Origin of the sequence: Streptomyces triticagri, from assembly GCF_003429565.1 — a bacterium.
Lineage (GTDB): Bacteria > Actinomycetota > Actinomycetes > Streptomycetales > Streptomycetaceae > Streptomyces > Streptomyces triticagri.
In genome coordinates, this window is the sequence record NZ_QUAK01000017.1 from 1 (window position 1) to 43,889 (window position 43,889).

At 71.7% G+C, this 43,889-nt stretch carries 36 protein-coding genes, 2 rRNA genes and 2 pseudogenes; 29 read left to right on the forward strand and 11 right to left on the reverse strand.

Annotated elements, in window-relative coordinates; translation table 11 throughout:
* The 4 genes and pseudogenes from DY218_RS03425 to DY218_RS34430 form a co-directional block, all read left to right on the forward strand.
* A 23S ribosomal RNA gene (locus DY218_RS03425) occupies positions 1-188 on the forward strand; the annotation flags it as partial.
* A gap of 132 nt (positions 189-320) precedes the next feature.
* A 5S ribosomal RNA gene (gene rrf, locus DY218_RS03430) occupies positions 321-437 on the forward strand.
* 15 nt (positions 438-452) lie between these two features.
* A pseudogene (locus tag DY218_RS35570) lies at positions 453-1,097 on the forward strand (hypothetical protein); the annotation flags it as partial.
* A gap of 560 nt (positions 1,098-1,657) precedes the next feature.
* The gene (locus DY218_RS34430) at positions 1,658-2,452 is read left to right on the forward strand and encodes a tetratricopeptide repeat protein (protein WP_199566614.1); all 795 of its coding nucleotides are present in this window, start codon (positions 1,658-1,660) and stop codon (positions 2,450-2,452) included.
* A gap of 70 nt (positions 2,453-2,522) precedes the next feature.
* Here DY218_RS34430 and DY218_RS03440 read toward each other — a convergent pair whose 3' ends face one another.
* Positions 2,523-3,785: a DUF1015 family protein gene (locus DY218_RS03440; protein WP_128554394.1), complete on the reverse strand. Its 1,263-nt coding sequence runs from the start codon at positions 3,783-3,785 to the stop codon at positions 2,523-2,525.
* A gap of 70 nt (positions 3,786-3,855) precedes the next feature.
* On the opposite strand from DY218_RS03440, the gene DY218_RS03445 reads away from it, so the two are divergent.
* Positions 3,856-4,881 carry an HAD hydrolase-like protein gene (locus tag DY218_RS03445; RefSeq protein ID WP_128554395.1) on the forward strand — a complete coding sequence of 342 codons (1,026 nt, stop codon included), beginning with the start codon at positions 3,856-3,858 and terminating at the stop codon, positions 4,879-4,881.
* 28 nt (positions 4,882-4,909) lie between these two features.
* Here DY218_RS03445 and DY218_RS03450 read toward each other — a convergent pair whose 3' ends face one another.
* The 3 genes from DY218_RS03450 to DY218_RS03460 form a co-directional block, all read right to left on the reverse strand.
* Complete coding sequence (locus tag DY218_RS03450; RefSeq protein WP_128554396.1) at positions 4,910-5,737, reverse strand: siderophore-interacting protein; 828 nt, start codon at positions 5,735-5,737, stop codon at positions 4,910-4,912.
* Between the two features lie 92 nt (positions 5,738-5,829).
* Positions 5,830-6,891, reverse strand: coding sequence for an ABC transporter substrate-binding protein (locus DY218_RS03455; protein ID WP_128554397.1), 1,062 nt, complete (start codon positions 6,889-6,891; stop codon positions 5,830-5,832).
* Positions 6,891-7,898, reverse strand: coding sequence for an ABC transporter substrate-binding protein (locus DY218_RS03460; RefSeq protein WP_233521338.1), 1,008 nt, complete (start codon positions 7,896-7,898; stop codon positions 6,891-6,893). Before DY218_RS03460 ends, DY218_RS03455 begins: the two co-directional genes overlap by 1 nt.
* Positions 7,899-8,021: 123 nt before the next feature.
* Between DY218_RS03460 and DY218_RS03465 the strand changes: the two genes are divergently transcribed.
* The 3 genes from DY218_RS03465 (at position 8,022) to DY218_RS03475 (ending at position 11,168) form a co-directional block, all read left to right on the forward strand.
* A complete protein-coding gene (locus DY218_RS03465; protein ID WP_128554420.1) occupies positions 8,022-9,065 on the forward strand; it encodes a FecCD family ABC transporter permease in 1,044 nt (347 codons plus the stop codon).
* A gap of 56 nt (positions 9,066-9,121) precedes the next feature.
* A complete protein-coding gene (locus DY218_RS03470) occupies positions 9,122-10,090 on the forward strand; it encodes a FecCD family ABC transporter permease (RefSeq protein WP_128554421.1) in 969 nt (322 codons plus the stop codon).
* A gap of 130 nt (positions 10,091-10,220) precedes the next feature.
* A complete protein-coding gene (locus DY218_RS03475; RefSeq protein WP_128554399.1) occupies positions 10,221-11,168 on the forward strand; it encodes an ABC transporter ATP-binding protein in 948 nt (315 codons plus the stop codon).
* Between the two features lie 178 nt (positions 11,169-11,346).
* Here the strand turns inward: DY218_RS03475 and DY218_RS03480 are convergent, their stop codons facing one another.
* The gene (locus DY218_RS03480) at positions 11,347-11,694 is read right to left on the reverse strand and encodes a sterol-binding protein (RefSeq protein WP_128554400.1); all 348 of its coding nucleotides are present in this window, start codon (positions 11,692-11,694) and stop codon (positions 11,347-11,349) included.
* A gap of 42 nt (positions 11,695-11,736) precedes the next feature.
* On the opposite strand from DY218_RS03480, the gene DY218_RS03485 reads away from it, so the two are divergent.
* Genes DY218_RS03485 through DY218_RS03495 form a run of 3 tightly spaced genes read left to right on the forward strand, consistent with a single transcriptional unit; the run spans position 11,737 to position 13,917 of the window.
* A complete protein-coding gene (locus tag DY218_RS03485; RefSeq protein WP_407703543.1) occupies positions 11,737-12,186 on the forward strand; it encodes a hypothetical protein in 450 nt (149 codons plus the stop codon).
* A 7-nt stretch (positions 12,187-12,193) separates the two neighbouring features.
* The gene (locus DY218_RS03490) at positions 12,194-13,009 is read left to right on the forward strand and encodes a TlyA family RNA methyltransferase (protein WP_128554401.1); all 816 of its coding nucleotides are present in this window, start codon (positions 12,194-12,196) and stop codon (positions 13,007-13,009) included.
* Positions 13,006-13,917, forward strand: a complete 912-nt coding sequence (locus DY218_RS03495; protein WP_128554402.1) for an NAD kinase — start codon at positions 13,006-13,008, stop codon at positions 13,915-13,917. Before DY218_RS03490 ends, DY218_RS03495 begins: the two co-directional genes overlap by 4 nt.
* An 80-nt stretch (positions 13,918-13,997) precedes the next feature.
* On the opposite strand, the gene DY218_RS03500 is transcribed toward DY218_RS03495, so the two are convergent.
* The gene (locus DY218_RS03500; protein ID WP_128554403.1) at positions 13,998-15,347 is read right to left on the reverse strand and encodes an FtsX-like permease family protein; all 1,350 of its coding nucleotides are present in this window, start codon (positions 15,345-15,347) and stop codon (positions 13,998-14,000) included.
* Positions 15,348-15,548: 201 nt separating this feature from the next.
* Here DY218_RS03500 and recN point away from each other — a divergent pair, with 201 nt between their 5' ends.
* Both recN and DY218_RS03510 read left to right on the forward strand, forming a co-directional pair.
* On the forward strand, positions 15,549-17,276 hold the full coding sequence (gene recN, locus DY218_RS03505; RefSeq protein WP_128554423.1) for a DNA repair protein RecN: 1,728 nt from the start codon (positions 15,549-15,551) through the stop codon (positions 17,274-17,276).
* A 1,101-nt stretch (positions 17,277-18,377) separates the two neighbouring features.
* On the forward strand, positions 18,378-19,553 hold the full coding sequence (locus DY218_RS03510) for a glycosyltransferase family 4 protein (RefSeq protein WP_128554404.1): 1,176 nt from the start codon (positions 18,378-18,380) through the stop codon (positions 19,551-19,553).
* A gap of 74 nt (positions 19,554-19,627) precedes the next feature.
* Here the strand turns inward: DY218_RS03510 and DY218_RS03515 are convergent, their stop codons facing one another.
* Entirely contained in the window at positions 19,628-21,340 is a 1,713-nt protein-coding gene (locus DY218_RS03515) for a PucR family transcriptional regulator (protein ID WP_128554405.1), read from the reverse strand.
* A gap of 177 nt (positions 21,341-21,517) precedes the next feature.
* Here DY218_RS03515 and DY218_RS34790 point away from each other — a divergent pair.
* Positions 21,518-21,733: pseudogene (locus tag DY218_RS34790) on the forward strand (dihydrofolate reductase family protein); the annotation flags it as partial.
* Positions 21,734-21,885: 152 nt separating this feature from the next.
* Here DY218_RS34790 and DY218_RS03525 read toward each other — a convergent pair.
* Positions 21,886-23,688, reverse strand: a complete 1,803-nt coding sequence (locus DY218_RS03525; RefSeq protein WP_199566616.1) for a glycoside hydrolase family 15 protein — start codon at positions 23,686-23,688, stop codon at positions 21,886-21,888.
* 454 nt (positions 23,689-24,142) lie between these two features.
* On the opposite strand from DY218_RS03525, the gene DY218_RS03530 reads away from it, so the two are divergent.
* From DY218_RS03530 to DY218_RS03580, 11 genes are all read left to right on the forward strand, one after another.
* Entirely contained in the window at positions 24,143-25,813 is a 1,671-nt protein-coding gene (locus tag DY218_RS03530) for a CTP synthase (protein WP_128554406.1), read from the forward strand.
* Between the two features lie 81 nt (positions 25,814-25,894).
* Positions 25,895-26,521, forward strand: a complete 627-nt coding sequence (locus tag DY218_RS03535; protein WP_128554407.1) for an NUDIX domain-containing protein — start codon at positions 25,895-25,897, stop codon at positions 26,519-26,521.
* A 189-nt stretch (positions 26,522-26,710) separates the two neighbouring features.
* Positions 26,711-28,819, forward strand: coding sequence for a tetratricopeptide repeat protein (locus DY218_RS03540; RefSeq protein ID WP_407703544.1), 2,109 nt, complete (start codon positions 26,711-26,713; stop codon positions 28,817-28,819).
* Positions 28,820-28,962: 143 nt separating this feature from the next.
* On the forward strand, positions 28,963-30,078 hold the full coding sequence (gene ald / locus DY218_RS03545) for an alanine dehydrogenase (RefSeq protein WP_128554408.1): 1,116 nt from the start codon (positions 28,963-28,965) through the stop codon (positions 30,076-30,078).
* A 335-nt stretch (positions 30,079-30,413) separates the two neighbouring features.
* The gene (locus DY218_RS03550) at positions 30,414-31,592 is read left to right on the forward strand and encodes a ParA family protein (protein WP_128554409.1); all 1,179 of its coding nucleotides are present in this window, start codon (positions 30,414-30,416) and stop codon (positions 31,590-31,592) included.
* Positions 31,577-32,182, forward strand: a complete 606-nt coding sequence (locus DY218_RS03555; RefSeq protein ID WP_128554410.1) for a hypothetical protein — start codon at positions 31,577-31,579, stop codon at positions 32,180-32,182. The genes DY218_RS03550 and DY218_RS03555 overlap by 16 nt, the downstream gene beginning before the upstream one ends.
* A 648-nt stretch (positions 32,183-32,830) precedes the next feature.
* Positions 32,831-33,769, forward strand: coding sequence for a segregation and condensation protein A (locus tag DY218_RS03560; RefSeq protein WP_233521339.1), 939 nt, complete (start codon positions 32,831-32,833; stop codon positions 33,767-33,769).
* Positions 33,766-34,425: an SMC-Scp complex subunit ScpB gene (gene scpB, locus DY218_RS03565; RefSeq protein ID WP_128554411.1), complete on the forward strand. Its 660-nt coding sequence runs from the start codon at positions 33,766-33,768 to the stop codon at positions 34,423-34,425. Before DY218_RS03560 ends, scpB begins: the two co-directional genes overlap by 4 nt.
* Positions 34,425-35,480: a pseudouridine synthase gene (locus tag DY218_RS03570; RefSeq protein WP_128554412.1), complete on the forward strand. Its 1,056-nt coding sequence runs from the start codon at positions 34,425-34,427 to the stop codon at positions 35,478-35,480. The genes scpB and DY218_RS03570 overlap by 1 nt, the downstream gene beginning before the upstream one ends.
* Before the next feature lie 160 nt (positions 35,481-35,640).
* Entirely contained in the window at positions 35,641-36,363 is a 723-nt protein-coding gene (locus DY218_RS03575; protein WP_325051962.1) for an NUDIX hydrolase, read from the forward strand.
* Positions 36,360-37,472 (forward strand): ADP-ribosylglycohydrolase family protein, encoded by a 1,113-nt coding sequence (locus tag DY218_RS03580; RefSeq protein ID WP_128554413.1) that lies wholly within the window; start codon positions 36,360-36,362, stop codon positions 37,470-37,472. Before DY218_RS03575 ends, DY218_RS03580 begins: the two co-directional genes overlap by 4 nt.
* Before the next feature lie 75 nt (positions 37,473-37,547).
* Here the strand turns inward: DY218_RS03580 and DY218_RS03585 are convergent, their stop codons facing one another.
* The gene (locus tag DY218_RS03585) at positions 37,548-38,249 is read right to left on the reverse strand and encodes a nucleotidyltransferase domain-containing protein (protein ID WP_128554414.1); all 702 of its coding nucleotides are present in this window, start codon (positions 38,247-38,249) and stop codon (positions 37,548-37,550) included.
* Positions 38,250-38,329: 80 nt separating this feature from the next.
* Entirely contained in the window at positions 38,330-38,836 is a 507-nt protein-coding gene (locus DY218_RS03590) for a Rieske (2Fe-2S) protein (protein WP_128554415.1), read from the reverse strand.
* A 288-nt stretch (positions 38,837-39,124) separates the two neighbouring features.
* Between DY218_RS03590 and DY218_RS03595 the strand changes: the two genes are divergently transcribed.
* The 4 genes from DY218_RS03595 to der all read left to right on the forward strand — a co-directional run bounded on the left by DY218_RS03595 (position 39,125) and on the right by der (position 43,349).
* Positions 39,125-40,210, forward strand: a complete 1,086-nt coding sequence (locus tag DY218_RS03595; protein WP_128554416.1) for a prephenate dehydrogenase — start codon at positions 39,125-39,127, stop codon at positions 40,208-40,210.
* Between the two features lie 183 nt (positions 40,211-40,393).
* Positions 40,394-41,104, forward strand: coding sequence for a (d)CMP kinase (cmk, locus tag DY218_RS03600; protein ID WP_407703545.1), 711 nt, complete (start codon positions 40,394-40,396; stop codon positions 41,102-41,104).
* Entirely contained in the window at positions 41,062-41,760 is a 699-nt protein-coding gene (locus DY218_RS03605) for a lysophospholipid acyltransferase family protein (RefSeq protein WP_199566612.1), read from the forward strand. Before cmk ends, DY218_RS03605 begins: the two co-directional genes overlap by 43 nt.
* Before the next feature lie 116 nt (positions 41,761-41,876).
* Positions 41,877-43,349, forward strand: a complete 1,473-nt coding sequence (der, locus tag DY218_RS03610) for a ribosome biogenesis GTPase Der (protein ID WP_128554418.1) — start codon at positions 41,877-41,879, stop codon at positions 43,347-43,349.
* 26 nt (positions 43,350-43,375) lie between these two features.
* On the opposite strand, the gene DY218_RS03615 is transcribed toward der, so the two are convergent.
* Complete coding sequence (locus tag DY218_RS03615) at positions 43,376-43,702, reverse strand: hypothetical protein (protein ID WP_128554419.1); 327 nt, start codon at positions 43,700-43,702, stop codon at positions 43,376-43,378.
* Positions 43,703-43,889 lie beyond the last annotated feature (187 nt).

Below are 43,889 nucleotides of genomic sequence, written 5' to 3' on the forward strand. Positions count from 1 at the left end.
GGCTGGTTGGCTACGTTCGGGAGGGATAACCGCTGAAAGCATCTAAGCGGGAAGCCTGCTTCGAGATGAGGACTCCCACCCCCTGGAGGGGTTAAGGCTCCCAGTAGACGACTGGGTTGATAGGCCAGGTATGGAAGCCCTGTGAGGGGTGGAGTTGACTGGTACTAATAGGCCGAGGGCTTGTCCTCAGTTGCTCGCGTCCACTGTGTTGGTTCTGAAGTAACGAACAGCCGTGCCGGCTGAACAGTTCCTCAATTGAAGAGAGTGCTTGTTCGCTGCCCTGTTCAATGTCCCGCTTCTGCGGGGCGACTTAATAGGGTTTCGGTGGTCATAGCGTGAGGGAAACGCCCGGTTACATTCCGAACCCGGAAGCTAAGCCTTACAGCGCCGATGGTACTGCAGGGGGGACCCTGTGGGAGAGTAGGACGCCGCCGAACAATTTTTGAGGACCCTTGGTCCCAGCGTTCACGCTGGGACCAAGGGTCCTTTTTGTTTTCCGAAGCGCGGCGGGTAGCCGGTTGCGCGAGAATGACTGCGGTACCGAAGACAGGAGTCACCGATGTCGACCAATCCTTCCGACGATCGACCCGGGCGCGATGAGCGGCGCCGGGACGACGGTGACCGTGGCGGGTACCGCGGGCGTCCGCGCAGGGACGATCGTGACCGTGGATCGCGGCGCGACGGCGACCGCCCAGGATTCCGCCGGGACGACCGGAACCGACGTGACGACCGTGACCGCGGAGACGACCGGCGCGGTGGGTTCCGCCGTGATGACCGTGGCGGCCGGGACGAGAGGGACCGGGGTTACCGCAGGGACGGTGACCGTCCGTCGTACCGCCGTGATGACCGTGACCGGGGCGACGAACGCCGTGGCAACGATCGTGGCGGTTTCCGCCGCGACGACCGTGACCGTGACCGTGACCGGGATCGGCGTGATGACCGTGGTCGGCGTGATGAGCGGGATCGGCGGGACTTTCGGGATCGGCGTGATGACCGGCGTGACGGTGATCGGGGTGGGTTCCGTAGGGACGATCGGGATCGCCGGGACGGGGACCGTGGTGGTTTCCGTCGCGATGACCGTGACCGTGGTCGGCGTGNTCGGGATCGCCGGGACGGGGACCGTGGTGGTTTCCGTCGCGATGACCGTGACCGTGGTCGGCGTGATGAGCGGGATCGGCGGGACTTTCGGGATCGGCGTGATGACCGGCGTGACGACCGTCGGGACCGTGACCGGGATCGGCGTGATGACCGTGGTCGGCGTGATGAGCGGGATCGGCGGGACTTTCGGGATCGGCGTGATGACCGGCGTGACGGTGATCGGGGTGGGTTCCGTAGGGACGACCGGGATCGCCGGGACGGGGACCGTGGTGGTTTCCGGCGCGATGACCGTGACCGGCGTGACGACCGTCGGGACCGTGACCGTGGGGGCTTCCGCCGGGACGATGACCGCCGGGGTGGCTTCCGTGGCCGGGACGACCGAGGCGGCCGCGACGAGCGTGGCCGTGGGCCGCGTCGGGACGACGGTCGCGGGAGGCCCGGTGGCGGGTACCGCGGTCGGGACGACCGGCGCGGTGGCAACGACCGCGGTGGCTACCGGAGCGGTGACGACCGTGCGCCGCGTCGCGACGACCGGCAGGACCGCGAGCCGATCAAGCGGCTGCCGATCCCGGACGACGTCACGGGCGAGGAGATCGACAAGGACGTACGACAGGAGCTGCAGAGCCTGCCGAAGGGGCTCGCCGAGGATGTGGCCCGCAATCTCGTCATGGTCGCGAAGCTGATCGACGAGGACCCCGAGCAGGCGTACGGCTACTCGAAGGTCGCGCTGCGGCTGGCCTCCCGGGTCGCTGCGGTGCGGGAGGCCGCCGGCTTCGCCGCGTACACCAATCAGAAGTATTCCGAGGCGCTCGCGGAGTTCAGGGCGGCTCGTCGGATGACGGGCTCGGCGGAACTCTGGCCGGTGATGGCCGACTGCGAGCGAGGGCTCGGCCGGCCGGAGAAGGCGCTCGACATGGCCGGTGCGCCCGAGGTGCAGCGGCTCGACAAGGCGGGCCAGGTGGAGATGCGCCTGGTGGCTGCCGGTGCGCGTCGGGACATGGACCAGCTGGACGCCGCGATCGTCACCCTGCAGAGCCCCGAGCTGGCAGCGAACTCGGTGCAGCCGTGGACGGCTCGGCTGCGCTACGCCTACGCCGACGCACTGCAGGCGGCAGGGCGTGAGGAGGAGGCGCGTGAATGGTTCGCCAAGACGCTCGAGGCGGACCGAGACGGCGCCACGGACGCCTCCGATCGCCTCGCCGAGCTGGACGGGGTGGAGTTCGTGGACGCCTTCGACGACGAGATCGAGGCCGATGCGGACCGCGAGGAGCGCACGGCCGAGCCGACGGTCCGCGCCGATGAGCCGGTGGCGGCCGACCGCAGCGAGCCGGAGGCCGAGTCCGGCCGCGACTGACACCGACCGATGAGGGGCGGGACCGATGCACCGGTCCCGCCCCTCATGTGTGTCCCGACCGGCCTGTACGTCAGTCCGCCAGGCTGCGCAGTACCAGTCCCGTCGCGGGCTTCGGGCCGAACGAGGTGGACTTGCGCGGCATCATCACGCCCTGCCGTGCCAGTTCCCGGACCGTGGCCTCGTCGACGGGGTGCATCAGGATCGCCGTACCGCCGTCCCGTTCCGCCTTGGCGACCGTCGACTGCGCATCGTGGATGTAGGCGACGTGCTCCGGGGAATCGGGCACCTGCCAGACGTGGTCCAGGAGCGTCGCATGCAGCACGGTCGCGTCCAGGTCACCCCAGGCGTCCGGCAGGTCGGTGCGGATCGTGCGGGCGAGCAGGTCGGGAGACGGCTGGTCGAGAAGGTGGTACGTCCCGTCGCCGGTGAGGAGGAAGGCGTTGGAGTCCGCTGCGGCTTCGGCGAGTGCGTCCAGGGCCTTGGTCAGGGGTCCGTCGACGGTCCGTATCCGGAACAGACCGGTGACCGCCTCGAGGGCCTTCGCGGGCGGCAGTTGGTGAAGGAGCCGGTGGATCGCGCGGACGCGCAGCGGGTAGCGGGCCGTGTCGACAAGGAGTACGAGACCGTGGTCCCAGGGGGACGGGCCGCTCTGCGCGGCACGCAGCCGCAGGTAGGTGGCCCAGCGGTGATGACCGTCCGCGATCAGTGCCTGGCGTCGCCTCAAGTCGTCCGTGACGGCGGCGAGTTCGGACGGGTCGGTGACGGCCCAGAGGCGGTGGTGGAAGCCGTCCTCGGTCGTGGTGGCGAGCAGCGGCGGGAGTTCGACGGTGCGCTCGACGACCGCCGTCGCGCCGGTGGATCCGCCGTCACCCGCGTAACTGAGCAGCAGGGGCTCCAGATTGGCCTCGGTGGCGCGCATCAGCTCCGCGCGGTCGGCGACCACGTCCTGCATCACGTCCTCGTGCGGCAGCACGATGTGTTCGGCGTGGTCAGAGAGTTCCAGGGCGCCGATGATGCCGCGCTGCAGGATGTCGCCGTTGCGCTGCTCGTAGACGTACAGCGCTTCGTGGTCGTCGCGGGCGAGGATGCCGTCGGCGAGCCAGCGGTGCAGGGTGTCGGCGGCCTGCTGGTGGCGGTCGCCGGTGCCGGTGGTCTGCGGCAGGATCAGCCGGACGATGTTGTACGGGTCGGCCGATTCGAGGTGGTGCAGTCCGTCGGGCCGTACCACCACGTCGTAGGGCGGTGAGGTGACCGCGGCGAGGCTGCCGACCCGCTCGGGGACGTAGCGCACGCCCCGGAAGGGGTGCAGTCTCAGGCCGCCTGGTGTGGTCATGCCTGCATCGTATGCGGGGGCGGCGGTACGAGATGATCTGGGCAGGACCACGAACGAGGAGCGAGACGCGATGAGCGACACCGTCAGGACGAGCCCGGCCGGCAGCGAGCAGACGCTGCACACGGTCTACGACACCGCGCTCCTCGATCTCGACGGGGTGGTGTACGCGGGCGGCGAGGCCATCGTGCACGCCGTGCCCTCGCTCCGTGTGGCGTGTGACGAGGGCATGCACCTCGCGTACGTCACCAACAACGCGCTGCGGCCACCTGACGTTGTGGCGGAGCATCTGACCGAGCTGGGTGTGCCGGCTCGGCCGGAGGACGTGATCACCTCGGCGCAGGCGGTGGCGCGGCTGATCTCGGAGCAGGTTCCGGCGGGCTCGCGGATCCTCGTCGTCGGCGGCGAGGGGCTGCGGCTCGCGCTGCGTGAGCGTGGGCTCGAGCCCGTGGAGTCCGCGGACGACGGTCCTGCGGCGGTCGTACAGGGGTACGGCGGGCCCGAGTTGGCGTGGGGCCGCTTCGCCGAGGCCTGCTACGCGGTGGCTCGGGGCGTGCCCTGGTTCGCGTCGAACACGGACCTGACCATTCCCAGTGGCCGGGGGATCGCGCCCGGCAACGGTGCGGCGGTCGAGGTGGTCCGTATCGCGACCGGTGCAGAGCCGCAGGTGGCGGGCAAGCCGTTGCCGCCGATGCACCGCGAGACGATCCTGCGGACCGGTGCGCGGCGGCCGCTGGTGGTGGGGGACCGGCTCGACACGGACATCGAGGGTGCGTTCAACGGTGGGGTGGACTCGCTGCTTGTGCTCACCGGAGTGACGGACGGCGCGGCCCTGTTGGCCGCGCGTCCCGAGCACCGGCCGACGTATGTCGACGCCGATCTGCGGGGGCTGTTGACCGGTCAGCCGGTGATCGTGGCCGAGGAAGGTGCGTACCACTGCGGTGGCTGGACCGCGCGGGCCGCGAGCGCCCTTGAGCTGGACGGTGACGGCGCGCCCCTCGACGGGTTGCGTGCGCTGTGCGCCGCGGCGTGGACCGAGGCCGGCGACGGGGCATCGGGCCTCGACTCGGGCAAGGCGCTGGCGCGGCTGGACCTCTGACGGCGCACGGACGGTGCGACCCTGAACCTCAGGCGGCCTCGTCCTGGATCAGCAGCTGGTCCTCGGAGGCTCCGCGCCGCCAGTACCCGGTGAACTTGACGCGGGCGCGGTCCATGCCGCGCTCCGAGACGAGATGGCGGCGCAGGGTCTTCACCGAGGACGATTCGCCGGCGATCCAGGCGTACGGGGTGCCGCTGGGCAGCAGCGCGCTGCGGACCGCGTGTGCGGTGCGGTCGGCGGCTGCGGGGCCGCTCGCTCCGGGCTCGTCGGTCAGCCAGGTGATCGTGGCGTCGGCCCGGGTGGGCAGGGGCTGGCGGTCGGCGGCGTCGCGGAGTTCGATCCAGACGCGTACGGGGAGCCCTGCCGGGAGGTGCTCGAGGATTCCGGCGATGGCGGGCAGTGCCGACTCGTCGCCGGCCAGGAGCAGCCAATCGGTGTCCGCGGGCGGGCGGAAGTCGTAGCCCGCGTTCTCGGCTTCGACCGGGGCGAGGACGCCGATGCGGTCCCCGGCCCGGGCCCGGGTGGCCCAGCGCGATGCGGGCGCGGTGGTGCCGTGCAGGGCGAAGTCGACGGTGAGGGTGGCCGCGTTGAGGTCGCGGATCGTGTACGTACGCATGACGGCGCGGACCGCCGGATCGAGTGCGCGCCAGGCCGCGTACCAGTCGGCGGAGGGCTCCGGCATCACCGGGGCGTCCTGATCGTCGTGCGGCAGGAACAGCTTGATCCGCTGGTCGCGGCCGGCGGACGCCATCCGTGCGATGTCGCTGCCGCCGAGGTCCACTCGGTGCATCGACGGGGTGAGGCGACGGGCACAGGTGACGTGGACGTCGAAGAACTGGAACGGTGTGTCGGTCATTCCGGGGCTCCTGCGTGGGGGCGTGGTCCTGAGCGTGGCTGCGACCACGGCCGGGTGGGTGTCCGGCGGCGGGCGACGGGACGGGCTGCGGGTCAGGGCGTGAGGCGCTTCGACTTCTCGATGGCGGCGGCCAGTTGCTCGAGTACGGGCGCGAAGCCGGCGTAGCTGTAGCGCTCCTCCATGGCCCAGGGCACGGTCTGTCCGGCCTTGACCGCGGGCAGCCGTGCCCAAGTGGGCTTCTTCGCGAGCTCCTTGGCGGGCAGCGCGTTCGAGCGGTTGTCGATCATGATCAGGTCGGCGTGGTACTTGTCGGCGTTCTCCCAGCTGAGGAACTCCCAGAAGCCCCATTCGTCGGACTTCTTGCCGGTCACGAGCTCGACGCCGAGATCCTTGAAGTAGTGCAGGTCGCAGTACGAGTCCGGTACGGCCACGTACATCTGGTCCGCTTCGCCGGTCATGGCGAGGACCTTGAGTCCGCGGTTGGCCTCGGCCGCCTTGCGCAGGGTCTCCTCGGCGCGCCGGAAGCGGGACTTGGCCTCGGTGACGCGGGGTGCGCCGAGGTCGGCGCCCAGCGACTCGGCGAGCTCCTCGTACCGCTTCAGTGGTTCGCGCAGGGAGACATGGGCGCCGGCGATGCCGATGGTGGGCGCGATCGCCTCGATCTTCTTGCTCGAGTCCTTGGGGACGAACCACAGGTCGGGCGGCGGGAACATGTTGCTGATCAGCACGTCGGGCTTCAGCGAGGCGTACTTCTCGATGTTGAACTGGCCGAAGGTCTCGCCGAGGCTGGTCAGTTTGTCGACATCGAGATTGCCGGCCTGGGGATTGGGCTTGCCGCCGATCGGCTTGCTGGGGCCGAAGACGCCGGTGCATTCGATGCCGTAGTCGTGCAGGGCGGCGGCGGTGCTGATGAACGCGACGATGTTCTCAGGGGTGCCGTCGGCCGTGACCTTCCGCTTGCGGTCGTCCCTGAAGGACCAGGCGCCGGATTTCGCGTCGCTGCCCGTGGCCTTGTCGTCCCCGCAGGCCGCGAGCAGTGCGCCGAGTCCCAGGGCGGCGCCGGCCGTGAGCAGTCCGCGGCGGGTGGGGCCGCTGCGGGGTGGGGCGACGGCGGGTATGCCGAGGGGAGTCCGGGGCTCGCTGCCGTGTTGCATCACGTGACCTTCTTCGCTTGCTGCAGTGCTTCGGTGAGGCTCTCGATGAGAGGTGCGTAGCCGGCGTGGCTGAACCGCGCCTCGTTCTGCCAGGGGACGACCTGTCCGGCCCGTACGGCAGGGAGCTTGGCCCAGGTGGGTTTGGAGGCCTTCAGCTCGTCGGGTTGGAGATTGCCGGTGCGGCGGTCGAGGAGGATCACATCGGCCGGGTACTTGTCGGCGTTCTCCCAGCTCAGTTCGGCGAAGACGCCGTTGGCTGCGGGATTGTCCGGCTTGACGAGGCGGACGCCGTGGTCCTGGTAGTAGCGCAGATCGGTGAAGTAGTCGGGGGCGCCGACGTACAGCAGGTCCGCCTGCGCCGAGACGGCCATCACCCGCAGTCCCGAGCCCTTGGCGGAGGCCTCGCGGGCGGCCCGGCGCAGCGCCTGCGACGCCTTGCGGAAGCGGGCCTCGGCGTCCTTGACCCGCTTCGACTGCAGGTCCGCGCCCAGGGATTCGGCGAGTTCGGCGAACCGGTCGATGACGCCGGTGAGTGAGCTCTTGGCGGTGAGGATGCCGATGCTCGGTGCCAGGGCCTCGACCTTCTTGACCGATTCCTCGGGGACGTACCAGAGGACGGGCGACTCGTTCATGGTGGTGATCAGCAAGTCGGGTTGGAGAGAAGCGTATTTCTCGATACTGAACTCACCCCAGGCGTTGCCGATCACGGTCACCTTGTCGACATCCAAGTCGCCGGCCTGGATGTCCGGTTTGCCGTTCTTGAGCTTGGTCGGGCCGAACACGCCCTTGCAGTCGACCCCGAGGTCGTGCAGGGCGGCCGCGGCTCCGACGTAGGCGACGAGGTTCCTGGGTGTCCCGTCGCTGCGGGCCGTTCTGTCCCGATCGTCCGTGAATGCCCAGGAACCTTTGCCATCCGCTGCGGCTCCGTCGTCCGCCGATCCGCAGGCGGCGAGCAGGGTGCTCGCGCCGGCCGCGCCGAGGGCGGCGAACAGGGTGCGCCGGGTCAACTGCGAGACTGGGCGGGCAGTTGGAGCGGTCGCGGTGCTGTCGGGTCTCGAGGGCGGTCCCGGCCGGTGGAGCGCCTCTCCCTGTCGAGGGATCATGGAAGGGTAGGCTAACCTAACTTCGTGCTGGTCGACAGTCCTCCGCGAGAGCAAGCGGACGCCCCCGAAGTCCCCGTACGGCGCAGGTCGCTGCGTGCGGCAGGGCTGCCGTTGGCGGTGTGCCTGCTGGTTGTCGTCGCGCTGGCGAGCATCGCGCTGGGCGCCAAGAGCATGTCCCTCGACGCCGTGTGGCACGGCCTCTTCCACTCCACCGGAACCGACGAGGACGTCGTCGTACGGCAGTTGCGGCTGCCCAGGACCGTCCTCGGACTGCTGGTGGGCGCCGCGCTCGGACTCTGCGGAGCGGTGCTCCAGGCGCTCACCCGCAATCCGCTCGCCGATCCCGGGCTGCTCGGCATCAACCTCGGCGCCGCGGCGGCGGTCGTCTCAGCGATCAGCTTCCTCGGTGTCACCTCTTTTACCGGTTACGTGTGGTTCGCCTTCCTCGGTGCGGCGGCGGTGTCCGTTCTCGTCTATGTCCTCGGCGGTACGCGCAGTGCCACACCCGCACGTCTCGCGCTCGCCGGAACGGCCGCATCCGCCGCGCTCTACGGATATGTCCACGCGGTCCAGCTGATGGACACCGCGGCGCTCGACAAGATGCGCTTCTGGTCGGTCGGATCTCTTGCCTCCGCGTCGATGACGACGGTCTGGCAGGTGCTGCCGTTCCTCGCCACCGGGCTTGTGCTCGCGCTCGCACTCGCCCGGCCGCTGAACGCCCTTGCCCTCGGCGACGACACCGCCCGGGCCCTGGGCGCCCGGCTGCAGCGCACCCGCGTCCTGGCCATGACCGCGGCCACCCTGCTGTGCGGTGCGGCCACCGCCGCCTGCGGGCCGATCGTGTTCGTCGGCCTGATGGTCCCGCATGCGGTCCGTGCTCTCACCGGACCCGACCAGCGCTGGATCCTGCCGTACTCCGCCGTGCTCGCGCCGGTGCTGCTGCTCGGGTCGGACGTGATCGGGCGGCTGGTCACGCGCCCCGCCGAGCTGCAGGTGGGCATCGTCACGGCGCTGCTCGGCGGTCCCGTCTTCATCCATCTCGTACGACGCAGAAGGCAGGTGCAGCTGTGAAGGCGCTGCGCACCGCAGGCGGCCTCTCCGTACGGCTCGATCCGCGGGCCTGTGCGATGGGTGTGCTGCTCTGCGTGGTGGCGCTCGCCGTGGCCGTACTGCTGATCGGGACGGGCGACTTCGGCATACCGGCCGCCGATGTCGTACGGACGCTGCTCGGCAGGGGCGAGGCGGCGCACGAGTTCATCGTGAAGGATCTGCGCCTGCCGCGGGTCCTGGTCGGCCTGCTCGTCGGTGCTGCGCTCGGCCTCTCCGGAGCCGTCTTCCAGTCGATCACGCGCAATCCGCTCGGCAGTCCGGACATCATCGGCTTCGGGCAGGGCTCCACGGCCGGGGCGCTCACGGTGATCGTGCTCTTCCAGGGCTCGGCGAACGCCGTCGCCCTCGGATCGCTGACCGGCGGTCTGGTGACCGGGACGCTGATCTACGCGCTGGCCTGGCGACGGGGCGTGCACGGATTCCGGCTCGTCCTCGTCGGGATCGGCATCGCCGCGATGCTCACCGCCGGCAACGCCTATCTGATCACCAAGGCGGAGATCGTGGACGCGGCCCGTGCGGTGGTCTGGATGACCGGCTCGCTCGTGGGGCGGGACTGGGACCAGGTGTGGCCGCTGCTCGGTCTGTGCGCGGTGCTGATGCCGCTCGTACTGGCCTGTGCGCGGCCGCTGCGGATGCTGGAGATGGGCGACGACATCGCCTTCGCCCTCGGCATACGGGCCGAACGGATCCGCCTGGCGGCGATGGGCTCGGCCGTCCTGCTGACCGCGGCGGCGACGGCGGCGGCCGGTCCGGTCGCCTTCGTCGCGCTCACCGCACCGCAGTTGGCGCGCCGGCTCACGCGCGCGACAGGGCCCAATCTGCTGCCTGCCATGCTCATGGGTGCGGCCCTGCTCGTCTCCGCCGATCTGGCCTCGCAGTGGGTGTTCGGGGCGGACCGGCTTCCGGTGGGCGTACTGACGGGGATGCTCGGTGGCGCCTATCTGGTGTGGTTGCTCGTCACGGAGCGCAGGGCGGGGCGGATTTGAACGGCCGAACGCGGGAGCGATCGAGCGACAGGCTGGGCGATTTGAACGACGAGCGGCGCGATGTGAAGACCAGCGCGATTTGAGGACCAGCGCGTTTTGAAGACCAGCGCGTTTTGAAGACCAGCGCGTTTTGAAGACCAGAAGGAGTAACGCTGTGAACCGGCTGACCGCGCAGGATGTGACCCTCGCTTACGACCGCAGTGTCATTGCAGAGGGCCTGACGGTGGACATACCCGACAACTCGTTCACCGTCGTCGTGGGGCCGAACGCATGTGGCAAGTCCACGCTTCTACGGGCCCTTTCACGGATGCTCAAGCCCACCGAGGGGCGCGTGCTGCTCGACGGCGAGGTCATTCACTCGATGCCGGCGAAGAAGGTGGCCCGGACCCTCGGGCTGCTTCCGCAGTCCTCGATCGCGCCGGACGGGATCACCGTCGGCGACCTCGTCGCCCGTGGGCGCTATCCCCACCAGGGCTTGCTCAGGCAGTGGTCACGGGAGGACGAGCGCATCGTCAAGGAGTCGATGGCCTCGACCGGGGTCGCCGAACTGTCGGAGCGCTATGTCGACGAACTGTCCGGCGGCCAGCGCCAGCGGGTCTGGATCGCGATGGCGCTCGCCCAGCAGACGCCGCTGCTGCTGCTCGACGAACCGACCACGTTCCTCGACATCCAGCACCAGATAGACGTCCTCGACCTGTGTGCGGACCTCCACGAGGAGCAGGGGCGGACGCTGGTGGCCGTACTCCACGACCTCAATCACGCGGCGCGGTACGCCACCCACCTCATCGCCCTGCGGGACGGGGCGGTGGTCGCCCAAGGCGCCCCGTCGGACATCGTCACGGCCGAACTGGTCGAGGAGGTCTTCGGGATGCCCTGCCGCGTCATCGACGACCCGGAATCGGGGACTCCGCTGGTGGTGCCCGCCGCGCGGCGGGCGGGTGGCGGCCGCGGACGGAAGCGGGGGCAGTCGGCCACCTCCACGGCGGGGGAGGAGACGCCGGAAGGCGGGAAGCCGCAGGCGGGGAAGGGGAGTCCGGGAGACTTGAGCGCCGGGCCAAAGGTCGCGGCCGGGACCTGAGTTCTGCGATCTGAGTTCTGAGTTCTGAGTCTGTCCGGGGGCTCGAGGGCTCCCGTGGCTCTGCGAGGACTCCAATGTCTCTTCGGGGACTTGAGTCCTGAATCGGGTGGCGAGACTGCCGGGCGCCGAGACGTCGGGTGCGGTGACTCGAGTCCTGTGCCGGGGCCGGAATCCGGGGTCAGAGCAGGGATCTGAGGCGCAGCAGGTCGCGGAATCCGGCCTCGAGCCGGACCCGGCCCGAGCCCCAGGCGCGTGCGAACCCGAGTTCGCCGTCGACCAGCGCGATCAGATCGTCGCCCGTCATGGCGAGACGGATCTGGGCCCGGTCGGCGGGCGGACCCTCGGTGGTGTCGTGCACGGTGATCCGGCCGTCGGTGAGCCTGCCGGCGAAGGTGACGTCCAGGTCCGTGATGTGGCAGCTCAGTGAGCGGTCGAGCTCAGTGGCGGACCGTACGTCGTCGTCGGCCCGCGCGAGATTGTCCGAAAGCCGGTCCAGCGCGGACCGGCACTGCTCGATGGTCGCCATCGGGACCGACCGTACCCCAGCGCTTCGCGGTAGCGTTTCGGCATGAGCGACACGATCCCGGGGGGAGCGGACGAGCACGGCGCCGATCCGGCTCCCGAGCCGTCGGACGGCGATGCGCCGGAAGCTGCTGCGCCGGATGCCGTGGTACCGCAGACCGCCGTGGTCGAGGCCGACGCGCCGGAGCCCGAGGCGCCGGAGGCTCCCGCGCGCTACGAACCGGCCGCGCCGCGTCCGCTCGGCGTGCACCGCGAACGCACCGGGAACGCCGACGTGGACGCAGGCCTCGACCGCCTCGCGGACGCCGACCACCTCGCCACCGACGGGCACATCGAGGTGTACGAGGATGTACACCGGGGGCTTCGGGACGCCCTGACCGCGCTCGACGCACGGCAGGGGCCACCCGCCCCCGCGCAGAGTCCCACTCCGGGGCCGGGCACGTCCGCGTACCGCCCGGCGTCGCCCGGGACGCCGATGCACGACAACAGGAGCTGAACCGAACGTGGCAGGAGTGGCACGCCGCCGCCTCGACGCCGAGCTGGTCCGCCGCAAACTCGCGCGCTCGCGCGAGCACGCCGCCCAGCTGATCGCCGCCGGACGCGTCACCGTCGGCGGCAACACCGCGACCAAGTCCGCCACTCAGGTCGAGACCGGCGCCGCCGTGGTGGTGGCCGCCGACGACAGCGATCCGGACTATGTCTCGCGCGGCGGGCACAAGCTGGCGGGCGCGCTCGCCGCCTTCGTCCCCGAAGGGCTGCGCGTCGAGGGGAGGCGCGCGCTCGACGCCGGCGCGTCCACGGGCGGCTTCACCGACGTCCTGCTCCGGGCCGGCGCCGCGCACGTGGTCGCCGTCGACGTCGGCTACGGGCAGTTGGCCTGGTCCCTGCAGAGCGACGAGCGGGTCACCGTGCGGGATCGTACGAACGTCCGCGAGCTGACCCTGGACTCCGTCGACGGGCAGCCCGTCGACCTGGTCGTCGGCGATCTGTCTTTCATCCCGCTCAGGCTCGTCCTGCCGGCGCTCACCCGCTGCGCCGCCCCCGACGCCGATCTCGTCCTGATGGTCAAACCGCAGTTCGAGGTCGGCAAGGAACGGCTCGGCAGCGGCGGCGTGGTCCGCAGTCCCGAACTGCGGGCCGAGGCGGTGCGCGCAGTGGCGGAGCGCGCCCGGGGCCTCGGACTCGGTGTGCGGGGTGTGACGGCGAGCCCGCTGCCGGGGCCGTCGGGGAACGTCGAGTACTTTCTGTGGCTCACCGCCGGGGCGCCCGATCTCGACCCGGCCGATGTCGACCGCGCTGTGGCGGAGGGACCCCGTTGACGACCGACCGCGAGGCGACACGCACCGTCTTTCTGCTCGCGCACACCGGACGGCCCGCCGCGATCCGCAGCGCCGAACTCGTCGTACAGGGACTGCTGCGCAGCGGGCTCGGGGTGCGTGTGCTCGAGGCGGAGGCCGCCGACCTGCCACTCCCGCCGGCCGCCGAGCTGGTCACCGAGGCCACCCCGGACGTATTGGACGGGTGTGAACTGCTCATCGTGCTCGGCGGTGACGGGACACTGCTGCGCGGCGCCGAATTCTCCCGTGCGTCCGGCGTCCCGATGCTGGGCGTCAACCTCGGCCGGGTCGGCTTCCTCGCCGAGGCGGAGCGGGACGATCTGGACAAGGTCGTCGACCGGGTGGTCACGCGGGCGTACGAGGTCGAGGAGCGGATGACCCTCGATGTCGTGGTGCACGACAACGGCACCGTCGTCCACACGGACTGGGCACTGAACGAGGCCGCCGTCCAGAAGGTGTCCCCCGAGCGCATGCTCGAGGTGGTCCTGGAGATCGACGGCAGGCCCGTCTCCGGCTTCGGCTGCGACGGCATCGTCTGCGCCACCCCGACCGGCTCCACCGCCTACGCGTTCTCCGCCGGCGGGCCCGTGGTGTGGCCCGAGGTGGAGGCGCTTCTGATGGTGCCGATCAGCGCACACGCGCTGTTCGCCAAGCCGCTGGTGACGTCGCCGGCCTCCGTGCTCGCCGTCGAGGTGCAGCCGCACACGCCGCACGGTGTGCTGTGGTGCGACGGGCGACGGACCGTCGAACTCCCCGCGGGGGCGCGGGTGGAGGTGCGCCGTGGCGCCGTACCGGTGCGGCTCGCGCGGCTGCACCATGCCTCCTTCACCGACCGCTTGGTCGCCAAATTCGCGCTGCCGGTGGCCGGTTGGCGCGGGGCACCACAGTGAACCGGTAGGGGAGGACCGGCCCGAGTGCGCCGCCGACGTACGGCCAGGGGCGCGGTCCGAGGCCCTAGGGGGAGACGCCCCTAGGCGGCCTGGACCACGGTGATCGCGCGCTGCCGCAGCACCCGGTGGACGGGCAGTCCGGTCGCGAGGCCGGCCAGCAGGATCGTGCCGCCGACGACCGCGGCGAGGACCGGCCACGGTATGTGCGGCAGGGGCGAGCCGAAGGCCGTGTCGAGGATCGGCGCCATCGTGCCCACGGATATCGCACCTCCGACGAGCAGCGCGGTCCCGGCGACGACCACCGCCTCCCAGGCCGCCATGGCCCGTACCTGGCCGGGCAGGGTGCCGACCACCCGCAGCAGGGCGACGTCCCTGCGGCGCTCGAAGGAGATCATCGCCAGGGTGTTGGCCGCGGCGATCGCCGCGAAGCCTGCGTACAGCGAGGTGCCCGCGTAGTCCATCCAGAGCTCACCGCGGGAACCCGCCGAACCCGTGTGATGCTGCGCCGTGGTGTGCATCCCGATCTTCGTCAGGCCGAAGCCCACGACGAGGACCAGCGGGACCACCGCCGCAGAGAAACGCCTGGGCTGCGAACGGACATTGAGCATCGCGAGCCGGGCGCTGCTGCCGAACCGCCCCACGCATGCCGACACCACCCGGGCGGCCGGACCCATGAGCCGAGGACCGAGCAACCCCGCACCCACACAGAACAGGATCAGCACCAGGAAGGCACCCTCTCCTGCGTCGTCGGCCGGCTGCCGGGACAGCAGTATCGCGAGGAGGACGGCGCCCGCTGTCGCGACAAGGCCCAGGAGCGTACGCGGCAAGCCCAGGCCCCGGCGGCCGGACGCCGCCTCGTCGAGCGCCATGGCCGGCCGCAGGAGCGAGAAGCGCAGCGAGGCCAGGAAGGCCGCGGCGCACGACGTCACCACCGCCACCGCCAGACATGCCGGGATCGCCACCCAGCTGAACGAGAACCGCACCTCATCCGGCACCAGCCCGTGCGCCACCATCGCGTCGAACCACCAACGTCCGACCACCGCACCGCAGACACACCCCACTGACGCCGCCGGCACGGCTGTCGCCACGGCCTGCCGTATCGCGGTGCGCCGGATCTGCCGGGGCCGGGCGCCGACGGTCCGTGCCAGAGCGAGCTCGCGGTGCTGCTGTGCGACCGCGGTGCTCATGGTGGAGGCCACGACGAAGATCGACATGTAGACGGAGCCGATCAGCAGGACGGCGGCGGTACTTCCGACCCCGTGCTCCGCCAGGGTGCGCCGGGCCGCGGCGGAGAGACCTTCGCCGTCCGTGGCCACGAGCAGCGTGGTGGCCGCGCTCACCACCGTGGCCGCGAAGAGGGCGGCCACGGCCGTGCCGGCGAAGGCGGGGCGATGGGCACGGAAGGTCGCTCGTGCCAGCTGAAAGGTCATGATCCACAGATTGCGCCGCACGGCCCCGTTCCCGCCATGAGGACAGCCGCACAGTGTTCCTGTGGTTTTCCCCAGGCGGTTCACTCCCGGGTGACGGCGCCATGTCCGGCCATCGGATCACCTGCGGCTTCGTGCGGGTAGTGCGGGGGCCGTCGCAGACGGGCGGCCCGACCTCGTAAGGTCGTGTCCGTGTTGGAGGAGATGCGGATACGGTCGCTCGGAGTCATCGACGACGCGGTCGTCGAGCTGTCACCAGGCTTCACCGCCGTGACCGGCGAGACCGGCGCGGGCAAGACGATGGTGGTCACCAGCCTCGGGTTGCTGCTCGGCGGGCGAGCCGACCCGGCCCTGGTGCGGATCGGTGCGAAATCGGCGGTGGTGGAGGGCCGTGTCACGGTGCCAGAAGGTTCCGGTGCGGCCGTGCGGGCCGAGGAGGCCGGGGCCGAACTCGATGACGGCGCACTCCTGATCAGCCGTACGGTGTCGGCCGAAGGGCGCTCCAGGGCGCATCTCGGCGGGCGTTCCGTACCGGTCGGCCTGCTCGGCGAGCTCGCCGACGAACTGGTGGCCGTGCACGGCCAGACCGACCAGCAAGGACTGCTCAAACCGGCCAGACAGCGCCAGGCCCTCGACCGCTACGCCGGCGACGCGGTCGCCGTGCCCCTCGCCAAGTACGCCGCCGCCCACCGCAGGCTGCGCTCCGTTTCCGCCGAACTCGACGAGATCACCACGCGCGCGCGGGAGCGCGCACAGGAGGCGGATCTGCTCCGCTTCGGGCTCGACGAGATCGCGGCGGTCGAGCCGCGGGCCGGTGAGGACACCGAACTGGCCACCGAGGCCGAGCGGCTCGGCCACGCCGAGGCGCTGGCGTCCGCCGCCAGCGCCGCCCACGCCGCCCTCGCGGGCAACCCTGAGGACCCGGAGGGCGTGGACGCGGGAGCGCTCGCGGCGGCCGCCCACCGAGCCCTGGACACCGTACGGTCGTACGACCCCGAACTCGCCGGCCTCGCGGACCGGATCGGTGAGATCGGCATCCTGCTCGCCGATGTGGCGGGCGACCTCGCGGGATACGCAGATGACCTGGACGCCGACCCGCTGCGCCTCGCGGCGGTCGAGGAACGCCGCGCGGCGCTGGCCCAGTTGACCCGGAAGTACGGCGAGGACGTGGCATCGGTCCTGGCCTGGGCCGAGGACGGCGCGGCCCGGCTCGGCGAACTGGAGGGCGACGACGAGCGCATCGGGGAGCTCACTGCCGAGCGTGATGCGCTCAGCGGTGAACTGGGCGAGTTGGCACGGGTGTTGACGGAGGCGCGCACGGAGGCCGCCGAGCGCTTCGCGGCGGCCGTGACCGCCGAACTGGCCTCCCTCGCCATGCCTCACGCGCGCGTGAGCATCGACATCCGGCAGACCGAGGTGTCCGAGGACGCCGACGGAGTCGAGGTGGCCGGCCGCCGTGTCGCCTATACGGCCACCGGCGTCGACGACGTGGAACTGCTGCTCGCGCCGCATCCGGGCGCACCACCGCGGCCGATCGCCAAGGGGGCATCGGGAGGTGAGCTCTCCCGGGTGATGCTCGCCGTCGAGGTGGTCTTCGCCGGCTCGGACCCCGTACCGACGTACCTGTTCGACGAGGTGGACGCGGGCGTCGGCGGCAAGGCGGCGGTGGAGGTCGGCCGCCGCCTCGCGCGACTTGCGAGGTCGGCGCAGGTGGTCGTGGTGACCCACCTCCCTCAGGTGGCGGCTTTCGCCGACCGGCAGTTGCTGGTCGAGAAGACGAACGACGGCTCGGTGACCAGGTCCGGAGTCAAGGCGCTCGAAGGGGAGGAGCGCGTACGCGAGCTCTCCCGGATGCTGGCCGGCCAGGAGGACTCCGAGACGGCGCGTGCCCACGCGGAGGAACTCTTGGAGGCGGCACGCACGGATGCGTGAACGCCGCCTCCCCGGCCGCCGTCGGGTGACTTCGTGCCCGGAGGCTTGCGGCAGGACGCCGCGAGCGGTTTCCAGGGCGCGGCGTTGAGCGCTGACGCTGCGCACTGTGCGGGACAGGCGGGGGCGAGTGCGTGAGGCCGAGTGCCTGAGGTGGAGTGCCTGCCAGGCAGGCGTGGATGCCTCGTGGCGTGGAGTGGCGTGTGCTGCCCTACGTGCTCGTGCTCCGCGACGCGCGCGGGACCCGTGAATTCGCGCGGCGAGCGGCGCACTTGGAGTCCCGTTCGAGCGGTCGGCGCCGGCCGCCGGGTGCGTGGCGCTCAGTCCTGTGCGGTGTACGGCAGTTGACGCGCTGCAGGCCCGGCCGCGACCCGCGCTCAGAGGGCGCCGAGGCCCGTGCACCGCCGAGACGGCCGCCCGCGTGACTCGCGATGTGGCGCGGTGCAGCGATGCGCGGCTGGCGCTGATGTTCCGTTCACGGCGAAGTGGCGGGCCTCGCGGCGTCTCCAACCCTGCCGGCGCGCCGCGCGGACAGGAGGACGGCGTTCCCGCAGCGCGGGACGAGGCCCGCCCGACCGAGGAAGTCGCCCGGCGCCCGGCCCCCCCGGCGCGGCACCACGGGGCAGTACGCGTACGTGCGAGGACCCGTCGCCACCCCCCGGCGAAGCGCCGCGTACGGCACCGCACCCCTGTGGTCCGCTCTCACGATCAGGCCACTACTGTGGTGGGCGCCCACGTCAGACAGGGCGTCAGCCAGGCGCGAATCAACCTACCCGTGTGGGTGATTCGGCAGCTCGCCCGCACCGTGCGACCGTGCCCCGTCGCATCGGCGGCAACGGACCGCCATAGGTCCTGTCCGTGAACCGCCGCCTGCCGTGCGGCGTCCGGCGCCGTCCAGCCTTCGGCCCGGGCCCCACTCGGCGCGACGGGACGACGCCCAGGTGCGTGCCCCGTACGAGGGATCGTCCCGGCCCGCCGAGAGTGCGCACCGGACTCCGCACGGCGGACGGCGGTCGGCGGACAGGGCTGGCATCCTGGGCGGCGCGCGGCGTGCCGCCCGCACAGCCTCTCATCCGCCCCCGTACACCCAGGAGTTCGGCCCGCGTGAGCCACCTCAGCACCTCCACACCGCAGGGACGGCTGCCGCTGCGGGCCGTCCAGGTCCTGGGCGGGGGCAGCGCGGGCAGCAGTGCCCACGTGCGTTCCCTCGCCGCCGGCCTGGTGGCCCGCGGCGTCCAGGTCACCGTGTGTGCTCCGGCCGGGCTCGAGCGGACCTACGACTTCACCGGCGCCGGAGCCCGTTTCGTGGCGGTGCCGCGGCGCAGCGATCCGGTGTCGGTGGCGGCCCTGTGCACCGAGACCGCCGACGCGGACCTCGTGCACGCACACGGGCTCAACGCAGGCGCACGCACGGCGCTCGCGCTGAACGCCCGGCGCAGGCGACCCGGGCATGCCAGAGCGCCTCTGGTCGTCACCTGGCACACCCGCCGGCACACGGAGGGCGCCCGCGCGCGCTTGCAGCGGCTCGTCGAGCGCCGGGTCGCCCGCTCCGCGTCGATCGTCCTCGCGACCTCGTCGGATCTCGTGGACCGGGCACGCAGCCGCGGCGCGCGGGACGCCCGTCTCGCGCCGATCGCCTTCCCGCCACCGCGCTCCGCGGACGGACCCGCCCCGGGCCACGGGGCACAGGACGACGGCGAGCGTGCCGGGCCCAAGGCGCGTGCCGAACTCGGTGCCGTGGAGCGGCCGTTGCTGATGGCCGTCGGATCGCTGCACCCGGAGCGCGGCTACGGCACACTGCTCGACGCCACGCGCGCGTGGACCTCCCTCGACCCCGTCCCGCTGCTGGTGATCGCCGGTGAGGGGCCGGAGCGGGCCGCGCTGCAGGCCCGTATCGACGCCGAACGGCTGCCCGCCCGCCTCGCCGGCCGACGCGACGACGTGGCCGGCCTGCTGGCCGCCGCCGACGTCGCTGTCCTGCCGAGCCGCTGGGAGTCGCGCTCGCTGCTCGCCCAGGAAGCGCTCCACGCGGGCGTGCCCCTGGTCGCCACGGCCGTGGGCGGCGTCCCGGAACTGGTCGGTGACGCCGCCGACCTCGTGCCGTACGGGGACGCCCGGGCCCTGGCCCGCGCCGTGATCCGGCTGCTCGCCGATGCGGAACGCCGCGCCGTACTGCGTACCAAGGGCCTCGCACAGGCGGCGACTTGGCCCAGCGAGGACGACACCGTGAACCAGGTCCTCAGCGTCTACGACGAGCTCGCCCGGCCGATGGCCCGCTGAACCTGCGCCACACACCGGGCACCGAGGGCACGGCACACCGCCGTCGGACTCCGAAGTGCCGTCGGACTCCGACGTCAGGCCACGTGCCTGCGGGCCCGCAGCGCCAGGCTCAGGGCGAGGACCGTCCCCGGATCGTCCAGGTCCGTACCGAGCAGCTCCGCGATCCGCGCCAGGCGGTTGTAGAGCGTCTGCCGATTCAGGTGCAGTTCCCGCGCCGTCTCGGCCTTGCGCCCGGCGTGTGCCAGAAAGGTCTCCAAGGTGGGCAGCAACGGCGGCTTCGACCGCAGATCATGGGCCTGCAGCGGCCCGAGCGCCCGCTCCACGAAGGCCGCCAGATCGGGATGGTCCCGCAGCCGCCACAGCAGCAGATCGGTGTCGAGGCGGCGCGCGTCGTGCCACGGGCGGTGCGGCAGCCCCTGCGCGGCCGCGGCGGTCTCCGCGGCGTGCCGCAGGCTCGCGGACACCGCGGTCCAGGCTCCCGCGACACCGACGACCACGACCGGCGGCCGCACCCCGGCCCGCTGCAGGCCCGACCGCTCCACTCCCGTACGCAGCGCCGCCGCGACCCGGTCGGCGACATCCGTACGGTCGCTCTCGGAACGCAGTCCGAGCATCACCGGAACCCGCCCCTCCACAGGGCGTACGCCGATCAGGAACGGCAGCCCGACGGAGGCGAGTTCCTCGGCCACCACGCGCGCGAGGAGTGCGAGCGCGCCACTCGGCGCAAGGCCGGCCGTGCCGTCCGGCAGCCGCATCACCACGGGCAGCAGCGGCCCGTCTCCCGGCCGGAAGCCGAGCACCCGGGCCTGCGCCGGGGCGTCCTCGGCGGACACCAGGCCCTCGGCGAGATCGTTGAGGAAGTCCCCGCGTCCGCGGGCGGCGAGCTCCTCCTCCTGGCGGGCCTGCATCAGGACGACGGCCAGGCTGCCGGCCGCGCGCTCGGCGGCCATCCGGTGCACCGGCAGCAGCCCGCCCGTCACCGGGAGCAGCACCACACGCGCGCGTGCGGAATGCGTGCCGGGTCCGCCGGAGCTGCCTCCCGGCACATCGACCAGGACGGCCCCGGACGGCGGCCGCTCGTTGCCCGACCGGCCGCGCAGGCCTTCCCATGCCTGCAGCGGATCCACCCCGGAGGCTTTCCCGGTACCGGCCGCGGCCTGCGCCTGACTTCCCGCCGCGCCGGCGCCGGCGATCCCGCCCGGCCCGGCCGCGTACAGCAGCCGTCCGTCCGGAGTCTCGAGGAAGACGGGATTGCCGCAGAACTCCGCGAGGATCGCCAGTACCTGGGGCACCCCGCCGCCGCCGAGCAGTGCGTGGGTGCACCGCTGGTGCACCTCCTCGGCCTCCTTGAGCAGCGCGTAGTGGCCGTTCACGATCTCGGTGTGGACCTCTTCGGTGACCGTCACGAACGGCACCTCGCGGTGCAGCTGGACCAGCGGCAGACCGGCCGCCCGCGCGGACTCCACGATCGCCACCGGAAGCCGGGTGAAGCGCGGGCCCAACTCCACCACCAGAGCGGCGATTCCCCGCTCGGCGAGCCTGCGTACGAACACCCGCTGCTCGGCCGGGCGCGAGCCGAGCCCGAGGCCCGTGGTGAGGAGAAGTTCGCCGCCCTTGAGGAGCGACGCCATGTTCGGTGCCTCGCCCGCGTGCACCCAGCGGACCGTGCGCTGCAACCGGTCCGCACCGGAGACGACCTCCGGGAGACCGCTGCGCAGCCCGGGCAACTCGAGAGCCCGCTGCACGGTGATCCCGCCGTGCGGAGCGCGAGGGTGGTGCGTGTCCATGTGCGGACGCTATCGGCGCCGACCTGCGAGGAACATCACGCATCGGCCACAGCCGGGCGGTACGACCCGGCGGCACCGACAACTCGTCGTATCGACAAGGGGATTGCGCGACGCAGTGCCGCGTGTGGCATGCATCACACTGATGGGGCGGCGTGACGCACGCAGGAGGAGAGAGCGATGACGGGACGTACGGGCAGGGTGGTCTGTGACCTCACGATCACGGCCGACGGATACTCGGCCGGGCTCGGCCAGAGCGAGTCGCGCCCGTTCGGCGAGGACGGCGGCGACGGCACGGGCGACCGGCTGCACGCCTGGGACCGCCCGTGGAACGGCTGGTGGGGCGACGAACCGCCGTACCACGCACCGGTGTTCGTGCTCACCCATCACGCGCGGGCGCGTGCCGCGGCCGACGAGGACGCCGACGTCCTGATCCTCTGCGGCGCGACCACCGCGAACGGCCACCCTGGTCACGCACCTGACCTACCGGGTGCTGCCCTGAAGCGGCGGGGGCGGCAGCCGTGGCGCCCGCCCCTGCCCGCTTCGTCTCAGCCCCCGTACGCCCCCGAGGCGGTCAGCCGCAGTGCCGTGTCGATCAGCGGGACGTGGCTGAAGGCCTGCGGGAAGTTGCCCACCTGCCGCTGCAGGCGCGGGTCCCACTCCTCGGCGAGCAGGCCCAGGTCGTTGCGGAGCGCGAGCAGCCGCTCGAAGAGCTCCCGGGCCTCGTCGACCCGGCCGATCATCGCCAGATCGTCGGCGAGCCAGAACGAGCAGGCCAGGAAGGCCCCTTCGTCCCCCGCCAGACCGTCCACGCCGGCGTCGTCACCCGTCGTCGGATAGCGCAGTACGAAACCGTCCTCGGTCGACAGCTCCCGCTGGATCGCCTCGATCGTGCCCACCACCCGCTTGTCGTCCGGCGGCAGGAAGCCCATCTGCGGAATCAGCAGCAGCGAGGCGTCCAGCTCCTTCGAGCCGTACGACTGCGTGAAGGTGTTGCGCTCCGCGTCGTAGCCCTTCTCGCAGACGTCCCGGTGGATCTCGTCGCGCAGATCGCGCCACTTGTCGATCGGACCGTCCGCGTCCCCGGACTCGATGAGCTTGATGGTGCGGTCCACCGCGACCCAGGCCATCACCTTGGAGTGCACGAAGTGCCGCCGGGGGCCGCGGACTTCCCAGATGCCCTCGTCCGGCTGGTCCCAGTGCGTCTCCAGGTAGCGGATCAGCTTCAGCTGCAGCAGGGAGGCGTAGTCGTTGCGCGAGAGGCCCGTCATATGGGCCAGGTGCAGTGCCTCGGTGACCTCGCCGTACACGTCGAGCTGCAGCTGATGCGCGGCGCCGTTGCCCACCCGGACCGGCTGCGAGCCCTCGTACCCGGGCAGCCAGTCCAGCTCGCTCTCGCCGAGCTCCCGCTCGCCCGCGATGCCGTACATGATCTGCAGGTTGTCCGGGTCGCCCGCGACCGCGCGCAGCAGCCACTCGCGCCAGGCGCGGGCCTCCTCGCGGTATCCGGTGCGCAGCAGGGAGGACAGGGTGATCGCGGCGTCCCTGAGCCAGGTGAAGCGGTAGTCCCAGTTCCGTACGCCGCCGATCTCCTCGGGCAGCGAGGTCGTCGGCGCGGCCACGATGCCGCCCGTCGGCGCGTACGTCAGCGCCTTGAGGGTGATCAGGGAGCGTACGACGGCCTCCCGATAGGGACCGTGATACGTACAGTGCTCCACCCACTCGCGCCAGAAGTCCTCGGTCGCCTCGAGCGCGGCCTCCGGCTCGGGCAGCGCGGGCGGCTGCCGGTGCGAGGCCTCCCAGCTGATGGTGAAGGCGATGCGCTCACCGGGCGAGACCGTGAAGTCCGCATACGTGGTGAGGTCCTTGCCGTAGGTCTCCGCCGAGGTGTCGAGCCACACCGAGTCGGGTCCGGCGACGGCGACCGTGCGCCCGTCCACCTTGTGCACCCACGGCACCACGCGCCCGTAACTGAAGCGCATCCGCAGCGCGGAGCGCATCTGCACGCGCCCGGTGACACCTTCGACGATCCGTACCAACTGGGGTGCGCCGTCGCGCGGCGGCATGAAGTCGGTCACCCGGACCGTGCCGCGCGGGGTGTCCCATTCCGATTCAAGGACAAGTGAATCGCCCCGATAGGAGCGGCGGTCGGCGGCGGGCGGCTCGGCCCCCGCGCCGTGGGCGGGTCCCAGCCGCCAGAATCCGTGTTCCTCTGTTCCGAGGAGTCCTGCGAAGACCGCGGGGGAGTCGAAGCGGGGCAGGCACAGCCAGTCCGCTGTGCCGTCCCTGCAGACCAGCGCCGCGGTCTGCATGTCTCCGATGAGTGCGTAGTCCTCGATGCGCCCGGCCACGTGCATCTCCAGTCGAACGGCCACGTCCGCCCCGTGGGGCGCTTGCGTTGCGGTCAAGGGTCGTTGACGAGCTGTCGTACCGGGATCGGGCGGGGTTGGTGCCGTTTGCCGGCCTGGCTCGGCAGCGAATGTCCGAGCAATATACGACGCACCCCTGTGATCCGCGCGCGGGTCGGAGATACGCGTTGCGGCTGATCGGGTGAGGGTTTCCGGTCCTGTACGAGGGGTGTTCGCGACACCACGCGGAGTGCGGGATCAAGGTCGTCCGGGAGCGGTCGGGAGGCTGGCCGGAAGCAGGCTCGTTCTGTCGCTGTTACCCTGGTAGCCCGTGGACCGGAGGGCGATTCCGACTGGAGCGCGGCCCCCGAACCGCAGCGACGCCGTCCCACCGAGACTCTCGGCCGGACGCCGGTACGCAAGACCACCTCGCGACCACGGGAGCCCCCTCTTGGCCATGCCGCCCAAAGCCTCGACGACCAAGCACATCTTCGTCACCGGGGGTGTCGCCTCCTCCCTCGGCAAGGGCCTCACGGCCTCCAGCCTGGGTGCACTGCTCAAGGCCCGTGGCCTCACGGTCACGATGCAGAAGCTCGACCCCTATCTGAACGTCGACCCGGGCACCATGAACCCGTTCCAGCACGGTGAGGTGTTCGTCACCAACGACGGCGCCGAGACCGACCTGGACATCGGCCACTACGAGCGCTTCCTCGACGTCGACCTCGACGGCAGCGCCAACGTCACCACCGGCCAGGTCTACTCGCAGGTCATCGCCAAGGAGCGGCGCGGCGAGTACCTGGGCGACACCGTGCAGGTCATCCCGCACATCACCAACGAGATCAAGCACCGCATCCGGCGGATGGCCACCGACGACGTCGACGTCGTCATCACCGAGGTCGGCGGCACGGTCGGCGACATCGAGTCGCTGCCGTTCCTGGAGACGGTCCGCCAGGTCCGCCACGAGGTCGGCCGGGACAACGTCTTCGTCGTACACATCTCGCTGCTTCCGTACATCGGCCCGTCCGGCGAGCTGAAGACCAAGCCGACCCAGCACAGCGTCGCCGCGCTGCGCAACATCGGTATCCAGCCGGATGCGATCGTGCTCCGCGCCGACCGCGACGTACCGGTCTCCATCAAGCGCAAGATCTCGCTGATGTGCGACGTCGACGAGGCCGCGGTCGTCGCCGCCATCGACGCCAAGTCGATCTACGACATCCCCAAGGTGCTGCACACCGAGGGCCTGGACGCCTATGTGGTCCGCAAGTTGGACCTGCCGTTCCGCGATGTGAACTGGACCCAGTGGGACGACCTCCTGGACCGGGTGCACAACCCCGACCACGAGGTCACCGTCGCGCTCGTCGGCAAGTACATCGACCTGCCCGACGCGTACCTCTCGGTCACCGAGGCGCTGCGCGCCGGCGGCTTCGCCAACCGCGCGCGCGTGAAGGTCAAGTGGGTCACATCGGACGACTGCAAGACGCCGGCCGGTGCTGCCGAGCAGCTCGGCGACGTGGACGCGATCTGCGTCCCCGGCGGCTTCGGCGACCGCGGTGTGAACGGCAAGGTCGGCGCCATCACGTACGCCCGCGAGAACCGGATCCCGCTGCTCGGCCTCTGTCTCGGCCTGCAGTGCATCGTCGTCGAGGCGGCCCGCAGCCTGGCCGACATCCCGGACGCCAACTCCACCGAGTTCGACGCCGCCACGGCCCACCCGGTGATCTCCACCATGGCCGAGCAGCTCGACATCGTCGCAGGTGAGGGCGATATGGGCGGCACCATGCGACTGGGCATGTACCCGGCCAAGCTGGCCGAGGGCTCCATCGTGCGCGAGGTGTACGACGGCAAGGAGTACGTCGAGGAGCGCCACCGGCACCGCTACGAGGTGAACAACGGCTACCGCGCCGAGCTCGAGAAGAAGGCGGGCCTGGTCTTCTCCGGCACCTCGCCGGACAACAAGCTCGTCGAGTACGTCGAGTACCCGCGCGAGGTCCACCCCTACCTGGTCGCCACCCAGGCCCACCCCGAGCTGCGGTCCCGGCCGACCCGTCCGCACCCGCTCTTCGCCGGCCTCGTGAAGGCGGCCGTGGAGCGGCAGCAGGCCGGGGGCCGGCCGAAGCCGAAGAAGTAGTACCAGGCGATACGGTTGCCGGGGTACGGGCCTCCTCGCGAGGCGCCGTACCCCGGTTTCTGCATGTGGAGGACGTAACTCATGACCATCAGGGACACCGCCGAGGAGTGGCGGATCACGGCCACCGCGACGCCGTTCACGGGCAAGAAGACGAGTGTCCGCACCGACGATGTGATCATGCCCGACGGGACGAGCGCCCGTCGCGACTACCAGGTGCATCCCGGCTCGGTCGCCGTCCTCGCCCTGGACGACCTCGGCCGTGTCCTGGTGATCCGTCAGTACCGCCACCCCGTACGGCACAAGCTCTGGGAGATCCCGGCCGGGCTGCTCGACGTGCCCGGGGAGAATCCACTGCACGCCGCGCAGCGCGAACTGTTCGAGGAGGCGCACGTCAAGGCGGGGGACTGGCGGGTGCTGACCGATGTGTTCACCACGCCGGGTGGCTGCGACGAGGCGGTACGGATCTTCCTCGCCCGCGATCTGGCCGAGGCCGAGGGCGAACGCTTCGCGGTGTCCGAGGAAGAGGCCGACATGGAGCTCGCCCGGGTGCCGCTCGACGAGCTCGTACGGGGCGTGCTCGCCGGGGAGCTGCACAACAACTGCCTTGTGGTGGGCGTCCTTTCGCTCGTCGCGGCACAGCACGGCGACGGCCTCGATGCGCTGCGGCCCGCCGAGGCGCCTTGGCCGGCGCGTCCCTTCGAGGCCTGAACCACCGCCGTGGCACCCGACGCCCCGAGGGTGCGGACCGCACCCCGTCGGTGTGACGATCCGCTGATCCGAACGGGCGATGTGCCCGCCACGCTCGCCCCGGATCGTCGCGGAGCGTGAACTACGCTCGGAATTCCCCCGTCCGCAGCCGCGGCGGGCACTGTGCGCAGGCGGACGGGAGCGTGGCCCGTGACGGATCAGTCGGTGGACACCCACAGGTCGACACCGGTGTCGGACACTTCGGCACCGGGGGCGGGCCCGGACCGGGGAGGCCCCGAATTCGTCGGCAGGCAACGTGAGTTGAAGGAACTGCGGGCCGACATCGAGCGCACCGGGCTCGACACCCTCACCGGCCGCAAGGCGCCCCGGGCCCGTGTGCTGCTGATCGCCGGGAGACCTGGAAGCGGTCGCACCGCGCTCGCCGAAGAACTCGCGGGACAGCTGCGTGCCGACTACCCCGACGGCACCCTGCGTGCACGGCTGACCGACCCCGGCGGCGGGCGCGTGCCCACCGAACGCACGGCGCGCGAACTGCTCGGTGCGCTACGGGTCCCGGTGGCGCCGGGATCCGCCGAGGACCAGCTGTCCGAGGCGCTGCGCGGGGCACTCGACGGACGCCGGGTGCTGCTGGTGCTCGACGACGCCGCCGACGCCGAACAGGTCGAGCCGCTGCTGCCGGACACCCCGGACTGCCTGGTCGTCGCCGTGTCGGAGGGACCGCTGACCGGGATCTCCGACGTGCGTCCGTGCACGCTCGGCGGGCTCGACACCAAGTCGGCGCTCGAGCTCCTGAGCGGATTCACCGGCTCGGTGCGCATCACCTGCGACCCGCGCGCGGCCGAGAATCTCGCCGAGCTGTGCGCGCATCAGCCGGCCGCTCTGGTTCTCGCCGGCGGCTGGCTCGCGGCCCGGCCCAAGGCCTCGGTGGCGGAGCTCGCCAAGCAGCTGCACAACACCGGCGACGAGGGGGCGGGCGGCGGCAAGGGGTCCCTGGCCTCCCTCGCCGCCCTGTCGCGGGTGCTCGGCTTCGTGCACGACGGGCTGCCGGGCCCCGCCGCGCGGATACTGCGACTGCTCTCGCTTGCGCCGGCGGGCTTCGCCGACCCGCACACCGCATCGGCGCTCGCCGGATGTTCGGTGTCCGCGGCCCGTACGACACTCGACGACTTCGTCGCCCTCGGGCTGCTGCGCCGGGCGCCCGCACCCTCCGGACTGCCCCAGTACGCCGTACCCGCCTGTCTGCTGCCGCAGTTGAGCTCCCTGGCGGCGGCGCACGAGCGCCCCGCCGAGGTGCAGCTCGCGCGGGCCAGGATGCTGGAGCGGACGGTGCGGCTGCTGCAGTCCTGCCGCGCGGTCACCGAACCCGAGGACTCGTCCGCCCGCCGCAAACTCGCGGGCATGCCCCGTGCGCTGCGCTTCCCGACTCCCGGCGCCGCGGAGGAATGGCTGCGGGTACGGCACCCCGCCCTGCTCGCCTCGGCCCGGCTCGCGGTCGCCGACGGAGAGCTGGACACTCTCGCCCGCCGTTTGATGGCCGCACTGACCAGGGCACTTGTCGCCCACTACGGGACCGGGGCGGCGGCACCCGAGCTGTACGGGATCCACCGCCTCGTCCTGGACGTGGCCTCCCGGCGCGACCTGCCGAGGGAACAGGCGGCCGCCCTGCTCAATCTCGCCGATCTGGACGCGAGCACGGGCCGGACCCGGGAGGCGCTCGCGCGTTATCGGGAGGCGCTCGACGTGGCACGCGCTGCGGGCGACCCCTATGCGACCGGCCGGGCGATGGAATCCGTGGGCGGTGCCTACCAGGAACTGGGGGACTGGCCGCGGGCCGCCGACTGGTTCGGCCGTGCCCTCGCGCAGCGGCTGACGCGCGGGGAGCGCCTGGACGCCGCGCGGCTCTACGGACGCATCGGCACCGCGCACACCTATGCCGGGCGGTACGGGGACGCGGTCCGCAGCTGGCGATCGGCGGCGACGGGATACCGCAAGGCCGGTGATGTCCCGTCCCACGCAAGGGCGTTGAGCGAACTGGCCCGGGTCCAGGAGTACGCCGGGCGGCCGGAGGAATGCCTGCGCGCCTGCCGCGAGGCCGTCGACTGGGCGCGCGAGGCCGGCGAAGTGCGGCTGCTCGCCGCGCTGCAGGTCAGGCTGGCCGACACCCTCGAGCGGCTCGGTGATCCAGCTGCCGCCGGGCTGCACCGTGCGGCGGCCGAGCGCATGCTGGGGGAGGAGCTCAATGAACAGGGAACCACTCCTTCCGCCTACGAAATCCGTAGTGCTCCCGACGAAGATTGATGCTTTGGAAGGCTAGACAGCTCAATATCCTTCATTAAACTGGTTGGGCCGCGGGTTCCCGTGGCGTATCCCAGTGCGTCACGATACGTACGGGTGTGAGCCTCCTGCCCGAAAAATCCCAGAGCCAAGGACCGTGATCGACGATGAAGGTCGGCATCCCCCGCGAGGTCAAGAACAACGAGTTCCGGGTGGCCATCACCCCCGCCGGAGTGCACGAGCTGGTGCGCCACGGTCATCAGGTCTTCGTGGAGCAGAACGCCGGCGTCGGCTCGTCGATCACGGACGCCGAGTTCCAGGGCGCTGGCGCAGAGATCCTGCCCACGGCGGACGAGGTCTGGGCCACCGCCGACCTGGTGCTCAAGGTCAAGGAGCCGATCGCCGAGGAGTACCACCGCCTCCGCAAGGACCAGACCCTCTTCACCTATCTGCACCTCGCCGCCTCGCGCGAGTGCACCGAGGCCCTGCTCGAGTCCGGCACCACCGCCATCGCCTACGAGACCGTCGAGACCGCCGGCCGGCAGCTCCCGCTGCTCGCGCCGATGTCCGAGGTCGCGGGCCGGCTCGCGCCGCAGGTCGGTGCGTACCACCTGATGAGGTTCAACGGCGGACGTGGTGTGCTGCCCGGTGGCGTGCCCGGTACCGCGCCCGGTCGTGCCGTCGTCATCGGCGGCGGTGTCTCCGGGTGGAACGCCACCCAGATCGCCGTCGGCATGGGCTTCCACGTGACCCTGCTCGACAAGGACATCAACAAGCTGCGCGAGGCCGACCGGATCTTCGGCACCAAGGTCCAGACGATCGTCTCCAATGCCTACGAGCTCGAGCGTGCCGTCGTCGAGGCCGACCTCGTCATCGGTGCGGTGCTCATCCCGGGCGCGAAGGCGCCGAAGCTGGTCACCAACGAGCTGGTGGCCAAGATGAAGCCCGGAAGTGTCCTTGTCGACATTGCGATCGACCAGGGCGGCTGCTTCGAGGACTCGCGTCCGACCACCCACGCGGAGCCGACCTTCCAGGTCCACGACTCGGTCTTCTACTGCGTCGCGAACATGCCCGGCGCGGTGCCCAACACCTCGACGTACGCGCTCACCAACGCCACGCTCCCGTACATCGTGGAGCTTGCGAACCGCGGCTGGGTCGAGGCGCTGCGTCGTGACCCGGCGCTCGCGCTCGGCCTCAACACCCATGACGGCAAGGTGACTTACCGCTCCGTCGCCGAGGCGCACGGTCTCGAGAGTGTCGAGCTGAGCACTCTTCTCGGCTGAGCCGCACGAGCCGGGCGTCAACGCTCGGCGTCAACTCCGCGCATCCGGCCGGACCTTGTTCGCGAGGTCCGGCCGGGTGTGTATCGATCACTTTGCGGCGCTCGCTCAACTAGCGTGGAACGTAACCCTTCGACCGATTCGCACACCGTGCAAAGCGAGCCGAAGGTCTCTGCGCACCCTTGACAGAGGGGTGTTCAGTTACCGACACATCGGGCCGGGTCCGGCGGATTGTGTTGCTGCGGACCGGTGACACGCCATAGAGTCGCCAATCGTCGGCATGGTGTCACGCTGACCTGTCTAGAAGTTTCCTGGTCACCAAGGAGGTAAGACGACTTGTGAATGAGTCGACATTTACTCCCGGGGGTGGCCGTCCAGGAACGCCTGCGCAGGGACCGGGACCCGAGGGATCCGAGGCTGTCGGCTCTGTCGCTGTCCGCATCTTCGCCGACGTCCAGAACACGCAGCGCACACAGCAGTCGCTGACAGCCCACCAGAGCATGGATGGCCATCAAGTGAACGCCATGGCCGGCGACCGGAGTGGCGAGAACCCCACCCAATTCGCTGACTACGAAGAGCTGCCCGAGGGGCACTTCTACGACCCCGACGCCGAATACGAGCCCGACCCCGAGTACGCGGCCACCCTCGCGCCCGACGCCGCGCGTCAGCGCCGCGAGCGCATCGGCCCGACCGGTCGGCCGCTGCCGTACTTCCCGATTCCCGGGCCGCTGACCGACCACGGGCCCGCGAAGATCATCGCGATGTGCAACCAGAAGGGCGGCGTCGGCAAGACGACGTCCACCATCAATCTGGGCGCCGCGCTCGCGGAGTACGGACGGCGCGTGCTCCTGGTCGACTTCGACCCGCAGGGAGCGCTCTCGGTGGGCCTCGGCGTCAACCCGATGGAGCTCGACCTCACCGTCTACAACCTGCTCATGGAGCGGGGCATGGCGGCCGACGACGTGCTCCTGAAGACGGCCGTGCCGAACATGGACCTGCTGCCGAGCAACATCGACCTGTCGGCGGCCGAGGTACAGCTGGTCTCCGAGGTCGCCCGTGAGTCGACCCTGCAGCGTGCGCTGAAGCCGCTGATGCAGGACTACGACTACATCGTGATCGACTGTCAGCCCTCGCTCGGTCTGCTGACCGTGAACGCGCTGACCGCGGCGCACAAGGTGATCGTGCCGCTGGAGTGCGAGTTCTTCGCACTGCGCGGTGTGGCCCTGCTGACCGAGACGATCGAGAAGGTCCAGGAGCGGCTCAATCCCGACCTGGAGCTCGACGGCATCCTCGCCACGATGTACGACTCGCGCACGGTGCACAGCCGTGAGGTCCTCGCGCGCGTGGTCGAGGCCTTCGACACGCACGTCTACCACACGGTCATCGGGCGCACGGTCCGCTTCCCGGAGACCACCGTCGCCGGCGAGCCGATCACCACGTACGCCTCCAACTCCGTTGGTGCCGCCGCCTATCGCCAGCTTGCCAGGGAGGTGCTCGCCCGGTGTCACGCCGAGTGAGTCTGCCGGGGGCCGACGAACTGTTCCGTACGACCGGTGGCATGGCGCTCCAGGCGTCGTCGCCCAGGCGGCAGGCCAATGGCGAGGCACGTGTACCGGCGCCGGCGGGTGAGAGCGACGGCGCGGCGGCGAAGGACGACTCGGCGAAGGGCGCCCGTGGTGAGGGCCGCGAGAGCGCGGAGCACGCCACGGCCGACGAGGAGTCCGGCGAGCATCGCGGGAGTTCCGCCGGCGGTGACGGCAAGGGCGCGGCGAGGTCGGGACGGCGTGCCGGGCAGGAGGGTGCGGCCGGGCCGTCCCCGGCCGGCCAGGCCGAGCGCGGGGCGGCGGCGTCGGGTCAGGCGCGTCGGCGCGGCCGTGGTGGCGGGCGCAGGCCCAGTGGGCGCGAGCGTCACGACGAGAAGATCACCGTCTATGTCTCGGCCGAGGAGCTGATGGACCTCGAGCACGCCCGTCTCGTCCTGCGCGGCGAGCACGGCCTTGCCGTGGACCGTGGGCGGATCGTCCGCGAGGCGGTGGCCGTCGTGCTCGCCGATCTCGAGTCGCGGGGCGAGGCGAGCATCCTCGTCCGGCGGCTGCGCGGGCGCTGAGCGCGCGCCGCTTCTTCGTGTTCTTCGTGCCGGGCTTCTTGTGTCCCTCTCGCGTCCCTGGTCGCGCCGCTGCTCCGGGGCCCGCGTCCCGCGGTCGCCGGGTACGGAAAGGTAGCCTGCGCCTGCCCGTTGCCGCGGGCCTCCCTGTACGCCGCACCCTGGACCGCGATGCCCACGGACGACCGACCCGCTGAACCCGACGCCGTACCCGAGCCCTCGCCCGGCCGGCGCGGCCGCCGCCTGCTCGGCCGGGGGCCGAGGGGCGTTGCGGAATCTGCCCCGTCCGGGGCGGCGGGTGAGCCGGGGGATGCGTCCGAGTCGCTGCACAGTTCTGCCGAGGGTGGCCCGGAGCCCGAGGCGTTCGCGGTCGACGGCGGAGTTGGTGCCGAAGGCTCCGGCGTGGCTGCGGTGGTCGGTGATGTGCCCCGGCCGCCCGTACCGGATGGGGCCGAGCCCCATGAGGTTCTTGCCGAAGGCGTGGACGTGGTGCCGCAGGGTGCGGAGGTCGGCGCTGAGCGTGCGGAAGCGCGTGTGGGCACCGGGGACTCCGAAGTGGCTGCCGAAGGCGCCGAGGTCGTCGTCGAGCACGCGCAGGTCCGTGCTGAGGCGGGCGGCGTGGGAGCCACGGCCGCGGGTGTCGTGGGTTCGGTGGCGGACTCCGGGGACGAGGACGGGGACGGGGACGGGGACGGCGGGGCAGAGGCCGGGGAGCCGGAGGACGCCGACGACGGTCGGTTCAAGGTGCGGCTCGCGAACTTCGAGGGGCCGTTCGACCTGCTCCTGCAGCTGATCTCCAAGCACAAGCTGGACGTCACCGAGGTCGCCCTGTCCCGCGTCACCGACGAGTTCATGGCGCACATCCGGGCCATGGGCGCGGAGTGGGACCTCGACGAGACCACCGAGTTCCTGGTGGTCGCCGCCACCCTGCTCGATCTGAAGGCCGCCCGTCTGCTGCCCGCGGCCGAGGTCGAGGACGAGGCGGACCTCGCGCTCCTGGAGGCGCGGGACCTGCTCTTCGCGCGCCTGCTCCAGTACCGCGCGTACAAGCAGGTCGCGGACATCTTCACGGCACGGCTCGACGACGAGGCACGGCGCTACCCGCGGACCGTGGGCCTCGAGCCGCAGCACGCGGAACTGCTGCCCGAGGTCGTGATCAGCATCGGGGCCGAGGGTTTCGCCAAGCTCGCCGTCAAGGCGATGCAGCCGAAGCCCAAGCCCGAGGTCTACGTCGACCACATCCACGCCCCCCTGGTCTCCGTGCAGGAGCAGGCCGGCGTCGTGGTGGCCCGGCTGCGCGAGGCCGGCGAGGCGAGTTTCCGGGACCTCGTCGAGGACGCCCCGGACACACTCACGGTCGTGGCCCGCTTCCTCGCCCTGCTCGAGCTGTACCGCGAGAAGGCCGTCGGCCTCGACCAGGACGAGGCACTCGGCGAACTGACGGTCCGCTGGACCGGCACCCAGGACACCCAACCGCTGGTCACGGACGAGTTCGACCGGGCACCCGACCCCGTGGACGAGCACCCCGTGGACGAGCCCGGGACCCGCGCGCCGGAGCACGCGGGCGACGTGGAGGAGGAGCACCGATGAGTGCCGAGGAGCGGGACGAGGAAGCCCCCGCCGGTCTGCTGACCGTGGCCGATCTGGAACTCAGGCCCGCCCTGGAGGCGGTCCTCATGGTGGTCGACGAACCGGCCACCGAGGAGCATCTGGCCAAGATCCTCGACCGGCCGCGCCGCCGGATCTCCGCGGCGCTCCGGGAGCTCGCCGACGAGTACACCGCGCAGGGCCGCGGTTTCGAGCTGCGCCTTGTGGCCGGCGGCTGGCGCTTCTACACCCGGCCCGAGTACGCCGCGGCCGTGGAGCGGTTCGTGCTCGACGGCCAGCACGCCAGGCTCACCCAGGCGGCGCTCGAGACGCTGGCCGTGGTCGCGTACCGCCAGCCGGTCAGCCGCTCGAGGGTGTCCGCCGTACGCGGGGTGAACTGCGACGGTGTGATGCGCACCCTGCTGCAGCGCGGTCTGGTGGAGGAGGCGGGCGCGGAACCCGAAACAGGTGCGATCCTGTACAGGACGACAAACTACTTTCTGGAGCGGATGGGCCTGCGCGGCCTTGACGAGCTCCCGGAGCTCGCGCCCTTCCTCCCCGAGGCGGACGCCATCGAGTCCGAGACCCAGGAAGGTGTGCCGTCGTTCGATCCGGACGCCCCGGATTTCGAGGACGCAGACGACAAGACGGAATTTTGATGCGAAGCAGCGGCAGGAACAGCAGCGGACGTGGCAACCACCGCGGCGCGGGCAACAAGCGCGACGACAAGCAGCAGCGCTCGGGCCGCCCCCGCCCGGAGGAGCGGCGCCACGAGGGCGGGGCTTCCTCCGGCGGGCGGGGCGCCGGCGCACGCGGCGGCGCGAAGGGCGGCCCCAAGGCGCCCCAGTCGGGCGGCAAGGGCGGCAATCGCCGAGGTGGCGGCACCCCGGGCCGTTCCCGCGAGTACGAGACCCGGCAGGAGGAGCGCAACCGCGAGCGGTACGCGAACAAGCCCCGGGTGAGCACGCCGAAGACGTTCCCCGGCGCCGAGCAGGAGGGCGAGCGGCTGCAGAAGGTGCTCGCCCGCGCCGGCTACGGCTCGCGGCGCGCCTGCGAGGAGCTCATCGACCAGGCCAGGGTCGAGGTGAACGGCTCGATCGTGGTCGAGCAGGGCCAGCGGGTCGACCCGGAGAAGGACGAGATCAAGGTCGACGGCCTGACCGTGGCGACCCAGTCGTACCAGTTCTTCTCGCTCAACAAGCCCGCCGGTGTGGTCTCCACGATGGAGGACCCGGAGGGGCGCCAGTGCCTCGGGGACTACGTCACCAACCGGGAGACCCGGCTCTTCCACGTGGGCCGGCTCGACACCGAGACCGAGGGCGTCATCCTGCTCACCAACCACGGTGAGCTGGCGCACCGCCTGACCCACCCCCGGTACGGCGTGAAGAAGACCTATCTCGCGGCGATCCAGGGCCCGATCCCGCGCGACCTCGGCAAGCGCCTCAAGGACGGCATCCAGCTGGAGGACGGCTACGCGCGCGCGGACCACTTCCGGGTGGTCGAGCAGACCGGCAAGAACTACCTGGTGGAGGTCGTGCTGCACGAGGGCCGCAAGCACATCGTGCGGCGCATGCTGTCGGAGGCGGGCTTCCCCGTCGACAAGCTGGTGCGCACGCACTTCGGCCCGATCGGTCTCGGCGACCAGAAGTCGGGCTGGCTGCGGCGCCTGAGCAACACCGAGGTCGGCATGCTGATGCGCGAGGTCGACCTGTAGGCCGTCCCGGCCCGTCGCTCGTACGGCGGCCGTTCCCGCACCGGCGGGGGCGGCCGCCTTATGCGTTCCGGGCGAGGCCCCGCGATCGCCCAGGGGGTTGTGCTCCCGAGCCGTAACGGCTTTTATAGTCACTGTGACTATTAATGAGCGCGGGCCGCGTGTGCCCGACGGATACGACCCGGGGGCGTTCGAGCCCTTCGCGGTCACCGTCGATCTGGCGGTGTTCACCGTGCGGCAGGGCGCCCTGCACGTGCTGCTCGTGGAGCGTGGCGAGGAGCCGTACGCGGGGTGGTGGGCGCTGCCGGGAGGTTTCGTACGCCCCAGGGAGTCCGCCGAGGAGGCGGCCCGCCGGGAGCTCGCGGAGGAGACCGGGCTCGACGCGGACGCCATCACCGCGCTGCACTTCGAGCAGCTGCGCACCTACAGCGAGCCGGACCGCGATCCGCGGATGCGGGTCGTCTCTGTGGCCTTCGCCGCCCTGCTGCCCGCACTGCCCGAGCCGCTCGGCGGCGGGGACGCGGCCCGCGCCGCACACGTGCCGTACGGGACGGTCCACGACCTCGCCTTCGACCACGGCCGGATCCTCTCCGACGCGCACCGCCGGATCGGCGCCAAGCTCGAGTACAGCTGCCTGGCCACGTCCTTCTGCCCGCCCGAGTTCACCCTCGGTGAGTTGCAGGGCGTCTACGAGACCGTCTGGGGCACCGCGCTCGACCGGCCCAACTTCCGGCGCAAGGTGCTTGCCACCCCCGGATTCGTCGAGCAGGTCGACGGGCCGCCGCGCCGCAGCGGCGGCCGCGGCAAACCGGCCGCCCGCTATCGGGCCGGCCCCGCGAACGCCCTGCACCCCCCGCTGCTGCGACCGGAAGGACGACCGGAATGAACGCCTACGGCAATGCCCAGGACGGCTGCGGCGACAGCGACGGCACGGGCAGGAGCGCTGGACGCGACCGGACCGGCGCCGCCGGGCCCGGCCGTCCGCCCGGCAAGCGCCCCGCCACCGGCGCGCTGCTCGGACTCGCCCTCGGCGATGCGCTCGGCTTCCCGACGGAGTTCAACGACGTACCGGCCATCCTGGGCAAGTGCGGGCCGTGGCGGGAGATGGAGCTGATCACGCCCGCGACGGTCTCCGACGACACCCAGATGACGCTTGCGCTCGGCCGGGGACTGCGGACCGCGATGGAACGCGGGCAGCTCGCACCGCAGCGGCTCACCCGGCCCGTCCGTGAGGAGTTCGTCGACTGGTACCACTCGCCCGAGAACAACCGCGCCCCGGGCCGCACTTGCCTGGTCGCCTGCGAGGAGCTGGATCGCCGGCCGGACCGGGCCTGGCAGGAGGCGAGCCAGATCCACTCCAAGGGCTGCGGGGCGAACATGCGGGTCGCACCCATCGGTCTCGCCCCGGGGCTGGGCGAGGAACAGCGGGCCGGCGCCGCACAGTTGCAGTCCGCCCTGACCCATGGGCACCCGACCGCCCTGGCTGCCAGTGACCTCACCGCGCACGCGGTACACCTGCTCGCCCAGGGAGCCGAACCCACCGGCCTGGTCGGCCTGTTGCGCTCGTACGCCCTGGACAACCGCACCCGGTACCACGAGCGCTGGCTCGGCGATCTGTGGACCCGGTCCCAGGACCCGAGCGCGGAGCATTTCATCGGGCGCGGCTGGGACGAGTGCCTGGCCGTCCTCGAACGGCTTGGCGCGGCGGTGCGCGCCGGCAGCGTCGAGACGGACCCGTGCCTGGCCACGGGAGAGGGCTGGATCGCCGAAGAGGCCTTCGCCACCGGCCTGTTGTGCTTCCTGCTCTTCCCCTCCGAGCCCGTCACCGCGATCCGCCGGGCCGCCTGCACCTCCGGTGATTCCGACTCGATCGCCTGCCTCACGGGCGCCTTCGCGGGCGCCCATCTGGGCGCGGGCGCCTGGCCGGCGTCGTGGGCGGAGCGGATCGAGTACCGGGACGAGCTGCTGGCGCTCGGGGAGGCCTGGGACGGCTGAGCGCGTCCTACGGAAGACCGCCTCCTACGGAAGACCGCCTCCCACGGAAGGTCGCCCCTTACGGCAGACCGCCCCCTACGACGCGGGCGCGTCCAGGGCCGAGGCGCGGCGGACCCGGTGCAGCAGGTCCGCGACTCGGGCGCGGTCCGGCTCGTCCGGCAGCGGGGAGCCGTCGACCGCCGCGTCCGCCTCGTCGGCGAGCCGGGACATCCGCAACTCGAGGTCGGGCCAGGGGACTTCGCCCCGTTTGACGGCGAGCAGCTCGTCCCTGGCGTCGCCGACGTCGATCACCAGCTCTCCCGAGCGCAGCAGATCGCGGCAGCTCATCAGGAGCCGCAGCAGGTGCATCGCGTGCTTCCAGCGCGGGGCGCCGTACTGGCGTACGTCCGCGTCCAGCTTCTTGCGCTGGCCGAGCGCGTACCCGATGAAGGTCCGGTGCACCTGGCGGGAGAGGAATGCGCCGCGCAGCGCCAGCAGTTCGCGGCCGGTGGCGTCGACGTGCTCGACGAGCGGGGAGTGCAGACACTCGAGGATGTTCGGGTTGGCGCGCAGCGCGAGCTCGCAGAACCGCTCGAACTCCCAGGAGAACTCCTCCTCGCGCGGCCCCTCGACATGCGTCGGCGGCTTCTCGAACCGCCAGAACAACGGCGTGGGCGCGACATAGACGCCACGCCGGTCGGTGTCGCTCGCACCGGTGGCGAGGCCGAAGGCGCGCGAGCCGATCACACAGGAGTACACCGTGTGATCGCGTACCAGTGTCGTGTCCTCGGGGCGCATGACCGGCGACGATACGCCAAGGGGCGGGGACGGCCCGAGCCGTTTTCCGGGCCGGGCCGTGCCCCGGGGATCCGGCGGCCTCAGCCGCGGACGATGGAGTCGCCGGACACGGTGATCTTCTCGGCCGGCAGTGGTGCGGTCGCCGGACCGGACTCGACCGAGGCGTCCTCGATGCTGAACTTGCTTCCGTGGCATACGCAGTTGATGGTGCCGCCCTCGACCGACTTCACCACGCAGCCCTGATGCGTACAGACCGCCGAGAAGGCCTTGAAGTCGCCCTCGGCCGGCTGGGTCACCACGACCTTCTCCTCGGCGAAGATCTTGCCGCCGCCGACCGGGATGTCCGAGGTGGGCGCGAGGGCGTCCTCGTCCGTACCGCCGTCCGCCGACTCCTGGTCGTCCGGTTCGTCCTCGTCCGGTGAGTCCTCGCCGGTGGGTTCGGCGGTCGGGTCCGTCGTCTCGTCCGTGCCGTCGGTGTCCCCTCCGTCGTCGCTGTCGCCGCAGCCGGTGAGCGCGGTGCCGGCCACTGCGGCGCCCGCGACCAGGACGGCCCTGCGGTTCGTACGGTTCGTACGTTGAAGAGTCATGCCGTCATCCTGGGGCCGCGAGCCCCGCGGGCGAAGAGACACGGCAGGGAATACCTCCGGACGGGCACCCGGGCGGACGGCATCGGCGATAGGCATCGGCGGCCGGCGTCCCGTCTCGGCAGCCGGGCGCCCAGGACCCGGCCCGGCAGGTCTGACTACCCTGGTCCCGAGCACAAGGCACAGGCACGCGGGTCCCAGGTCTTCCGCGTGCTCGCGCATCTCGAGTCAGACCGTCCGTGGTCCGGGACAGCCCGGCGCCGCGGCCGCCCTCCGCAAGGACTACGCCCAGTGAGAACCGCAGTCGTCATCGGCACCGGCCTGATCGGCACCTCCGTGGCCCTGGCCCTGGTGGGCCGCGGCGTCACCGTGCACCTCGCCGACCACGACCCCGAGCAGGCCCGCACCGCGGCCGCCCTCGGCGCGGGGACGGACGCGGCGCCGGACGCGCCCGTCGATCTCGCCGTGATCGCCGTACCGCCCGCCCATGTGGCCACCACCCTGTCCGCCGCCGTCGCGGCGGACACCGCCCGCGGCTATCTGGACGTGGCGAGCGTCAAGAGCGGACCGCGGCGCGAGCTCGAGGAGCTCGGCGTGGACCTGTCCCGGTACATCGGCACCCACCCGATGGCCGGCCGGGAGCGCTCCGGTCCGCTGGCCGCCACCGCGGACCTGTTCGAGGGCAGGCCCTGGGTGCTCACCCCGACCAGGGACACCGACACCGAGGTGCTCAATCTGGCGCTCGAGGTCGTGGCGCTGTGCCGGGCGGTCCCGGTGGTGATGGACGCCGATGCGCACGACCGCGCGGTCGCACTCGTCTCCCACATGCCGCATCTGCTCTCCAGCATGGTCGCGGCCCGCCTGGAGCACGCCGAGGACACCGCCGTACGACTGTGCGGCCAGGGCATCCGGGACGTCACCCGGATCGCCGCCTCCGACCCCCGGATGTGGATCGACATCCTCTCCGCGAACCCCGGCCCGGTCGCCGATCTGCTCGGTGCCGTCGCCACGGATCTGCAGGAGACGGTGGAGTCGCTGCGCGCCCTGCAGTCATCCGACGAGGCGAAGCGGCTCGGCGGCGCGGCGGGCGTCGAGGACGTGCTGCGCCGCGGCAACGCCGGCCAGGTCAGAGTGCCCGGAAAGCACGGCACGGCCCCGGCCGCGTACGAGACGGTGGCCGTCCTCATCGACGACCAGCCGGGACAGTTGGCCCGCATCTTCGCCGACGCGGGGCTCGCGGGGGTCAACATCGAGGACGTACGCATCGAGCACGCCACCGGGCAGCAGGCCGGTCTGGTGCAGCTGATGGTCGAGCCCAAGGCGGCGCCCGTGCTGACCGCGTCGCTGCGGGAGCGGGGCTGGTCGATCCGGCAGTGACCGGTACGGGCGAACAGCGGGCGGCGGACCGGCCGATCCGCCGGTGACCCGCGCCGGCGGGACGGCAGCCGATGCGGCCGTCCGAGTGACACGCGGGAGCCAGTAACCTTGTGCGGGGCGCCGCGCTCTTCGAGCGCCGAGAATCCGCCCCGCCCCGTCCCGCAGACCCTCGTGAGCAGGAAGGTGTCCACCCCCGTGGAAACCGCAGCAGCCGCCCGGACCGCCCCGGCCGTGATCGTCGCCATCGACGGCCCTTCCGGTACGGGCAAGTCGAGCACCTCGAAGGCCGTCGCAGCCCAGCTCGGCCTGAGCTACCTGGACACCGGGGCCCAGTACCGCGCCATCACCTGGTGGATGGTGAACAACGGCATCGACATCACGGACCCGTCCGCGATCGCCGGCGCCGCCGACAAGCCCGAGATCGTCTCCGGTACGGACCCGTCCGGACCGACCATCGCGGTCGACGGCACGGACGTGGCGGGCCCGATCCGCACCGAGGAGGTCACCTCGAAGGTCAGCGCGGTCAGCGCGGTCCCCGAGGTGCGCACCCGGATCACCGAGCTGCAGCGCTCCATCGCCGCGGGCGCGGGAGCCGGCATCGTCGTCGAGGGCCGCGACATCGGCACCACCGTGCTGCCGGACGCCGACCTCAAGATCTTCCTCACCGCTTCACCCGAGGCCCGCGCGGCCCGGCGCAGCGGAGAGCTCAAGGGCGCCGACGTCGCCGCGACCCGCGATTCCCTGATCAAGCGGGACGCCGCCGACTCCGGCCGCAAGACCTCGCCGCTCGCCAAGGCCGGGGACGCGGTCGAGGTGGACACCACGGACCTCACGCTGCAGCAGGTCATCGAGTGCGTCGTCACCCTCGTCGAGGAGAAGCGGGCGGCGAAGTGACCGCATCCGACACCGCGGCACCCACCGAGCGGGGCGCCGAGGTCGGCCGCCGTATCGGTGTCGGCCTGATGTACGGCCTGTGGAAGCCGCGGGTGCTCGGCGCCTGGCGGGTGCCCGCCGCGGGACCGGTGATCCTCGCGGTGAACCACGCACACAACCTCGACGGCCCGATGCTGATGGGCACCGCACCGCGGCCCGTGCACTTCCTGATCAAGCAGGAGGCGTTCATCGGGCCGCTCGGCCCGTTCCTGCGCCGCATCGGTCAGGTCGAGGTGGACCGCTCGACGGCCGACCGCACGGCGATCACCCGGGCCCTCGGCGTCCTCGCGGACGGCGGGGTGCTCGGCATCTTCCCGGAGGGCACCCGCGGCGAGGGCGACTTCGCCTCGCTCAGGGCCGGCCTCGCCTACTTCGCGGTCCGCAGCGGGGCGCCGATCGTGCCGGTCGCGGTGCTCGGCAGCGGTGAGCGCAAGGGGCGCCTGATATCGGGGCTTCCGCCGCTTCGGAGCCGCGTCGATGTGGTCTTCGGTGAGGCCTTCGAAGCGGGTGACGGGTCCGGTCGCCGCACCCGCAAGGCGCTCGACGAGGCGACCGTACGGATCCAGGAGCGCCTGACCGGGCACCTGGAAAACGCCAGGCGCACGACCGGGCGCTGAGCGAGACTTCTTCCCATGGGCCGCCGCCGCGGCGGCCCGCCCGAGTGGCCCCAGGCCACACCTTCCCGCGGTGCGAACAGCGACAGCGGTACGACAGTGACAGAGGTACGGACTTCATGAGCGACGTAAACGAGCCCGGCGGCTCGGAGCACGAGCACGGGGAGCTCGGCGACGCCGAGTACGAGCAGTTCATGGAGCTCGCCGCGGAGGAGGGCTTCGACGTCGAGGACGTCGAGGGCGCCATCGAGGAGGCGGGCCACGGACCGCTGCCCGTGCTCGCCGTCGTCGGCCGCCCCAATGTCGGCAAGTCGACCCTGGTGAACCGGATCATCGGCCGCCGTGAGGCGGTCGTCGAGGACAAGCCGGGCGTGACGCGCGACCGCGTGACCTACGAGGCCGAGTGGTCGGGCCGCCGTTTCAAGGTCGTCGACACCGGCGGCTGGGAGCAGGACGTCCTCGGCATCGACGCCTCAGTCGCCGCCCAGGCCGAGTACGCCATCGAGGCCGCCGACGCGGTGGTCTTCGTGGTCGACTCCACGGTCGGCGTGACCGACACCGACGAGGCGGTCGTCAAGCTGCTGCGCCGGGCCGGCAAGCCGGTGGTCCTCTGCGCCAACAAGGTCGACGGCCAGAGCGGCGAGGCCGACGCCACAGCCCTGTGGTCCCTCGGCATCGGCGAACCGCACCCGGTCTCCTCGCTGCACGGCCGCGGCACCGGCGACATGCTCGACGCGGTCCTGGAGGCACTCCCCGAAGCCCCGAAGGAGACCTTCGGCGCCACCGGCATCGGCGGCCCTCGCCGTATCGCCCTGATCGGCCGGCCGAACGTCGGCAAGTCCTCGCTCCTGAACAAGGTGGCGAACGAGGACCGGGTCGTCGTCAACGAACTGGCGGGCACCACCCGCGACCCCGTCGACGAGCTCATCGAACTCGGCGGCGTCACCTGGAAGTTCGTCGACACGGCCGGCATCCGCAAGCGGGTGCACCTGCAGCAGGGCGCGGACTACTACGCCTCGCTGCGCACCGCCGCCGCGGTGGAGAAGGCCGAGGTCGCGGTCATCCTGATCGACGCCGCCGACACCATCAGCATCCAGGACCAGCGCATCGTCACGATGGCCGTCGAGGCGGGCCGCGCGATCGTCGTCGCGTACAACAAGTGGGACACCCTCGACGAGGAGCGCCGCTACTACCTGGAGCGGGAGATCGAGACGGAGCTCGGCCAGATCGCCTGGGCGCCCCGGGTGAACGTCTCGGCCCGCACCGGCCGGCACATGGAGAAGCTGGTCCCCGCGATCGAGACGGCCCTCGCGGGCTGGGAGACCCGGGTGCCCACCGGCCGCCTGAACGCCTTCCTCGGCGAGCTGGTCTCCTCGCACCCGCACCCGATCCGCGGCGGCAAGCAGCCCCGGATCCTCTTCGGCACCCAGGCCGGCACCAAGCCGCCGCGGTTCGTGCTCTTCGCCTCCGGCTTCATCGAGCACGGCTACCGGCGCTATGTGGAGCGCCGCCTGCGCGAGGAGTTCGGCTTCGAGGGCACGCCGATCCATATCTCGGTACGGGTGCGGGAGAAGCGCGGGCGCAAGAAGTAGCCGCCCCGAGGGGCTCGCCGGGGCCCTCAGCGCGCCCTGCGCGGCCCCGGCGGGAGTGCGGCCTGCGGGCGGCTCAGGGAGTGCGGCTGCCTGCCCACCGCGTACCACTGCCCCGGCTGCGGCGCGGAGCGGTCGGCGTGCTGAGCGCCGGACGGACGCCCGTGCCCGCCCATCGAGCCGGGGAGGTCGAGCGGATCGCTCAGCGGGTCGGAGCCGAACGCCTTGAAGCCGAGCTCGTCCTCGCTCGAGCGGTCGCCCGGCAGTGTCCTGAACGACCTGCGCCACTCCGCGTACAACTGGTCGTAGATCGGCGTGCCCGAGCGGCCGCCGGAGCGGTCGTGCGCGGGTCGCATCGGCGGGATGGGCTGGCGGGAGGGGTCGTATGGCTGCACATCTGTGCCAACGACCCCGGGGCCGGACGGATGCGGGCGGATTCACGCCAGTCCCTGCATCGTCGGCGGACCACCGCCGGGGCGCGGACCGGGGCGGAGCCGGAGACGCGGCAGGGGCCGCCGGCCCAGGGGTTCGTGCCCTGGGCCG

What these genes read in the sequence shown, in the direction of transcription:
- DY218_RS03440 (WP_128554394.1), bottom strand. Translation starts at nt 3,785, where the DNA reads ATGACCACACCAGGCGGCCTGAGACTGCACCCCTTCCGGGGCGTGCGC.
- DY218_RS03445 (WP_128554395.1), top strand. Translation starts at nt 3,856, where the DNA reads ATGAGCGACACCGTCAGGACGAGCCCGGCCGGCAGCGAGCAGACGCTG.
- DY218_RS03450 (WP_128554396.1), bottom strand. Translation starts at nt 5,737, where the DNA reads ATGACCGACACACCGTTCCAGTTCTTCGACGTCCACGTCACCTGTGCC.
- DY218_RS03455 (WP_128554397.1), bottom strand. Translation starts at nt 6,891, where the DNA reads ATGCAACACGGCAGCGAGCCCCGGACTCCCCTCGGCATACCCGCCGTC.
- DY218_RS03470 (WP_128554421.1), top strand. Translation starts at nt 9,122, where the DNA reads ATGGGTGTGCTGCTCTGCGTGGTGGCGCTCGCCGTGGCCGTACTGCTG.
- DY218_RS03480 (WP_128554400.1), bottom strand. Translation starts at nt 11,694, where the DNA reads ATGGCGACCATCGAGCAGTGCCGGTCCGCGCTGGACCGGCTTTCGGAC.
- DY218_RS03485 (WP_407703543.1), top strand. Translation starts at nt 11,737, where the DNA reads ATGAGCGACACGATCCCGGGGGGAGCGGACGAGCACGGCGCCGATCCG.
- DY218_RS03500 (WP_128554403.1), bottom strand. Translation starts at nt 15,347, where the DNA reads ATGACCTTTCAGCTGGCACGAGCGACCTTCCGTGCCCATCGCCCCGCC.
- recN (WP_128554423.1), top strand. Translation starts at nt 15,549, where the DNA reads ATGCGGATACGGTCGCTCGGAGTCATCGACGACGCGGTCGTCGAGCTG.
- DY218_RS03515 (WP_128554405.1), bottom strand. Translation starts at nt 21,340, where the DNA reads ATGGACACGCACCACCCTCGCGCTCCGCACGGCGGGATCACCGTGCAG.
- DY218_RS03530 (WP_128554406.1), top strand. Translation starts at nt 24,143, where the DNA reads ATGCCGCCCAAAGCCTCGACGACCAAGCACATCTTCGTCACCGGGGGT.
- DY218_RS03535 (WP_128554407.1), top strand. Translation starts at nt 25,895, where the DNA reads ATGACCATCAGGGACACCGCCGAGGAGTGGCGGATCACGGCCACCGCG.
- ald (WP_128554408.1), top strand. Translation starts at nt 28,963, where the DNA reads ATGAAGGTCGGCATCCCCCGCGAGGTCAAGAACAACGAGTTCCGGGTG.
- scpB (WP_128554411.1), top strand. Translation starts at nt 33,766, where the DNA reads ATGAGTGCCGAGGAGCGGGACGAGGAAGCCCCCGCCGGTCTGCTGACC.
- DY218_RS03570 (WP_128554412.1), top strand. Translation starts at nt 34,425, where the DNA reads ATGCGAAGCAGCGGCAGGAACAGCAGCGGACGTGGCAACCACCGCGGC.
- DY218_RS03580 (WP_128554413.1), top strand. Translation starts at nt 36,360, where the DNA reads ATGAACGCCTACGGCAATGCCCAGGACGGCTGCGGCGACAGCGACGGC.
- DY218_RS03585 (WP_128554414.1), bottom strand. Translation starts at nt 38,249, where the DNA reads ATGCGCCCCGAGGACACGACACTGGTACGCGATCACACGGTGTACTCC.
- DY218_RS03590 (WP_128554415.1), bottom strand. Translation starts at nt 38,836, where the DNA reads ATGACTCTTCAACGTACGAACCGTACGAACCGCAGGGCCGTCCTGGTC.
- der (WP_128554418.1), top strand. Translation starts at nt 41,877, where the DNA reads ATGAGCGACGTAAACGAGCCCGGCGGCTCGGAGCACGAGCACGGGGAG.
- DY218_RS03615 (WP_128554419.1), bottom strand. Translation starts at nt 43,702, where the DNA reads ATGCGACCCGCGCACGACCGCTCCGGCGGCCGCTCGGGCACGCCGATC.